This window comes from Sanguibacter inulinus (genome assembly GCF_013415325.1).
Taxonomy (GTDB): Bacteria; Actinomycetota; Actinomycetes; order Actinomycetales; family Cellulomonadaceae; genus Sanguibacter; species Sanguibacter inulinus.
On record NZ_JACBYE010000032.1, the window covers coordinates 1 to 48185 of the forward strand.

The 48185-nt window shown below is 70.9% G+C and carries 41 protein-coding genes, 2 tRNA genes, 1 other RNA gene and 2 pseudogenes; 12 read left to right on the forward strand and 34 right to left on the reverse strand.

Annotation, left to right across the window (positions count from 1 at the left end):
- The 9 genes and pseudogenes from HZZ10_RS12595 to HZZ10_RS12635 all read right to left on the reverse strand — a co-directional run.
- Positions 1 to 238, reverse strand: a pseudogene (locus HZZ10_RS12595) (hypothetical protein); the annotation flags it as partial.
- A gap of 40 nt (positions 239 to 278) precedes the next feature.
- Positions 279 to 1817, reverse strand: a complete 1539-nt coding sequence (locus tag HZZ10_RS12600) for a leucyl aminopeptidase (RefSeq protein WP_179913779.1) — start codon at positions 1815 to 1817, stop codon at positions 279 to 281.
- A gap of 158 nt (positions 1818 to 1975) precedes the next feature.
- Positions 1976 to 3520 (reverse strand): SLC13 family permease, encoded by a 1545-nt coding sequence (locus tag HZZ10_RS12605; protein ID WP_179913802.1) that lies wholly within the window; start codon positions 3518 to 3520, stop codon positions 1976 to 1978.
- A gap of 119 nt (positions 3521 to 3639) precedes the next feature.
- Positions 3640 to 4725: a 3-deoxy-7-phosphoheptulonate synthase gene (locus HZZ10_RS12610; RefSeq protein ID WP_179913780.1), complete on the reverse strand. Its 1086-nt coding sequence runs from the start codon at positions 4723 to 4725 to the stop codon at positions 3640 to 3642.
- 334 nt (positions 4726 to 5059) lie between these two features.
- Entirely contained in the window at positions 5060 to 5458 is a 399-nt protein-coding gene (locus HZZ10_RS12615) for a hypothetical protein (protein ID WP_179913781.1), read from the reverse strand.
- Positions 5455 to 6102: a nucleotidyltransferase domain-containing protein gene (locus tag HZZ10_RS12620; protein ID WP_179913782.1), complete on the reverse strand. Its 648-nt coding sequence runs from the start codon at positions 6100 to 6102 to the stop codon at positions 5455 to 5457. Before HZZ10_RS12620 ends, HZZ10_RS12615 begins: the two co-directional genes overlap by 4 nt.
- Before the next feature lie 68 nt (positions 6103 to 6170).
- A complete protein-coding gene (locus HZZ10_RS12625; RefSeq protein ID WP_179913783.1) occupies positions 6171 to 6902 on the reverse strand; it encodes a hypothetical protein in 732 nt (243 codons plus the stop codon).
- Positions 6899 to 7834 carry an ATP-binding cassette domain-containing protein gene (locus HZZ10_RS12630; RefSeq protein WP_179913784.1) on the reverse strand — a complete coding sequence of 312 codons (936 nt, stop codon included), beginning with the start codon at positions 7832 to 7834 and terminating at the stop codon, positions 6899 to 6901. The genes HZZ10_RS12625 and HZZ10_RS12630 overlap by 4 nt, the downstream gene beginning before the upstream one ends.
- Entirely contained in the window at positions 7831 to 8232 is a 402-nt protein-coding gene (locus HZZ10_RS12635) for a GntR family transcriptional regulator (RefSeq protein WP_179913785.1), read from the reverse strand. The genes HZZ10_RS12630 and HZZ10_RS12635 overlap by 4 nt, the downstream gene beginning before the upstream one ends.
- A gap of 179 nt (positions 8233 to 8411) precedes the next feature.
- Here HZZ10_RS12635 and HZZ10_RS12640 point away from each other — a divergent pair, with 179 nt between their 5' ends.
- Entirely contained in the window at positions 8412 to 8879 is a 468-nt protein-coding gene (locus HZZ10_RS12640; RefSeq protein ID WP_218928740.1) for a hypothetical protein, read from the forward strand.
- Positions 8880 to 9030: 151 nt separating this feature from the next.
- Here HZZ10_RS12640 and HZZ10_RS12645 read toward each other — a convergent pair whose 3' ends face one another.
- The 9 genes from HZZ10_RS12645 to ffs form a co-directional block, all read right to left on the reverse strand.
- Positions 9031 to 10086 (reverse strand): aspartate-semialdehyde dehydrogenase, encoded by a 1056-nt coding sequence (locus HZZ10_RS12645; protein WP_179913787.1) that lies wholly within the window; start codon positions 10084 to 10086, stop codon positions 9031 to 9033.
- Between the two features lie 167 nt (positions 10087 to 10253).
- Positions 10254 to 11552 carry an aspartate kinase gene (locus HZZ10_RS12650; protein ID WP_179913788.1) on the reverse strand — a complete coding sequence of 433 codons (1299 nt, stop codon included), beginning with the start codon at positions 11550 to 11552 and terminating at the stop codon, positions 10254 to 10256.
- 246 nt (positions 11553 to 11798) lie between these two features.
- Entirely contained in the window at positions 11799 to 12401 is a 603-nt protein-coding gene (locus HZZ10_RS12655) for a DUF5063 domain-containing protein (protein ID WP_082544129.1), read from the reverse strand.
- Positions 12394 to 12993 carry a recombination mediator RecR gene (recR, locus tag HZZ10_RS12660; RefSeq protein WP_012865503.1) on the reverse strand — a complete coding sequence of 200 codons (600 nt, stop codon included), beginning with the start codon at positions 12991 to 12993 and terminating at the stop codon, positions 12394 to 12396. Before recR ends, HZZ10_RS12655 begins: the two co-directional genes overlap by 8 nt.
- A gap of 53 nt (positions 12994 to 13046) precedes the next feature.
- Positions 13047 to 15734 carry a DNA polymerase III subunit gamma and tau gene (locus tag HZZ10_RS12665; protein ID WP_179913789.1) on the reverse strand — a complete coding sequence of 896 codons (2688 nt, stop codon included), beginning with the start codon at positions 15732 to 15734 and terminating at the stop codon, positions 13047 to 13049.
- A gap of 137 nt (positions 15735 to 15871) precedes the next feature.
- Complete coding sequence (locus HZZ10_RS12670) at positions 15872 to 16531, reverse strand: methionine ABC transporter permease (protein ID WP_056135758.1); 660 nt, start codon at positions 16529 to 16531, stop codon at positions 15872 to 15874.
- Positions 16528 to 17805 (reverse strand): methionine ABC transporter ATP-binding protein, encoded by a 1278-nt coding sequence (locus tag HZZ10_RS12675; protein ID WP_179913790.1) that lies wholly within the window; start codon positions 17803 to 17805, stop codon positions 16528 to 16530. Before HZZ10_RS12675 ends, HZZ10_RS12670 begins: the two co-directional genes overlap by 4 nt.
- Before the next feature lie 151 nt (positions 17806 to 17956).
- On the reverse strand, positions 17957 to 18862 hold the full coding sequence (locus tag HZZ10_RS12680) for a MetQ/NlpA family ABC transporter substrate-binding protein (protein WP_056135753.1): 906 nt from the start codon (positions 18860 to 18862) through the stop codon (positions 17957 to 17959).
- Positions 18863 to 19345: 483 nt separating this feature from the next.
- An RNA gene (ffs, locus tag HZZ10_RS12685) (signal recognition particle sRNA small type) lies at positions 19346 to 19442 on the reverse strand.
- A gap of 193 nt (positions 19443 to 19635) precedes the next feature.
- On the opposite strand from ffs, the gene HZZ10_RS12690 reads away from it, so the two are divergent.
- From HZZ10_RS12690 to HZZ10_RS12705, 4 genes are all read left to right on the forward strand, one after another.
- Positions 19636 to 19720: transfer RNA gene (locus HZZ10_RS12690), tRNA-Ser, on the forward strand.
- A 137-nt stretch (positions 19721 to 19857) separates the two neighbouring features.
- The gene (locus HZZ10_RS20070; protein WP_179913791.1) at positions 19858 to 21987 is read left to right on the forward strand and encodes an alpha/beta-hydrolase family protein; all 2130 of its coding nucleotides are present in this window, start codon (positions 19858 to 19860) and stop codon (positions 21985 to 21987) included.
- Positions 21984 to 22280, forward strand: coding sequence for a type II toxin-antitoxin system VapB family antitoxin (locus HZZ10_RS12700; RefSeq protein ID WP_056135746.1), 297 nt, complete (start codon positions 21984 to 21986; stop codon positions 22278 to 22280). Before HZZ10_RS20070 ends, HZZ10_RS12700 begins: the two co-directional genes overlap by 4 nt.
- Positions 22281 to 22304: 24 nt before the next feature.
- The gene (locus HZZ10_RS12705) at positions 22305 to 22985 is read left to right on the forward strand and encodes a LytR C-terminal domain-containing protein (protein WP_056135743.1); all 681 of its coding nucleotides are present in this window, start codon (positions 22305 to 22307) and stop codon (positions 22983 to 22985) included.
- Between the two features lie 173 nt (positions 22986 to 23158).
- On the opposite strand, the gene HZZ10_RS12710 is transcribed toward HZZ10_RS12705, so the two are convergent.
- From HZZ10_RS12710 to HZZ10_RS12735, 6 genes are all read right to left on the reverse strand, one after another.
- Positions 23159 to 24469, reverse strand: a complete 1311-nt coding sequence (locus HZZ10_RS12710) for a uracil-xanthine permease family protein (RefSeq protein ID WP_056135740.1) — start codon at positions 24467 to 24469, stop codon at positions 23159 to 23161.
- A 174-nt stretch (positions 24470 to 24643) separates the two neighbouring features.
- The gene (locus HZZ10_RS12715; RefSeq protein ID WP_179913792.1) at positions 24644 to 25564 is read right to left on the reverse strand and encodes an LLM class F420-dependent oxidoreductase; all 921 of its coding nucleotides are present in this window, start codon (positions 25562 to 25564) and stop codon (positions 24644 to 24646) included.
- A gap of 108 nt (positions 25565 to 25672) precedes the next feature.
- Complete coding sequence (locus tag HZZ10_RS12720) at positions 25673 to 26926, reverse strand: hypothetical protein (protein ID WP_179913793.1); 1254 nt, start codon at positions 26924 to 26926, stop codon at positions 25673 to 25675.
- A gap of 342 nt (positions 26927 to 27268) precedes the next feature.
- Positions 27269 to 28129, reverse strand: a complete 861-nt coding sequence (locus tag HZZ10_RS12725) for an SCO4651 family lipoprotein (RefSeq protein WP_179913794.1) — start codon at positions 28127 to 28129, stop codon at positions 27269 to 27271.
- Positions 28130 to 28525: 396 nt separating this feature from the next.
- A tRNA-Ser gene (locus HZZ10_RS12730) sits at positions 28526 to 28615 on the reverse strand.
- 69 nt (positions 28616 to 28684) lie between these two features.
- Positions 28685 to 30244 carry a peptide MFS transporter gene (locus tag HZZ10_RS12735; RefSeq protein WP_179913795.1) on the reverse strand — a complete coding sequence of 520 codons (1560 nt, stop codon included), beginning with the start codon at positions 30242 to 30244 and terminating at the stop codon, positions 28685 to 28687.
- Positions 30245 to 30457: 213 nt separating this feature from the next.
- Here HZZ10_RS12735 and HZZ10_RS12740 point away from each other — a divergent pair, with 213 nt between their 5' ends.
- Positions 30458 to 32251, forward strand: coding sequence for an arabinan endo-1,5-alpha-L-arabinosidase (locus HZZ10_RS12740; protein ID WP_308507573.1), 1794 nt, complete (start codon positions 30458 to 30460; stop codon positions 32249 to 32251).
- A 341-nt stretch (positions 32252 to 32592) separates the two neighbouring features.
- Positions 32593 to 33474 (forward strand): NAD-dependent protein deacetylase, encoded by an 882-nt coding sequence (locus HZZ10_RS12745; protein WP_179913803.1) that lies wholly within the window; start codon positions 32593 to 32595, stop codon positions 33472 to 33474.
- Between the two features lie 36 nt (positions 33475 to 33510).
- On the opposite strand, the gene HZZ10_RS12750 is transcribed toward HZZ10_RS12745, so the two are convergent.
- A complete protein-coding gene (locus tag HZZ10_RS12750) occupies positions 33511 to 33999 on the reverse strand; it encodes a nucleoside deaminase (protein ID WP_179913804.1) in 489 nt (162 codons plus the stop codon).
- Positions 34000 to 34168: 169 nt separating this feature from the next.
- Between HZZ10_RS12750 and upp the strand changes: the two genes are divergently transcribed.
- Entirely contained in the window at positions 34169 to 34807 is a 639-nt protein-coding gene (gene upp, locus HZZ10_RS12755) for a uracil phosphoribosyltransferase (protein WP_056135721.1), read from the forward strand.
- Between the two features lie 459 nt (positions 34808 to 35266).
- Entirely contained in the window at positions 35267 to 36022 is a 756-nt protein-coding gene (locus HZZ10_RS12760) for a winged helix-turn-helix domain-containing protein (RefSeq protein ID WP_179913796.1), read from the forward strand.
- A gap of 241 nt (positions 36023 to 36263) precedes the next feature.
- On the opposite strand, the gene HZZ10_RS12765 is transcribed toward HZZ10_RS12760, so the two are convergent.
- A complete protein-coding gene (locus tag HZZ10_RS12765) occupies positions 36264 to 36569 on the reverse strand; it encodes a DUF1540 domain-containing protein (RefSeq protein ID WP_056135717.1) in 306 nt (101 codons plus the stop codon).
- Between the two features lie 309 nt (positions 36570 to 36878).
- Between HZZ10_RS12765 and HZZ10_RS12770 the strand changes: the two genes are divergently transcribed.
- Positions 36879 to 37595, forward strand: a complete 717-nt coding sequence (locus tag HZZ10_RS12770) for a SanA/YdcF family protein (RefSeq protein ID WP_179913797.1) — start codon at positions 36879 to 36881, stop codon at positions 37593 to 37595.
- A 110-nt stretch (positions 37596 to 37705) separates the two neighbouring features.
- Here the strand turns inward: HZZ10_RS12770 and HZZ10_RS12775 are convergent, their stop codons facing one another.
- From HZZ10_RS12775 to HZZ10_RS19850, 5 genes are all read right to left on the reverse strand, one after another.
- The gene (locus tag HZZ10_RS12775; RefSeq protein WP_056135714.1) at positions 37706 to 38176 is read right to left on the reverse strand and encodes a heat shock protein transcriptional repressor HspR; all 471 of its coding nucleotides are present in this window, start codon (positions 38174 to 38176) and stop codon (positions 37706 to 37708) included.
- A gap of 3 nt (positions 38177 to 38179) precedes the next feature.
- The gene (locus HZZ10_RS12780; RefSeq protein ID WP_056135710.1) at positions 38180 to 39172 is read right to left on the reverse strand and encodes a DnaJ C-terminal domain-containing protein; all 993 of its coding nucleotides are present in this window, start codon (positions 39170 to 39172) and stop codon (positions 38180 to 38182) included.
- Positions 39173 to 39339: 167 nt separating this feature from the next.
- A complete protein-coding gene (locus tag HZZ10_RS12785) occupies positions 39340 to 39903 on the reverse strand; it encodes a nucleotide exchange factor GrpE (protein ID WP_056135707.1) in 564 nt (187 codons plus the stop codon).
- Positions 39900 to 41759, reverse strand: coding sequence for a molecular chaperone DnaK (gene dnaK / locus HZZ10_RS12790; protein WP_179913798.1), 1860 nt, complete (start codon positions 41757 to 41759; stop codon positions 39900 to 39902). The genes HZZ10_RS12785 and dnaK overlap by 4 nt, the downstream gene beginning before the upstream one ends.
- Positions 41760 to 42071: 312 nt before the next feature.
- Positions 42072 to 43022: a cold-shock protein gene (locus tag HZZ10_RS19850; protein ID WP_179913799.1), complete on the reverse strand. Its 951-nt coding sequence runs from the start codon at positions 43020 to 43022 to the stop codon at positions 42072 to 42074.
- A 165-nt stretch (positions 43023 to 43187) separates the two neighbouring features.
- Between HZZ10_RS19850 and HZZ10_RS12800 the strand changes: the two genes are divergently transcribed.
- Positions 43188 to 45044, forward strand: a complete 1857-nt coding sequence (locus HZZ10_RS12800; protein ID WP_179913800.1) for a glycoside hydrolase family 3 protein — start codon at positions 43188 to 43190, stop codon at positions 45042 to 45044.
- A 213-nt stretch (positions 45045 to 45257) separates the two neighbouring features.
- A complete protein-coding gene (locus HZZ10_RS12805; protein WP_056135687.1) occupies positions 45258 to 45707 on the forward strand; it encodes a hypothetical protein in 450 nt (149 codons plus the stop codon).
- A gap of 332 nt (positions 45708 to 46039) precedes the next feature.
- Here the strand turns inward: HZZ10_RS12805 and HZZ10_RS12810 are convergent.
- From HZZ10_RS12810 to HZZ10_RS12820, 3 genes and pseudogenes are all read right to left on the reverse strand, one after another.
- Positions 46040 to 46675 (reverse strand): annotated as a pseudogene (locus HZZ10_RS12810) (cation efflux transmembrane domain-containing protein); the annotation flags it as partial.
- A gap of 8 nt (positions 46676 to 46683) precedes the next feature.
- Positions 46684 to 47016 (reverse strand): ArsR/SmtB family transcription factor, encoded by a 333-nt coding sequence (locus tag HZZ10_RS12815; RefSeq protein WP_179913801.1) that lies wholly within the window; start codon positions 47014 to 47016, stop codon positions 46684 to 46686.
- Between the two features lie 309 nt (positions 47017 to 47325).
- Positions 47326 to 48185 (reverse strand): hypothetical protein (locus HZZ10_RS12820; protein ID WP_218928741.1); only part of this gene is annotated, 860 nt, incomplete at its 5' end.

Below are 48185 nucleotides of genomic sequence, written 5' to 3' on the forward strand. Positions count from 1 at the left end.
GCCCCGCACCCCCGCTGGCCCCCGACGGCGCCTCGACACCCTCGGGCAGGGACACCGTCACACCGTCGGGCAACGAGCCTGCCGACGCGTCGTCGGTGCCGGGCGTCTCGGTCGACGCACTCGTGGTCGCCTCGTCCGAGGTGGCCGGCGTCGACGAGTCCTCCGACGAGCAGCCTGCGAGCATGCCCGCGGCGAGCGTCGCCGTGAGCGCGAGGGTCGTGGTCCTGCTGTGCCTCATGATGGTCTCCGTCCGTCGGGTCTGCGGGATGGTGCGGTGCTCACTCGGCCGGTGCTGCGAACCCGAGCGCGAGATCGATGAGCAGCCGGGTGCCGAAGCCCGTCGCGCCGCGCGGGCGCCAGGACTCGTCGGTCTCGGACTGCATGGTGCCGGCGATGTCGAGGTGCGCCCACGGGATCCCGTCGACGAACTCCGCGAGGAACAGCGCCGCGATGGTGGCCCCGGCGTACTTGCCGCCCATGTTGGAGATGTCGGCGACGTCGGAGTCGAGCTGCTTGCGGTAGCGCTGCTCGAGGGGCAGCTGCCACACCTGCTCGTCGGTCGCGCGGCTCGAGGCGAGCACGGCGTCGACGAGGGTCTGGTCGTTGCCGAGCACGGCCGCGGTCGACTGCCCGAGGGCGACGAGCGCAGCGCCCGTGAGGGTCGCGATGTCGACGATCGCGTCAGGCTGCTCCTCGGCCGCGAGGGCGAGGGCGTCCGACATCACCAGGCGCCCCTCGGCGTCGGTGTTCTTGACCTCGACCGTCGTACCGTTGCGGATGGTCAGGACGTCGCCGAGCTTGACTGCCGAGCCCGACGGCATGTTGTCGGTGCACATGAGGTACGCCGTGACGGCCGTGCGGCAGCCGAGCGCCTCGAGGGCCGTCAGCGCGGCCAGCGCGGCGGCAGCCCCGGACATGTCCATCTTCATGGCGAGGTGCATGGGGTCCGAGGGCTTGAGGCTGATGCCGCCCGAGTCGTACATGATCCCCTTGCCGACGAGGGCGAGCGTGCCCTGCGGCTCGACGGGTGCGCCGTCGGCGTCGGTCGGCACGTAGCGCAGGCGGATCATCCGCGGCTCCTCGGTGCTGCCCGCGTTGACGCCCAGCAGCCCGCCGCAACCGAGCTCGATGAGCCGGGCCTTGTCGTAGGTCTCGACCTCGAGACCGTGCTCCGGGCCGATGCGCTCGGCCAGGTCGGCCAGGTCGGTGGCTGTCAGGTGCCCGGGGGGCGAGTTCGCGAGGTCGCGTGCGAGCTCGGTCGCCGCAGCCACGACCATGCCGCGCTCGGCACCTGCGGCCACGTCGGCCCTGTCGGGCTCGGGGGCCACGATCTCCAGGCTCGTCAGCGGGACGTCCTTCGGCGCGGACTTGAGGGCCGAGTAGCGGTAGCGCGCCAGCAGCGCACCCTCGACGACGGCCTGGCCGGCAGCCTCGGCGTCGACGTCGGTCTCGGCCGGCAGGTGCAGGGCGATCGACGCGTAGCGGCCAGCGGCCCGGGCGAAGGCCGCGGCCGCGTCGCGGAGCTCGGCGGCGCAGAGCTCGTCGGCGTGCCCGATGCCCACGGCCACGACGGTCACGCCGTCGCGGCGCGGCATGACGACGGTCTGGCCGACCCGTCCCTCGAAGTCCACGTGAGCGAGCGCGTCACGTCCCACACCGAGCTCGACGGGTACCTCTCCCTCGAGCCCGACCGGGTACCCGACGGCCTCGGCGTCGCCCAGGATGTCGAGGACGGAGACCGTCAACGACTCGAGGGCTCCCCTCGACGGCGTCGGGGTGAAGCTCTCGGGGATCAGTCTGTGCTCGGCGGTGCTCATCGGTGTCCGTCCTCGTCGTCGGTCTGGCGGGCAGCACTGGTCGGGTCGAGCCCGCACGACGGCACAGGCGGCTCCGCTCGAGCGGACGGTGTCCGCCCTCGACGAGCCGCAGAACCCCTGGTCATCGTGTCCTGGTGATGCCCTGGTTCCCTCGAAGCCTAGAACGGCCAGAAGACCGGCACAAGGAAGGTGGCCACCGAGACGAACAGGACGGTGAGCGGGAGACCGAGCCTCCAGTAGTCCCCGAACCTGTAGCCGCCCGGCCCGAAGACCATCGTGTTGGCGGGTGTCGCGACCGGCGTGAGGAACGACGCTGCCGCTGCGACGGTGACTCCCATGAGCATCGGGAGCGGCGAGAGACCGGTGTCGAGGGCCACGGCCACCGCGATGGGACCGATCACGAGGGCTGTCGCCATGTTGCTGATGAGCTGACCCAGGATCACCGTGACGACCACGATCCCGAGCAGGAGCAGGTGGGGGTTGTCAGCCCCGACGGCCTCGACGAGGCCGCCGGCCATGCTGTCGGCCAGCCCGGTGCTCTGGATCGCGACCGAGAGCGGGATCATCCCGCCCACGAGGATCAGCGTGGTCCACGAGATCGAGCGGTGTGCCTCGGTGACCGTCATGACGCGCAGCAGGACCATCGCGCAGGCCGCGAGGAGCGCGGCGACGGCTGCCGGGACCGCACCGGTCGCGAGCAGGAGGACCATGCCGAGCACGATGCCGATCGCGACCCTGGCACGAGCGCCCATCGGTGCGGCCTGCCTGCGCAGCAGCTGCGGTGGGTCCACGACGATCACGTCGGGGTCGGAGGTCGTGAGGTCGAGGGCCTCCCAGGTCCCCTGGAGCAGGAGGGCGTCCCCGGCCACGAGCGCGGTCCGCCCGACGTCGTCACCGCCCCGCTGGATCGCGGCGATCACGAGGTCGCCCGAGTCGGTCACCATGCCGGGGAAGGCCTCGACCCCGATGAGCGACGACCGCGGGGAGACGACGACCTCGGTGACTCCTGTGTCGCTCGCGAGCAGCGCGTCGTCGGGCAGGTCGTACTGCTGCGCGAGCAGCCTGCCATGACCGCTGAGGTCGCGTGGCAGGGCGGCGGGCGTCCGCACAGGCAAGAGCCGCGGTCCGAAGAGCACCACGACGAGGATGGTCCCCAGCACGAGCGGGAGCCCGACGAGCGTGAAGGAGAAGAACCCGAAGGGCTTCTCGCCAGCACCGACCGCGAGCTCGGAGACGAGCACGTTGACGGGGGTCCCGGTGAGCACGAGCAGCGACCCGGCGTGCGCGCCGAAGGCGAGCGGGACGAGGAACTGCGACGGCGAGAGCCCCAGGCGCACGGCCGTGACGACGACCATCGGCAGCAGCGCCGCGACAGCCCCGTTGACGCTGATGAGCGCTGTCACGAGGGCGACGAGGGCCATGAGCAGCACGACGAGCCGACGTCTGCTGCCGCGCGCCCTGTCGACGAGCTGCTGCCCGGCCCACGCCGTGACACCTGAGGCCTCGAGCCCGTCGCTCACCACGAAGAGCGCAGCGATGAAGATGATGACAGGGTCGCCGAAGCCTCCGAAGGCCTGCTCGAGCGACACGACTCCGGTGGCCCAGAGCGAGAGTGCGACCCCGATCGCGACCAGGCCGACAGGGACCCTGTTCCAGACGAAGACCAGCACTGCGACCACGAGGATCACGATCGTCACTGTCATGTCGTCCACACGCGTGACAGTACCGCGCGGGTACCCCTGGCGGACCAGTCTCGGGGGACGAGGTCAGGAGGGCCGGTCGCCCGGCCCTCCTGACCTCGTCGTCCAGTCCAGCGCGGGTGTCAGCCCCGGCGGGCGCGAGAGGCTGCGGCGAGCTCGTGCAGCAGCTCCGCCGTGGTGTCCCAGTCGATGCACGCGTCAGTCACGGACTGCCCGTACACGAGCCCGCTCGGCGCAGGCTTCTGAGCACCGGCGACGAGGAAGCTCTCCATCATGATCCCGGAGATCCCGCGGTTCCCGGCGGCGACCGAGCCGGCGATCTCCCGGACGACCTCGGCCTGACGCACGTGCGACTTGCCGGAGTTGCCGTGGCTCGCGTCGATGACCAGACGCCGGCCGAGACCCGAGGCCCCGACGACGTCGAGCGCGTCGGCGACCGAGGCGTCGTCGAAGTTCGGGCCCGAGCGACCGCCACGCAGGATCACGTGGCAGTCGGGGTTGCCCGTCGTCGCGACGGCCGCGGCTCGGCCCTCGGAGTCGATCCCGAAGAACGTGTGCTCGGCGGCCGCCGTCACGCAGCCGTCGACAGCCGCCTGGACGTCACCGTCGGTGGCGTTCTTGAAGCCGATGGGCATCGAGAGGCCCGAGGCGAGCTGGCGGTGCACCTGGCTCTCCGGGTTCCGGGCGCCGATCGCACCCCACGAGACGGCGTCGGCGATGTACTGCGGGCTCGTCGGCTCGAGGAACTCGCAGGCCGCCGGGACACCCTCGTCGAGGACGCCGAGCAGGACCTCGCGGGCGAGGCGGAGCCCACGGTTCACGTCGAAGGACTCGTCCATGCCGGGGTCGTTGATGAGGCCCTTCCACCCGACAGTGGTGCGGGGCTTCTCGAAGTACACCCGCATGACGACGACGAGGTCGTCGGAGAGCTCCTGCGCGAGGGGCGCGAGGCGGCGGGCGTAGTCGAGTGCTGCGGCGGGGTCGTGGACCGAGCAGGGGCCGACGACGACGAGCAGGCGCTCGTCCGTGCCGTGGACGACGTCGCGGACGTCACCGCGGCTGCGCTCGACGAGCTCCGCGCTGCGCTCGGAGAGGGGCAGCTCGGCGAGCATCGTCGCCGGGGCGGGCAGCGGGTCGAGGGCGCGGATGCGCAGGTCGTTGGTGCTGTGAGCGTCGATGAGAGCGTCCAGTGACGAGTGGGCGGACATGGGGGCGGGTCTCCGTTCGGGGGTCTGACGAGGGCTGCGGCTGAGAGGGGGTGGTCTCAGACGGAGCCGTGCAGGCCACGAAGATCCGGGGTGCGGAGTCGGCCCGTCTGAAAAGACGAAGGACCCCGACGCGCGTCTGCGTCAAGGTCCTGTGCTGGCTCCGGTGGTCGGTTGGTCAGGCGTACGCCCGCTCGGCCCCACCAGGAGCCAGCGTAAAGCGCAGATACCAACGATTTCCGGTCACAAGGAGAGGCTAGCACGGGTGCATCGCGGACGAGACGAGGCGTCTCACGGCGCTTCGCCACTCGAACGCTCTCGAGCCGCTCCCAGGGTTCTACCTCGTCCGCCGAGAAGCCGCCTCCACCAAGGCCTCAGCTGCTCGCAGCGCTGCACCACGGTCAACACTCCCGAGCAGACGCTCGCCGTAGTGACTGGCAGGTTTGAACGAGACGAGCTTCCTCAGGTGCTTGCCCAGATCGCTGTCGACCCTGCCTAGGAGATCCGCGGCGCTGCGGTGATCTGTGCCTGAGTACCTCTCGCCCAAGGCTGACAGGCAGATCGCGTCGCCAGCGGCGATGCCGGCGAGCACCGCGAGTCCGACACACACGTTGACCGTCGCGCCTTCCTCAGACTCGACGAGTCGAGCCACCTCTAGGTAGGTGCCAGCGATGCCTGCCCGCTTCTTGGCCTGTCCTCGATCACCAGGGCGCGTCGTCAGCTTCTTGGGAGTCATCGCTCGCCCTCGCCGAGTGCGAGGACAAGTTCGCGCGGTCGAGGGCCGACCACGGTGCGCGCGTCCGCTGCCCACGTCGCCACGAGCGGTTCACCGGCCCGGACCACGGCGCGAAACCGTGTCATCGAGAGGACGAGCGTCTCGAGACGGTTACCCGTCCACCTCAAGACCTGGTCTTCGAGATCCTCTACCTGATCACTCCACCGGGCATCATGGATGTCCACCTCGTCATCGACGATCACCATCAGGTCGATGTCGCTCGAGGCCGTCGCCTCGGCGCGAGCATGAGAGCCGAAGACTGAGACGTGGGCAGGAAGCGGGGCGAGACTCTCGCACCTCCGGGTCAACAACGAGAAGAACTCTTCGCCTGCGTTCATCGCCGCAAGGACCGCCGGCGCCAGGAGGTGCTCACGGTTGAGGCTGTACAGAGATCCTGTGTTGGACTGCTCCGCACGCACCAGACCATGCTCGACCAGGCGGTTGAGTACCGCATGCTGTCCTGCGCGGGTCCCACGGCTGGACAGGCGGGCGATCTGGGTCGCGCTGAGACCTGACGCAGTACCCGCCAAGACTTCGAGCACAGCAGAGTCGAGGCTCGGGATCAGCGATCGCAGCGGGGCGGCAAGGTCCATGCTCACGAGCATGCAAGTATCTCTACACAGTGTCAACTATTTCGACGATGTGTAGAAATAGTTTTACGGTCGTCGACGAGTCAGATCGTCACCCTGCGCATCTGCGAGCGGTAGACCAGCACGTAGGCCGCGGCGACCACGAGAGCCACGAGCATACGCACGGCGTTCGGGTCGAGCGCATCGGGCAGCCATCCGCCCCCATCCTCGGCGAGGATGTCCATGACGAAGAAGACCGGTGGGATGGCCGGCACGAGTGCGACGGTCCCCCAGACCCCGCCGAGCCGCTGGTACGCCATCCCGACGACGAGCCCCGCGCAGGCCCCCACGAGGAAGACGAGCAGGTACACGACGAACAGGCCGGGGAGGTCGGCGACGCTGTCGTACATCGTCTGGCTGATTCGGCGCACCTCCCACCCCGCCGCCCGGGCCACGAGCGACTCGACCCAGAGCAGCAGCACCATGACGAGGGCGTAGACGACCGCCATCAGCGAGGCCACCGTGACGTTCGCCCTGAAGAAGGACCGCCGTGTCATGCCGGCGGCGACGTGCGCCTCGAGCTGACGCAGGCTGAGGGCGATCGCCATCGCGAAGCTGAACCACATTCCGGCCTGCACCCCGAAGGCGATGGTGCTCGTCCCCGCCTGGTCGAACCTGTCGTCGCTCAGCAGGACAGAGGTGCCCACGGCGAGGACGAGCACGACGCCCCAGAACCACGCCGCCATGTACAGGTGGGACCACAGCAGCCATTCACCGGCGCGGCGGGCCTGGCTCTTCCGCGCGGGTGCGCGGCGCGGTGCCTCGACTGTGCTCATCGGTCGACCTCCTCGGCGTGGTGGTGCTCGGGACTGCCTGCGGGCTCTGCGGGAGCCGCAGACCTGTCGGTCAGATGGACGAAGAGGTCCTGCAGCGGCACCGGGCCCAGCTCGAGGCCGGCGCTGCGGACCCGGGCGTGCGCGTCCTGACCGAGCATCCCGACGAAGGTGACCTGGGCGGTCCCGCCGAGCACGGTCCGGGCCAGCACGTCGATGCCGAGCTGGGCGACCACCTCGTCCACTGCGGAGGCAGACCCCGTGAGGGTCGAGCCCCGGGCCTGGAGCGACTCGGCGCTGTCGGTGAGCAGGACCCTGCCCCTGTGCAGGATCGTCACGTGCTCGAGCACCCTGTCGAGCTCGCCGATGAGGTGGCTGGACAGCACGATCGTGCGCGGGTGCTCGACGTAGTCGACGAGCAGCGACTGGTAGAACCTGTAGCGCGACGGCGCGTCCATGCCGAGGTACACCTCGTCGAGGATGGTCAGCGGCGCCCTGGCGGCGAGGCCCAGGCTCGCGCCGACCGCAGAGCGTTGCCCACGGGACAGCGACTCGACCTTGGTGCGCATCGGGACCTCGAGCTGGTCGAGCATCTCCTCGGCGTAGGCGCGGTCGAAGGAAGGGCGCATGCTCTCGACGAAGTCGAGGTTGATCTTGACGTTCTCGTCGCCGAGCACGTCACCGCTCTCCCGGACGAAGCACGTGCCCTCGAGGACCCGCTCGTTCTCGAAGGGGTCTTCGCCGTCGACGAGCACCTTCCCGTGGGTCGGACGGCGGAAGGCCGCGAGGAGCGAGAGCAGGGTGGTCTTGCCGGAGCCGTTGCGGCCGAGCAGGCCGTGGACGACACCGGGTGCGAGCGTGAGGTCGACCCCGCTGAGGGCGGGGCGGTCGAAGTCGACCCCCACACCGCGCAGCTCGACGCTGAAACCTGTCATGACGGAGCCTCCTGGCTGAGGTTCTGGACGGTCTGGGGTGCCGTGGTGGCGGTGCCGGCGATGTAGCGCTGGATCTCGTCGGTGGTGATCCCGAGGAGCGCGGCCCGCTCGAGGACCGGGGCGAGCTCGTCGGCGAAGAAGTCTGCCCGGCTGGCGGCGCGGAGCCGCTCGGCAGCTCCGTCGGCGACGAACATGCCGACGCCGCGCTGCTTGTAGAGGACCCCGTCGTCGACGAGGAGGGCGAAGGCCTTCGCGGCGGTCGCCGGGTTGATGCGGAAGGTCGTCGCGTACTGGGTCGTCGACATGACCTGCGTCCCCTCCGGGAGGGAGCCGGCGAGGACGTCTCGCCGGATCTGGTCGGCGATCTGAAGATAGATCGGGTCTCGTCCGTCGAACACGCTGCACCTCCCTCGCTCTCGGACAGCGTTCATCCGCCTCACTGGTTCATTACTCCACTAATGAACCATGTAACCGTCGTCGGCGCAAGTGCCCCGTCCCCGCTGAAGCGCCCGGAGGGCGGCCGACCCTGCCGCTTCGGTATTCTCAGGGCTCACTGCGAGGGGACAGGGACCCGAAGATGAGAGCGATACGAGGGAGCGTGCTGGTGATGACGGTCTGTGCAGGCCTGGCGCTGTCGGGCTGCGAGACACCCGACGGCGCCGAGGCGTCAGCAGCGAGCCAGCCCCCGGGTCGCGACGTCGTCGTGGCGGACGACGCCACGGTCTGCTCGGCACTGAGCGACGTCATGACGATCGTGGACAACGCGGACCTCGGTCTCGCCGAGGGACGTATGGCAGAGCCGGAGAGGGAGGGGTGGTACCAGCTCGCGACCCGCGTCCTCGCCCGCATCCCTGCGAGCGACGACGCTGTCCTGAGCCAGGGGCTCGCGGACCTGCGCGCGACGACGCCACCCGTCGCAGCAGGCGCGAAGGGCCCGTCTGAGGGGATCGGCTCGCCCGCATGGCACGACACGCTCGCGTCGGTCGCCGAGACCTGTGCGGCAGCCGACGCCGAGCTGGCCGTCCAGTCCTTCACCGGCGGCTGACCGCCCGAGGGGCACGTCCATCGTTCCCCGCACCGTCACCACGCCACGGGGGCAGACGCACGACACCCCTGCAGCTGCCGAGGCAGGCGCAGGGGTGTCGAGAGGCGTGTCCGCCCGTCACCACCTGGAGACGGCGTCGCGAGAGGCGTCGTCAGCGCGCGGCGAGACGCTCCGAGACGAGCTCTGCGACCTGGACGGCGTTGAGGGCCGCACCCTTGCGCAGGTTGTCGTTGCTGACGAAGAGGACCAGCCCACGGCCGCCCGGGACCGACTGGTCCTGGCGGATGCGGCCGACAAAGCTCGGGTCCGCACCGGCAGCAGCCAGCGGGTTGGGGACGTCGGCGAGCTCGACGCCCGGGGCGGCAGCGAGCAGCGTGCGCGCCTCCTCCGAGGTGATGGCCCGGCCGAACTCGGCGTTGATCGAGAGCGAGTGCCCCGTGAACACCGGTACGCGCACGCAGGTGCCTGCGACGGCGAGGTCGGGCAGCCCGAGGATCTTGCGGGACTCGTTGCGGAGCTTCTGCTCTTCGTCGGTCTCCTCCGAGCCGTCGTCGACGAGCGACCCGGCGAGCGGGATGACGTTGAAGGCGATGTTCTTCACGTACTTCACGGGGTCCGGGAAGGTCACCGAAGACCCGTCGCGCACGAGGCCGACGGTGTCCTGCTCGACAGCGGCCCGGACCTGCGAGTCGAGCTCTGTCGCCCCGGCGAGACCGGAGCCCGAGACCGCCTGGTAGGTCGAGACGATGAGGCGCTCGAGGCCCGCGGCGTCTGCGAGCGGCTTGAGCACGGGCATCGCGGCCATCGTGGTGCAGTTGGGGTTCGCGATGATCCCCTTGGGCGCGTCGGCGATCGCCTCGGGGTTCACCTCGGCGACGACGAGCGGGACCTCGGGGTCGAGGCGCCAGGCCGAGGAGTTGTCGATGACGACCGCGCCGGCCGCCGCGAAGCGCGGGGCCTGGGCGGTCGACGTCGACCCGCCTGCCGAGAACAGGGCGATGTCGATCCCGCTGAGGTCGGCGGTCGCGGTGTCTTCGACGACGACGTCCTGGCCCTTCCACGGGAGGGTCGTGCCGGCGGACCGCGCCGACGCGAAGTAGCGGATGGAGGCGATCGGGAAGTCGCGCTCCTCGAGCAGCTGGCGCATCACGGCGCCCACCTGCCCGGTGGCTCCGACGACGGCGACGTGCAGACCGGGGTGGCTCATGGGTTCAGACCTCTCGTCTGTGCCGCGGGCTCTAGACCCGGGCGAGTTCTACGAAGCTAATGGGTGTCAGGCGCGTCCTCCGGCGAGGGCCGGTGCGGTCAGACAGGGCACGCCCCGACCGACCGGCATCTCGCAGGTCGTCCGGGCCGGTGCGAGCGGCGCGCGGCTCAGCGGCCGGTGCCGCCGTAGACGACGGCCTCGGCCTCGGTGTCGAGCTCGAAGGCCGTGTGCACGGCGCGGACGGCCGCGTCGAGGTTGTCCTCGCGCGTGACGACCGAGATGCGGATCTCCGAGGTCGAGATCATCTCGATGTTGACGCCCGCGTCGCGCAGCGCACCGAAGAGCTTGGCCGAGACCCCGGGGTGGGACTTCATGCCCGCGCCGATGAGCGAGAGCTTGCCGATCTGGTCGTCGAGCTGGATCGACTCGAAGCCGATGGCCTCGCGGACGGCGTTGAGCGCCGTGGTCGCGATCGGGCCGTCCTCCTCAGGGAGGGTGAAGGAGATGTCGGTCCGCCCGGTCGAGGCGACCGAGATGTTCTGGACGATCATGTCGATGTTCGCGCCAGCACCCGCGACAACCTCGAAGATGCGTGCCGCGGTGCCCGGGACGTCGGGCACACCGACGACGGTGATCTTGGCCTCGCTGCGGTCGTGGGCGACCCCGGAGATGATCGGTGCTTCCATGACGACCTCTTCCTCGTTCGGTGCTGCGGCGTCGACGACGGCGACGGGAGTGTTGGTGACCAGGGTCCCGGGGGCCCCGGAGAAGGACGACCTGACGTGGACCGGGACGTCGTAGCGGCGGGCGTACTCGACGCAGCGCAGGGCGAGGATCTTCGCGCCGCTGGCCGCCATCTCGAGCATCTCCTCGTAGGTGATGCGGTCGATCTTGCGGGCGCTCGGGACGATGCGCGGGTCGGCCGTGAAGACGCCGTCCACGTCGGTGTAGATCTCGCAGACGTCGGCGCCGAGGCCGGCGGCGAGGGCCACGGCCGTGGTGTCCGAGCCTCCGCGTCCGAGGGTGGTGACGTCGTTCGTGCTCTGCGTGACGCCCTGGAACCCGGCGACGATCGCGACGGAGCCCTTCTCGATCGTCTCGCGGATGCGCCCGGGGACGACGTCGACGATGCGCGCCTTGCCGTGCACGGCGTCGGTGATGACACCGGCCTGCTGCCCCGTGAAGGACTTGGCCTTGACGCCGAGGTTGTTGATCGCCATCGCGAGGAGCGACATCGAGATGCGCTCGCCCGCGGTGAGCAGGATGTCCATCTCGCGCGAGGGCGGGATCGGGGTGATCTGCCGGGCGAGGTCGATGAGCTCGTCGGTCGTGTCCCCCATGGCCGAGACCACGACGACCACGTCGTGCCCTGCCTTGCGGGCCTCGCTGATGCGCTTGGCCACGCGCTTGATGCTCTCTGCGTCGGCGACCGACGATCCGCCGTACTTCTGCACGATGAGTGCCACTGTGCTGCTCCGTTACGTAGCTGGTCCCGTCGATCTAAACGTCCACCAGGTGCTGTCCGAACGGTTCGAGTGTACGACGCGGGGCGACGGCGTCCAGCCGCGGTCCACGACAGCCGTCCGCACCCCGGACGACTGCGAGACGACCGGGCACGGTGGGCCGCACCGCGCCACCCGGGAGGCACGGGCGGGCCGGAGACTGACCGGTCCGGGGGCCGCTCACCAGCCCGACCCGAGCCGGCGCCGGGGTCAGTCCTCGAGCGCCTCGAGCTCCGCCTGGACGACAGGGTCGTCGAGGACGTCGGTCCGCAGGTGCCCGAGGATGAGCGCGAGGACGCGGACCGCGCTCGCGCCACGGTCTCCCCACGACGTGAGGTAGGAGAACTGCCACCACCAGAGCGCCTCGACCACGTGGCCGGCCTCGTAGTGCTGGAGCCCCTGGCCGAGGGCAGCGGCGACGGTCGCGAGGTCGGCCGAGAGCTCGGCGTCGCCCGTCGCGTCGCTCAGCACGGGGTCGACGACCTCGGTGTACCCGTCGATGCCCTCGAGCACGAGCGCGAGGCCGATCCGGAGCGGGTCGACGTCGGTCTCCTCGCCGTCGTCGGGCTCGGACCGCGTCGGCGGCACGACGTCGACCATCGCACCGAGCCGCGCGCCGGCGCCGAGCACGTCGGAGGTCGCGAGCAGCAGGAGCGGGATGGCGGCCTCGGGTGCGACGCCTGTCGCGACGTCGACGCAGGTCTGCAGGAACCGCTCGGCCTGCGGCGCGAAAGCGGCGGCGACCTCGCGGACGTCCGTGCCGGGCGTCGAGCCGGCGATGGGTGCTGCTGGGGGCTGGGTCTGGTCAGGCACCGACGACCCTCCGTCCTTCGAAGGCGCGTCCGAGCGTCACCTCGTCGGCGTACTCGAGGTCACCTCCGACGGGCAGGCCCGAGGCCAGACGCGTGACGCGCAGACCCATCGGGCCGAGCATCCGGGCGAGGTAGGTGGCCGTGGCCTCGCCCTCGACGTTGGGGTCCATCGCGAGGATGACCTCTTGGACGGCGCCGTCGGCGAGCCGGGTGAGCAGCTCTTTGATGCGCAGGTCGTCGGGGCCGACGTTGTCGATGGGGTTGATGGCGCCGCCGAGCACGTGGTACTTGCCACGGAACTCGCGGGTCCGCTCGATGGCCACGACGTCCTTGGCCTCTTCGACGACGCAGATCACGGCGACAGACCGACGAGGGTCCTGGCAGATGCGGCACTGCTCGGACTCGGCCACGTTGCCGCAGATCTCGCAGAAGCGGACCTTGAGCTTGACCTCGGTCAGGGCCTCGGCGAGCCGGCGCGCGTCTTCGGCATCGGCTGCGAGGAGGTGGAACGCGATCCGCTGCGCGCTCTTGGGCCCGATGCCGGGAAGCCGGCCGAGCTCGTCGATCAGGTCTTGGACTGCGCCTTCATACACACCCCTAGCCTACGTGCGCGCGAGCCCGGCGCGGACCTGCGTGGCGCGACGGCTCAGACCTGGCCGTCGACGATCTCGTCGACGATGGTCCCGCCGAGGATCTGCGTGACGAGCGGGACACCGACCAGCCCGGACGACACGAGGTCTTCGTCGTCGGGCTGCGGGTCGTCGACCACCTGCGCGCGGGCCTGCTCAGCAGCACGGCTCTCGGCGACCCGACGCTCTGCGGCCTGTCGCGGGGTCTCGCCCGGGAGCGCGTCGCCGCCGGTCTGCGTCGTGGGCTGGGCAGCCTGCTGGGCACCGGCGGCGCTCGTCTGGCGGCCGTCGGACGCGGGGCGCGCGCCGCGGTCGGGCTGACGGTCGCGGACAGGTTCGGGTCCGTGGTCGTAGTCCTCCGGCGGCTCTTCGCCGTAGCCGGGCGGAGGCTCTTCGGCGGTCCCGCGCCGCTCGGCCGGGACGGCGCCGCGCCCCGGGCCGTCGTGCTGAGCCGACGGGCTCGACGGGCTGCTGGGTGCGGCCGGAGCTGTCGACGCCGCCGGGGCGGAACTCTGGGCACCCTGAGCTGCAGGAGCACCCTGCTGGGCCGGTGCAGCGGCCGGGGCAGAGACCGTCGCGACGGGCACGTCCCACGAGGCCGCCGCCGCGGCCGGGTCGACGCCCGCCGGTCCGGCCGGTACCTGCGCGGGAGCGGCCGAACCTGCGGCCGGTGCCGGTGCAGCACGGCCGGGCTCTTCGATCCCGCCCTCGACGCGGACGTCGAAGCCGAGGGTCTCGCGCACGGCGCGCTGGACGAGCTCGGCACCGGGGCCGTTGCGGAAGGTGGTGGCAAGGCCTGTCGAGGCGAAGGTGAGCCTGAGCGTCGTGTCGGAGAGGTCGGCGACCTGCGCGTTCTGCGCGATGAGCGCCCACGTCGACTTCCGCATCCGGCTCAGGGTGTCGAGGACCTCGGGCCACCGACGGCGGAGCATCTCGGCCGACTGCGCGGACTGACCACCGGCTGCGGCGGCAGGCTGCTGCGCGTGCTGGACGGGCTGGTGGTGCGTGGGCTGCTGCGGCGCCGTCTGGTGCTGGACCTGGGTCGGCGCGGACTGCGTCGGAGCTGCGGCTGCTGCGGGGGCGGGCGCGGACTGCGGTCGGGGCTCTTCCTGGGGAGCAGACGCAGCCGGGCCGGGCTCGTCCGAGCCGTGCTCGGCCGTCGCCGAGGCTGGCCCGGCGGTCGCAGCCGGTGAGGAGGGCTCGACCGGAGCCTCTGCCACCTGCTCCTGCGAGGTCGAGCCCGTCGGGAGGTCTTCCCACGGCGGGACGCTCGCCGGGCGAGCGGCGGCAGAGTCGGCAGCCGCAGCCGGGGTCGTCTGCGAGGGACCGTGCTCCTGCGCGCCAGCAGCCGGTACGCCCGGCGCGCTGGTCACGGGTGCGCCGACCTCCGGTGCGGTGCTGACCTGTGGTGCTGCCATCGGTGCGACCGCTGCGGGAGGGGTGACCGCGACCGGCGGTGCAGCCACCTGCGGGGCCTGGACCGGCGCGGAGACACGCGCTGGAGCAGGGGTGCTCAGCCCGACGGGCGCTCCGGCAGCCGCGCCCCGCTCGAGGCGGTCGAGACGCGCCGCGATCCCTGTCGCGGTGTCGTCGACGGCCGGCAGCAGCAGACGCGCGCAGAGCAGCTCGAGGTGCAGGCGCGGCGAGGTGGCGCCGCTCATCTCGGTGAGCGCGGCGTTGACCACGTCGGCCGAGCGCGAGAGCTCTGCGGCGCCGAGGTTGGTGGCCTGGGCCTGCATGCGGGCCAGCTGGTCGGCCGGGACGCTGCGCAGCACGGCCTGGGCGGCCTCGCCCGAGACCGACAGCACGATGAGGTCGCGCAGGCGCTCGAGCAGGTCTTCGACGAAGCGGCGGGGCTCGTGCCCTGTCGCGACGACGTGGTCGACCACGCGGAACATGCTCGCGCCGTCGCGGGCGGCGAGCGCCTCGACGACGTCGTCGAGCAGGGTGACGTGCGTGAAGCCGAGCAGCGAGACGGCACGCTCGTAGTCGAGAACACCGCCCTCGGCACCGGCCATGAGCTGGTCGAGCACCGACAACGAGTCACGGACCGAGCCGCCGCCGGCACGCACAACGAGCGGCAGCACTCCCCCGCCGACGGCGATGTTCTCGCTCGTGCAGAGCTCGCCGAGGTACGTCTGGAGAGTCTCGGGCGCCACGAGCCTGAAAGGGTAGTGGTGGGTCCGCGAGCGGATGGTGCCGATCACCTTGTCGGGCTCGGTCGTGGCGAAGATGAACTTCAGGTACTCCGGCGGCTCTTCGACGATCTTCAGCAGGGCGTTGAAGCCCTGCGCGGTGACCATGTGGGCCTCGTCGAGGATGAAGATCTTGAAGCGGTCGCGGGACGGCGAGAAGGTCGCGCGCTCGCGCAGCTCACGGGCGTCGTCGACACCACCGTGGCTGGCCGCGTCGATCTCGACGACGTCGAGGCTCCCGGGGCCGCCGCGGGCGAGCTCGACGCAGGACTCGCACTCGCCGCACGGTGTGTCCGTCGGGGTCTCGGGGGTGTTCTTCGCGCAGTTGAGGATGCGGGCGAGGATGCGGGCGGAGGTCGTCTTGCCGCAGCCTCGTGGGCCGGAGAAGAGATAGGCGTGGTTCACGCGGTCGGAGCGCAGAGCCTGCCGGAGCGGGTCCGTCACGTGCTCCTGACCGATGACCTCGGCGAAGTTCTCGGGACGGTAGCGGCGGTACAGGGCTGTGCTCACCCCGCCACCTTAGACGGTGCACCTGACAGGTCCGAGCCGCGGTCCAGACGCCACCAGCAGCCTCCGGCACGACGACGGCCGGCCGTCCCCCGCACGAGGCGAGGGACGACCGGCCGTCGTCCTGGGTGCTGCCGGGCTCAGCGGTGCAGAGCCCTCTTGGCGAGCCAGTTGCCGAAGTACTGGGCGACCTGGACGATCGCCACGATGACGAGCACCGCAGCCCAGGTGACCTCGTCGTTGAACTTCTGGTACCCGAAGCGCAGCGCGAAGTCTCCGAGACCGCCACCGCCGATCGCACCGGCCATCGCCGACATGTCGATGACCCCGACGAACAGGAAGGTGTAGCCGAGGATCAGCGGCGCGAGGGCCTCGGGGATGAGCACCGACCAGATGATGCGGAACCGTGAGGCGCCCATCGCGCGGGCCGCCTCGACGACGCCCGGGTCGAGGGCGACGAGGTTCTGCTCGACGATCCGCGCGAAGGCCACGGCCGCCATGAGGGTCATCGGCAGGATCACGGCCTGGACGCCGATCGTCGCGCCGGTGACCTCGTAGGTGACCGGACGGATCGCCGTGACGAAGATGATGAACGGGATCGGCCGCACGAAGTTCACGATCACGTTGAGCACGTTGAACACGACGGGGTTGGACAGCAGGTTGCCCTTGCGCGTCGTGTAGAGGCCGAGGCCGATGAGGAGCCCGACGAGCCCACCGAGGAGCATCGTCGCCGAGACCATCTGGAGGGTCTCGCCGAGGGCTGACCACAGGCGTGGGCCGAGCACAGACCAGTCGGTCATCGCGGGTCTCCCTCGGTGGTCGGTCGCTGGGTTCGGGGCTTGTCGAACCTCGGGGCGCCAGGGCTCAGCGCCCCGGAGCCCGAGGCTCCTGCGAAGGTCGCGCCGGGCGCCGGGTAGGCGACGTCGAGCGCCGGGTCGTGCGGTGACGAGCCGTCAGCGCTGCCGGTCCCACCGTCAGCCTCCGGGGCCGGTGCGGCCGCGGCGTCGGCGGCCCGCGGGTCGACGAGCGGGTGGGCTGCCGTCCCGAGGTCGGTCACGTGCGTGTAGCCGCGCAGCGTGGCGATGCACTGCTCGATCGCCGCCTCGTCGCCGACGAGCTCCCAGGTGAGCGAGCCGAAGGGGCGCTCGCTCACCTCGGAGATCCCACCGAAGACGACCGTGCCCTGCACGTCGTTGTCACGCAGCACGTCGGTGATCCGTCCGCCGGAGGAGCCGTCTTCGTGAACGACGACGGTGACCAGTCGGTGCGGGTGGCGGTGACGCAGCCGCTCGAGCACCTGCGTGCTCGGCCGGTCTTTGACCGTCGCCCCGACGAACCGGCGCGTGGCGCGGTGCTGCGGGTCGGCGAAGACCGGGTACACGTCGCCGGACTCGACGACCTTGCCCTGCTCCATCACCGCGACCCTGTCGCAGATCGACTTCACGACATCCATCTCGTGCGTGATGACCACGACGGTGATCCCGAGCTCCCGGTTGACCTTCTTGAGCAGCGCGAGGACGTCCTGGGTGGTCTCGGGGTCGAGGGCGCTCGTCGCCTCGTCAGCCAGCAGGATGCTCGGGTTGGTCGCGAGCGCGCGGGCGATCCCGACGCGCTGCTTCTGGCCGCCCGACAGCTTGTTGGGGTACTGCTTGGCTTTGTCCGCGATACCGACGAACTCGAGGAGCTCGGCGACACGGGCCTTCCGCCTCGCGCGGTCCCAGCCCGCCACCTTGAGCGGGTAGGCGATGTTGCCCGCGACAGTCCGGGAGGACAGCAGGTTGAACTGCTGGAAGATCATCCCGATGCCCGCGCGGACAGCGCGCAGCTGGCTCTCGGACCGCCCTGTCAGCACGGTGCCGTCGACCTCGACGGTCCCGCCGGACACTGTCTCGAGGGCGTTGATGAGGCGCACGAGGGTCGACTTGCCAGCACCGGAGTAGCCGATCACCCCGAAGATCTCGCCCTTGCGGATCTCGAGGGTCACGCCGTCGACGGCGTTGAAGGGGCCTGAGCTGCCCTTGAAGGTCTTGGTGACGTCGGTGAACCTCACCATGGCGGTGTGGCTAGCGCTCATGCGCTGCTCCGTTCGGCAGGGATGGGGACGGTCGATCGTGGCACGTGCACGCGTCTCGCGCTCGGTGCGCGGTGCGGACCTGTGGGGCGAGGCGTGGAACGCACCGAGGGTGGACCGGCGCTGGCCGGTCCACCCTCGGTGCTCTCAGGCGTCAGCCCTTGAGGTTCGACTCGATCTCGTCGAGGTAGCCCTGGAGCGTCGCGCCGTCCTGGTCGGCGATGACGGCGCTGCCGCCCGACGCCTCGAGGAGAGCGTCCTGGACCTCGGGCGAGTGCGAGATCTCGATGAGCTTGAGGAAGGTCTCGTCGTCCTTGTCAGCCGCGCGGGACACCCACACGTTGATGTACGGACGGGCGCCCTCGGCCTCGGCCGAGTCCTGGTAGAGCGCGTCGTCCGCGGCGAGGCCGGCGTCCTTGATGAAGTCGTTGTTCACGACGGCACCGTCGATGCTGTCGAGGTTCACAGCGGTCTGCGTCGCGTCGACAGGGGTGACGGTCACGGTCGACTCGTCGGCGAGGACGTCGAGCTCGGTCGAGACGGACGAGCCGCCGTCCTTGAGCTTGAGCAGGCCGGCGTCCTGGAGGACGAGGAGCGCACGGGCCAGGTTGGTCGGGTCGTTCGGGATCGCGATCTCGGCACCGGCCGGGATCTCCTCGACCGAGGAGTACTTGGAGGAGTAGAGGCTCAGCGGGTAGACGGCCGTCGCGCCGATCGGTGTGAGGTCCTCACCGGTGTTGGTGTTGTACTCCGCGAGGTACTGGAGGTGCTGGAACTGGTTGAGGTCGATCTCCTCCGACGTCAGCGCGGCGTTGGGGAGGTCGTAGCTGCCCAGGTCCTTGATCTCGACGGAGATGCCCGCGGCCTCGGCCTGCTCCTCGAAGACCGACCACTGGTCGTCGGCCGCGGCGTTGACGACGCCGATGACCACAGGGTTGGACTCGTCGCCCTTCGCGGCGTCCGAGGACTCGTCCGAGCCGCAGGCGGCGAGGCCGAAGGTCAGTGCTGCGACGAGGCTGGCGGCGCCGAGGGTGCGGGCCGTACGGGTGGAGCGAGACATGGTGGTCCTTCCGGGTGGTGCGCAGGTCTGTGCGCATCGAGGAGCAGCCGACGGCTGCGAGCGTGTGCTGTGAGGTGTGGGGGCGCGTCGTCACGGGCGCGGGGCCCGGGTCGTGCGTGGTCGCTGTCGTCAGGCGCCGCGGGGCGGGCCGTCGTCACGCGGAGGGCGTGGACAGGGAGAGCGGGGCGTGCGTGTCGCACGGCTGGTCACCGGGGTCGTCCCCGGTCCGGGTGGGTCGCCAGGTCAGCGACAGCACCCACCGGGCATCGACGACATCGAGGCGCTACGACAGCACATCATCGGGCGGCGCGGTGCGCAGGCCCGGGTGACGGTGGCGTAGGTCGAGGTGAACATGCCTCCATGATGGGGCGGCAGATGCGGGCAGCACCAATTGCTGGACCAGAAATCTCACGATGCGAACGTTTGAGCGGTCGCCTGCTGAGATGAACCCGGGCCAAGCTCGCAAAATGCCCGATCGGGCGCGCAAAAGACCCCCCGCACACCCATCAGAGCTCACCTGCCCTTGCTGCCTTCCGGCCCTGGGGGAGTTCAGTGAGATGACGCCGCACGAGGGGTCAGCCCCCAGGTTAACCCAGCCGCCCGCCGGGAGGTAAATCGGCCGCGCGCCAGACCGTGACGAGGCCGAGACGAGGCCTCGACAGACCTTGTCGGGAGTGACCCCCACCACGTCCGACCCCGTCGAGGCCTCACGATTCGGCCCCACGGCAGATCGTCCGGTACTCTCGTGACGCTGGCCTCGGCCGGTGCGTGCTGGAGGATTCGCCTAGTGGCCTATGGCGCCGTCTTGGAAAGGCGGTTGGGTTAACGCCCTCGGGGGTTCGAATCCCCCATCCTCCGCAGCAGACGAAGCCCCCTCCCGGGATCCGGGAGGGGGCTTCGTCATCCCAGGACGTCTCGGCCGCCTGCCGTCTCGACGCCCACGGCTCCGCGGGTCGCCCTCTGCCCCTCACGAGCCCCCGGTGGTTCAATGAGACGTGGCCGCACACGAGGCACCCCCTGACATCTGGGGCGGCTCGCGCCCGAGCTCGGCCCAGACCGGCCTCCTCATCGCGTCGGCGCTGACCTCCGAGACCTTCGCCCCCTCGCTCGCCCCGCGCAGCGCAGTCGACCAGGGCCTCGTGACAGGCCTCTCGGTCGCCTCGCACTATCTCGTCGCGGTCGCCGCGCAGGACGCCCTCTCCGGCCTCGCCGAGCGCCTGGTCGGCTCGACCTTCCTGGTCGGCTCTCCCTGGCTCCCCGAGCAGCACCGCACCCGGGTCCTCGAGATCTCCGTCGACCTGCTCGCCGTCCCCGTCGGGACCAGCCTCGCCCTGCTCGTCCCCGCAGCACCCCGAGAACGCACGGTCCGCGCACTGGCACGGTTCGCCGCGTGCCGTGTCGCGCTCTCCGGAGCGGCCGGAGCGTCGCTCGACCTCGGCCACGCCGGCGCAGTGCACCTCGACCGTGCCCTCGGGCTGAGCGGCACCTTCGCGCGCGTCCCGCTCTCCGTCCCGCTGGGTGCAGGCGTGGCCTACGTCGTCGAGCGCAACAGGTCGCACCAGCAGCTGCCCACCCCGGACCTCGGGTCAGTCAGCTCGAACTCCCGTCTCGTCTCTGTCCTCGTGGCGGGCGGGGTCGTCGTCGGGCTCAGCGGTTTTGCAGCCGCGGAGGGGCTGCTCACCCGCAGGCTCGGCGACGCCCTGCACGAGGTCCTGCCCGGCACCACCGGATTCTGGCGGGTGGTGGCGCGGGGCGCGAGCCTGGGCGCGGTCAGCACAGCGGGGGTCGCCCTGTGGGACCGCGCTATGCAGCGCATCGAGACCGCCACGCTCACCGACGAGGCCAAGACCGCCGGGCTCGACCCGACGACGGTCACCACCTCGACCGTCAGCGGCTCCGGCCGCAGCCTCGTCCCGTGGGCCACGCTCGGACGAGAAGGACGCCGTCACGTGCTGTCGCGGGTCCCGACCCGGCCAGCCGCCGCGGGGGGCACGGTCGACGCACCCGAGGACGCCGGCGCACCACCGCGCCCCTTCGTCGACGCCCTCGTCGGACCGGCCACGGACTCGCCCGACTTCTCGATCGAGACCGTCATGGGCCGCCCCGCCGTCGCCGAGCCTGTCCAGGTGTACGTCGGCCTCGACAGCGCACCGACCCCGCGGGACAGGGTCGACCTCGCGCTCGCCGAGATGGAACGGCTCGGCGCCTTCGACCGCTCGCTGCTCGTGCTGGTGTCACCGACCGGGACCGGCTACGTCAACTACGTCGCGCTCGCGGCCGTGCAGTACCTCGCGCTCGGTGACGTCGCGACAGTGACCATGCAGTACTCGAAGCGTCCGTCTCCGCTCTCCCTCGGCAAGGTGTCCGTCGCCCGCGAGCAGAACCGGCGCCTGTGGATGCGCATCGTCGCGCGGCTGCGCGAGATGCCCGAGCACCGCAGGCCTCGGGTCGTCGTGTTCGGCGAGAGCCTCGGGGCGCTGACGAGCCAGGACGTCTTCGTCGACTGGGGCACGATCGGCCCGGCGGCCCTCGGGATCGAGCGGGCGCTGTGGGTCGGCACGCCTCGCACGAGCCGGTGGATGACCGAGGTCACGACGCCCGACAGGCTCGAGGTCGACCCCGACACCGTGGTCGTCGTCAACGACTACCCGCAGCTGGAGGAGCTCGGGCCGGAGCGGCGCGCCAGGCTGCGGTACGTGCTGGTCAGCCACGACAACGACGGCGTGACACGGCTGGCCCCCGACGTCGCCTTCTCCAGGCCCGACTGGCTGAGCCCCGAGGCCCGCACACCCCGGCCTGCGCCTGTCTCGTCGGACGTCCCGGTCAGTCCGCGCGGGACGCCGCCGTGGGCCCGCTGGCGCCCCGTCACGACCTTCTTCCAGACGCTCGTCGACATGAAGAACGCCCAGGCACCGGGCCCCTACCGCGCTTGGGCGCACGACTACAGGCCCGACCTCCTCCGGTTCGTCAGCGCCGTCTACGACCTCCCCGCGGACCCCGAGGTGCTGCGCAGGCTCGACCACGTCCTCGAGGCCCGCGAAGAGCTGCGCGAGACCCTGATCGCCCACGCCGAGGAACGGCGTCGTGCCGCCGAGGAGCGCTCGCCCACTACAGTGGCGCCATGATCTTCAAAGGCGTGGGCGACGGTCGCCCCTACCCCGACCACGGTCTGGTGAGCACCAAGGACTGGGCTGCGGTCCCTCCCCGGCAGGTCCGCCTCGAAGAGCTCGTCACCACCAAGCGCGAGCTGAATCTCGACAATCTCCTCGCAGAAGACTCCACGTTCTACGGCGATCTGTTCGCCCACGTCGTCCAGTACAAGGGCATCATGTACCTCGAGGACGGCCTGCACCGCGCGGTGCGAGCCGCCCTCCAGCAACGTGCGCTGCTGCACGCACGTGTCCTCGTCCTGGACTGACCCGCACTCAGAGAGGCTTGACAGATGACTACGCCGGATGACGTCCAGCGCGCCCGCACGCAGCGCCGACGGCGCAAGCACGAGCGACAGGCGCTCGTCTTCGGCCTGCTCATCGCCTTCTTGGCCGTGTCGGGGCTCGCCGCGGCCGCCGTCTACACGGGAGCCGTCGACGCGCCCTTCGACCGCGGCTTCAGCGAAGAAGAGGTCGTCCGGGACCAGGTGGCGGCCCAGCCCTGCCTGCCCGACGGGACGCTGCCCGTGCCGTACCAGCAGATCACCGTGAAGGTCCTCAACGCGACGAACCGCTCCGGCCTCGCCGGTCAGGTGTCCGACGCGCTCGCCAGCCGCAGCTTTGTCATCAGTGCGACCGAGACGCAGGAGGCGAAGCTCAACGACGTGCGCATCTCCTTCGGCACCCAGGGCCTGGCCTCCGCCTACACCCTCGCAGCGCAGTTCCCCACGGCCAACCTGTTCTACGACGCCCGTGAGGACGCGAGCGTCGACGTGGCACTCGGAGAGTCGTTCACCGAGCTCGTCCCGGCCGAAGAGGTGGGCCTCGCGGCCGACTCCCCCATGGCGTCGGTCGACGGGTGCCGCTCCCTCGACAGCCTCACCCCCGAGCCTGTCGTCGTGCCCACCCCGCCGGCAGAGGAGGGCGCACCCGCCGAGGACGCGCCCGCCGAAGAGGCACCGGCTGCAGGCTGACGCCTGATGGCGTGACCGGCCGATCGACTGATCGACTGATCGACTGATCGACTGATCGACTGATCGTCCGTGGGAAGAGCTCCGGGCTGGGCACGGGCGCAGTGCGCCTGTGCCCAGCCCGGAGCTGTCTCGGTTCGTCCCGAGCCCGTGCTCGGTTCCTCCCGAGCCCTGCCTCAGCTCTTCTCGAGCTCGACCCCTGCCGGAGCCGACGCGGGCGACGCGGCTTCCTGGCTGGTCCCCCGCCACCGCGCCAGCGCGCGCATGAGGTGGTAGACGACGAGCGTGACCGCTGTGCCGATCGCGATGCCCTCGAAGGCGAGGTCGCCCGGCGTCCAGCTGAAGTTCGCGATGCCGACCACGAGCGCGACGGCAGCGGTCGTGAGGTTCACGGGGTCGGAGAAGTTGACTTTGTTCTGCACCCAGATGCGGGCACCCAGCATGCCGATCATGCCGTAGAGCAGGGTCGAGGCACCGCCGAGGACCCCTGCGGGGACCGAGGCGATGGCCTCGCCGAACTTCGGCGAGAGGCTCAGCAGGAGCGCGCCCGCGGCGGCGACCCAGTATGCGGCAGTCGAGTAGACGCGGGTCGCGGCCATGACGCCGATGTTCTCGGCGTAGGTGGTCGTCCCCGAGCCGCCACCGACACCGGCGAGGCTGGTCGCGATGCCGTCGGCGAGCAGCGCGCGCCCGGCCAGGTGGTCGAAGTCCTGCCCTGTCATGGCGGCGACGGACTTCACGTGGCCGATGTTCTCGGCGATCAGCACGAGGACCACAGGGACGAACAGACCGAGGACCGACACCTGGAAGGTCGGCGTGGTGAACTCGGGGAACCCGACCCACGAGGCCGTCTCGACCTTGCTGAAGTCGACCTCGCCGCGGACCACGGCTGTCACGTAGCCGACCGCGACACCCAGCAGGATCGCGAGCCGTCCGAGGATCCCGCGGAACAGCACCGTGGCGAGGATGATCGCACCGAGGGTCACGAGGGCCGTGACGGGCGCCTGCTCGAAGTTCGCCTTGGCAGCCGGTGCCAGGTTGAAGCCGATGAGCGCGACGATCGTGCCGTTGACGACAGGCGGCATGAGCGAGTTGATCCAGCGCGCCCCGGCGAAGTGGACGATCACGCCGACGACGGTGAGCGTGAGCCCCGCGACGAGGATGCCGCCGACGGCGACAGACTGGCCGCCCGAGGCTGTCGCGGCACCGATCGGCGCGATGAAGGCGAAGCTCGACCCGAGATAGCTCGGCAGGCGGTTGCCGGTGATCAGCAGGAAGACGACGGTGCCGACAGCCGAGAAGAACAGCGTGGTCGCCGGGGAGAAGCCCGTGAGGATCGGGACCAGGAAGGTCGCGCCGAACATCGCGACGATGTGCTGCAGACCGATGCCGATCGTCAGCGGCCAGGCCAGCCGCTCGCCGGGGGCGACGACGTCCGTCGGGCCCATGTGCTTGCCGTCACCGTGGATCGTCCAACCAAAGCTCACCGTGTGTCTCCTGCGTCCGTGACTCGCCGGCTGGTGCCGGTCCACGGAGCAGACTACTGCGGGGGTCCTAGGACCCCCGCAGCCGTCTCGGTCCTCTCGCAGTGTCAGGCGCCCTGCCGGTGCCGGCGCGTCTGCAGGCGCGAGCCGGTCTGGGCCTCAGGCGACCTGGGGGCGTCAGCCGATCTGCGGTGCGACCTCGCGGGCGACGAGGTCGAGGTGCTCGAGGTCGGCCATGTCGAGGACCTGCAGGTAGACGCGTGAGGCTCCGTGCTCGGCGAGCGTCCCGAGACGGTCGACGACCTCGCTCACGGTGCCCGCGACACCGTGCTCGCGGAGCTCGGCGGGCTCGCGGCCGATCGCGGCGGCCCGGCGGGAGAACTCGGCCTCGTCAGCGCCGACGCACATGACCAGGGCGGCGGAGTAGGTGAGGTCGTCGGCCGGGCGACCGGCCTCCTCGCAGGCCGCGCGCACGCGCGCGAACATCTGCGGGATGTCGTCGATCTCGGGGAAGGCCGCGTTGAACTCGGTGCCGAAGCGCGCGGCGAGGGCCGGTGTGCGCCTGGGACCGTTGCCGCCGACGATCACAGGGACCGGGCTCTGCACGGGCTTGGGCAGCGCTGGCGAGTCGGTCAGCGTGTAGTGGGTGCCGTCGAAGGAGTACTTCTCGCCTACAGTCGTGGACCAGAGGCCCGTGATGATCTCGAGCTGCTCTTCGAGCATGCCGAAACGCTTGGCCGGGAACGGTACGCCGTAGGCGGCGTGCTCCTCCGCGAACCATCCGGTGCCGAGACCGAGCTCGACGCGCCCGCCGCTCATCTGGTCGACCTGGGCCACCTGGACGGCGAGGAGCCCGGGGTGCCGGAAGGTCGCGGAGGTGACGAGGGTGCCGAGCTTGATGCGGCTCGTCTCACGGGCCAGCGCCGCGAGCGTCAACCACGCGTCGGTCGGCCCGGGGAGGCCGTCGCCGCCCATCGTGAGGAAGTGGTCGGAGCGGAAGAACGCGTCGAAGCCGAGGTCCTCGGTGGCCTTGGCCACCGCGAGGATGTCGTCGTAGGTCGCGCCCTGCTGCGGTTCGGTGAAGATGCGGAGGTCCATGCGACCAGCCTACGGCGGCTGACGAGGCCCGTCCTGGCCGTGCCAGCCCCTGTCCGCGGCCGACCCCGAGGACGCGCCCCCCCTACGCCGCAGCCGCGCGAGGTGCGGTCAGCGGCCGAGGCCGCGCAGGCGACGGGGGACGGCGAGGTCGGCCAGGTTGAGGACGGTCAGCGCGACGAGCGCGCGTCCGAGCACCCGCCGCCCGCGGGAGCCAGGCGCCCCGGGTCCGCGCAGGGCGACCGCGGCACCGACCGCGCAGAGCACGGTCTCGGCTCCGGCGAGGACCCAGTACGCGGTCGGCCGCTCGATCCACAACCGCTGGAGGTCGTTGAGATGCCCGGGTTCGGTGGGGACCGTCGTCACCGAGGACCACAGCGCGCGGACGAGCGGCTGGGACTCGATGCGGCGGACGTCGGGCAGGTCTGCCGGGGGGAGCCATCCTTCGGCGACCTCGGCGGCCTCGACGGGCAGCCCGAGGAGCCGCATGAGCGCCGTGAAGGGGTCGTCCGCGTCGGCGTCGTCGAGCAGGGTGGTGAGCCTGTCGGTCTGCGCAGGGCTCAGGTCGAACTGCTGCGCGATCTCGTCGGCGTCAGCCGTCGGAGCACTGAAGTAGTCGTCGACGAGGCTCAGCACGCCCGAGGCCGAGTCGGAGCCGCCCGAGGGGTCGACCCGGAACCAGCGTGGACCCCACTCGTGGGCGGTGACCATCTGCCCGCCACGGACCAGGCCCATGCGACGCCACGGACCGTTGCGCTCGAGCCCGATGGTCGGGGTGCTCGTGGGGCTGGTGACGACGGCCTCGAGGTCTGCTGCAGGCTCGACACCGGCGATCACGGAGATGCCGTCGACCTGCGCGAACCAGAGGTCGGCTCCTGTGAGGTAGGCGAGACGGGGCACTTCGGTCGAGCGGATGCGCCCGACGACAGCTCCGGCGCGCGCCTCGATCACCAGGCCGACGGCGTCGTCCCCGGGGGTCTCACCCGGGATCTCGAGGTCGGTCGCGATCCGGCACGCGACGTCGAGGGCCCGCGCGAGGTAGGCGGCGACGTCGTCGCTCGACAGTGTGGGGTACGGGCCGTCGACGGGGTTCTCGTCGGGGGCCCATCGGACGATGCGTCCGTCGCTCCAGCCGACGGTGCGTGCGACGACCCACTCGGGAGCGCCGAGCACAGCACCGTCCATGAGGTCGGCCGGGACGCCGAGCTGACCGAGCACGTCGGCGACCTCGCCGACGGTCGCGGCGGGCACGTGCTCGATGGCCTCGAGCGGGAGGTCGGCCTCGCCTCGCGGGTCACGAGGTTCCACGGCGATGAAGAGCGGGACGAGGGCGAGCTGGTCTGTTCCGGACGTGACGTCGTGCATGCTCCGAGTCTCACACACGGTGCGCGGGTCGCACGACCGGTCGGGCGGGTCGCACGACAGACCGAGCGGGACGCACGACCAGCCGAGCGGGACGCACGACCGGCAGGGCGGGCGGGCACGACCGGCAGGGCAGGCGGGCACATGGGTCTCGGACGCGAGGTCTGGCAGAGGCGACGACGTCCCTGGGCTGGACACGACAGAGCCCCCGCCACCGACCCGGGTGGGTCGGTGGCAGGGGCACAGGTCTCGCTAGCTGCTCACCCGGGGTGCCACCGACCAGGTCGGCGGCCCACGGAGCGGGTCAGCGTCGATCGCGCACCAGGGCGCGCGTGCGGGTGAGTCTCAGAACAGCGGCTCGGTCGAGATCTCGTCCTCGCCGGGGGCCGTGATGCCGAAGTCCTCGCCCCAGCCGGAGAAGGTCATGTCGACCGTGGCGCCGGCGATCTCGCTCGTCGTGCGGACCATGCGGTCCTGGTCGTCGATCCAGTACTCGTAGGTGAGCTCGGGCGGCAGGGTGCCGCCGGCAGCCTCAGCCTGCTCCTTGAGGTCACCGGTCACCTTGGTGGTGTCCACGACGACCGTGTACTGCTGCGCCTGGACGCCGTCGACGTCGACGGGCTCGCCGACCTTCTCGACCTTGGTGAACGCACCCTCGAAGCCCTCGAGGCTCTTGGTCGGGTCGAGCTGGCTCTCGATGCCGTCGAACTGCCCGGCGAGCGGGTTGCTCTCGTCGGCCGGGTCGATCTTGACGAACTTGCCGCCGCTCATGTCACCGAGGTTCATGTAGAAGATCGCGTCGACGATGCGGATCTCCATGGCGACACCCTGGGCGTCCATGGTCATCGACATGTTCGTGGTGCTGTCGACGAGCTCGACGTCGGCCGAGATGGTGCTCGAGGTGCCCGCAGCCTCCGTCGTCATGTCGAGGCTGTACGAGCCTGCCTCGATCGTGGCGGCCGTGAGGCGCTCCGCGAAGTCGTCCGTGGTGAGGTCGCCCGAGGCCGAGCCGGAGTCGTCGGCCTCGTCCGCACCGTCGGTGGCGGCGTCGTCGGTCGCAGCGTCGTCGGAGGAGGGGTCGGACGACCCGCCGCCGATGACGGACGAGGTGTCCTTGGTGTCGGTCGAGTCGTCCGAGCAGGCCGTGAGGCCGAAGACGCCGATCGAGGCGACTGACAGGACGGCGATTCCGCGTGCGATGCGCATGTTTCTCCTTCGTCGAAAAGCTGTGGTCCACCGGGGGCCGGCACTGCCATGAGCAGAGGACCGAGAGACGTGGCCGGCTGCGGTCTGGCTCGCAGGGTGTGCACCCGGTCGTCTCCTGGGGGGTGTCTTCACAGTAGCCGGGGAGGCGCTGACGAGGGGCGGCTCGCGATGGGCAGAAGTGCCTGGGGAGAGGTCCCCGGCGGGCGGCGACGGAGGCGTCGGGACGCGTCAGACTGCCCCGGTCAACCCGGGGTCGTGCGGTCCGCGGGAGGCCGTGCGGCGAGGCGAGCGGAGGCGAGGGACTGAGCCGGGCCGGTCTCGCCTGGGCGACGGGTGGAGAGACAGCAAGAGCGGCTGCTCCTGTCGATCTCTCGACGGGTGCAGCCGCTCTCACGGTGGCGGTAGCGGTGAGATTCGAACTCACGGTGGACTTTCACCCACACACGCTTTCGAGGCGTGCTCCTTAGGCCGCTCGGACACGCTACCTCGCGCTGAACAGTACCTGGTGGAGCGCCGATCGGTAAAATCGCCTCTGCTCGCGGGCCTGCTGAGCCCTCAGCGGGATGCCACCTGCCCGCTGAGCCCCTTCTCCCCGGCGGCGATGTGCCGGGTGATCCACGGCGTGAAGAAGAAGAACACGGCAGTCAGCCCGAGCGTGACACCGCCGATCATCCCGAAGTACGGCACGAAGTTCTCGGTGAGGTCCGAGGTCGCCGACACGATCTGCGCCGTGATCGCCTGACCAGCGGCAGGTGCGAGGAACCACAGAGCCATCGACTGCGACCTGAAGGCCACGGGTGCGAGCATCGTGGTCGCCGCGAGACCGACCGGCGAGAGGCACAGCTCGCCGAGAGTCTGGAGCGCATAGGTGCCGATGAGCACCCACGAGCTGACCAGGCCGTCGCCCGCGAGCGCGGTCATCCCCGCGAGGAACAGGAAGGACAGCGACGCGAGTGCCAGCCCGATGCCGAACTTCACGGCGGTGCTGGGCCCGCGGCGTCCCAGGCGCATCCACAGCAGCGCGAAGACGGGCGCGAGCAGGATGATGAGGGCGGGGTTGACCGACTGGAAGAACTCCGGCTGGATGGTCAGCCCGAGGACGTCGAGCCGCGTCCTGCTCTCGGCATAGGCGGACATCGACGAGGCAGCCTGCTCGAAGATCATCCAGAACAGCATCGCGGCGACGAACAGCGGGATGTAGGCACGGACCCGTGAGCGCTCGGGCGCGGTGACCTTGGGCGAGCGCAGCATCACGACGAAGTAGATGATCGGCGCCGCGAAGGCGAGATAGCTGATCATGTTGACGATGCCTGAGGTGCCGAAGGACAGCTCCCCGGTCGACAGGCTCGTCGCCGCAAGGGCACCGAGGGCTGCGAGCGCGAGCAGGAGGACCAGGCCGAGGCCGCCACGCACGAGCATCGGGCGGTCGGCAGCCGTGAGCGGGTTGGCGACGTGGTCCCCGGCACCCCCCAGCTGCGCACGACCGAGCACGAAGGCGACGAGCGCGAGGCCCATGCCGACCGCTGCGACGGCGAACCCCGCGTGGTACCCGCCGATGCTCCGCGCCAGTCCGACGAGGAACGGCGCCGTGAAGGAGCCGATGTTGATGCCCATGTAGAAGATCGAGAACCCGGAGTCGCGGCGTTCGTCGTCACGCCCGTAGAGCTCGCCGACCATGCTGGACACGTTGGGCTTGAGCAGCCCGGTCCCGATGGCGACGCAGACGATCCCCGCGAAGGAGACGCCCGCACCGCCGGGCACGGCGAGCAGCACGTGCCCTGCGGCGATGACCATGCCTCCGTAGAGCGTCGCCCGGCGTGAGCCGATGACCCTGTCGGCGAGCCACCCGCCGACGACCGACAGGAGGTAGACGGAGGCCCCGTAGATCGAGGTGACGGCGAGCCCTGTGTCGGAGTCGAGCCCGAGGCCACCGTCCGCGAGGGTGTCCGTCAGGTAGTACAGCAGGATGGCGCGCATGCCGTAGTAGCTGAAGCGCTCCCACAGCTCTGTGCCGAACAGGGTCATCAGGCCGATGGGGTGGCCGAAGAACCTCCGGTCGACGGGGCTGGCGTCTGGGGTGTCTGCAGGCGCCCGGGCGCCGTCGTTCTGGGGCATGGCTCTCAACCTACGCTTTTGGTGCAGGACCACCCGGTGACCATGGTCCTGCGGCTCGGCCGCAGACCGTGCAGGTCGTCCCGGTGCGGCCCCTCTCGTCACTGTCCGCCCCCTTGACGGCCCGTGCCACCGCAGATAGTTTCTACATCGTTGTACTACGACGATGTAGGCCACGGCGGTCGACGACGACCGCACGACAGATCGGACCTTCGCGTGCACCACAGACTCCGGCGGTCGACCGCCACCCTGATCACCGCAGCCGCCCTGGCCCTCGGGCCCGTCGCGCTCGCCGCGCCGGGCTGGGCGGCCGGACCTACGGCCGCTCCCGCCGCCCAGCCCGTGGCCGCCGTCGCCGCCGAGCCTGCGGACGACCCCCTGGGAGGCAAGACTCTCGTCGGCGAGACCTCGCCGATCCACGACCCCGCCCTGGTCGTGGACGACGACGGCACCTGGTACGCCTTCTCGACAGGACGGGTCGGCCGGGAGAACGGCGGGACCATCCAGATCGCCACCTCCCACGACGACGGCACCACCTGGGAGTACGCCGGGACGGTCTGGGACGAGATCCCTGCGTGGATCGACGAGCACTTCGCCGACGGGGCGCTGCCCGACAACCTCTGGGCCCCCGAGGTGTACGAGCACGACGGCACGTACTACCTCTACTACTCGGCGTCACGCTTCGGGACCGACGACTCGCTCACCGCGCTCGCGACCAACGTGACGCTCGACCCGGCCGACCCCGACTACGAGTGGGTCGACCAGGGTCTCGTGGTCGAGTCCCCGGTCTCCGGGCTCCCGGGCGACGTGAGGTTCAACGCGATCGACGCGGGGATCGTCGAGGACGAGGCAGGGAACCCCTTCATGGCGATCGGGTCGTTCTGGTACGGGATCTTCCTCGTGCCGCTCGAGTGGCCGAGCGGCAAGCCCGTCGACGGCTGGCAGGCGCAGACCGTCAACATCGCCGACAGGTTCATGCCGGGCAACCCGGTCGAGGCGCCGTACATCACGCACCGCGACGGCTACTACTACCTCTTCGTGTCCTTCGGTGCGTGCTGCCAGGGAGCCGACTCGACCTACGAGGTCGCCGTCGGACGCTCCGAGTCCGTCACCGGGCCCTACCTGGACCGCGAGGGCAAGGACATGTACGGAGGCGGCGGCACCATCCTGCTCGAGGAGCACGGCGCCGTCGTCGGGCCCGGCGGGCAGTCGGTCTTCGGCGACTACCTGGCCTTCCACTACTACGACGCCTCGAACGAGGAGATCCCGTACTTCCCCACGCTCGGCATCCAGCGGCTCGACTGGGTCGACGGCTGGCCCGTCGCCGACCAGCGCGTCGAGCTGCCGACTGTCGTCACCGGGCCCGACGACGTGACCGTCGCACCTGGGTCGACCGCGACCTTCACGACCACCACGGCGGGGATCCCGTCCCCGGTCGCCGAGTGGGAGACGTCGACCGACGGAGGATCCACGTGGACCGCGGTCGACGAGCAGCCGCGGACGGTGCCTGCGGGGGCAGCGCCTGTCGCTGCGGGCGGTGGGACCTCAGACGGGGACCCGGCGCTCGCCGCGGCTGCCGACGGTGTCGCGACCTCGACCCTCGAGCTCCCCGTCGCCAGCGCCGAGCAGGACGGGACGCTCGTGCGGGCCCGGGTGACCAACGCGCACGGGACCGCAGCCACCGCGACAGCGACCCTCGCCGTCGCTGCACCGCAGCCGCCTGTCATGCCTGGCGAGCCTGCGCCTGAGGTGCCCGGGCCGACGGACAGCCCGGTTCCTGGACCTGGCGACGGAGCAGCCGTCCCGCCCGCACCGGCGACAGGTGAGGGCGCGGCCTCCGGGCAGGCGGGCACAGGCCAGGCCGGCGTGCGCCAGCAGGCCGGGTCGACGCGGACCGGCGCCCTCGCCGAGACGGGCACCTCGCCGGCGCAGGCCGTGGCAGGAGCCCTCGGCCTCGGGCTGCTGGGCGCTGCCGCCGTGGTCCTCGCGCGCCGACGGGACCGGGCCTGACCCCTCGGTGCCCGGGACGGCGACCGCACTGCGCCGACGTCCTCCGCGGAGCCGACGTCCTCCGCGGAGCTGACGTCCTCCGCGGGGCTGACGTCCTCCGAGCGCGCCGGTGTCCTCCGAGGGCGCAGGTGTTCTCGGAGGGCCGAAGGATCTCGGAGGCCGCACGGCCCGTGCGGTCGTAGCCTGGAGAGGTGGACCATGCACAGCCCGAGACACCCTCATCCCCCTCCCTCGCAGACCAGCCGCTCGCCTCGAGCGCCGTCGACGCCGCCGAGCTCCCGCAGGACGCGACGCCAGCCGCCGCCGGAGGTGGTCGTGGCCCGCGCTCGGCTCCGAGCGAGGTGCCCGAGCAGCGACAGTCCCGACCGTCGCCGCGCCGCGACCACCCGGACCCGTCGGAGCAGGACCTCGCCGCGCTCGTCGACCTCGTCCGTGGCCGGCGGGTCGCCGTGCTGACAGGCGCCGGTGTCTCGACCGACTCCGGCATCCCCGACTACCGCGGCCCGGACTCGCCCCCGCGCAACCCGATGACGTACCAGCAGTTCATCGGTGACGAGGCGTTCCGTCGCCACTACTGGGCCCGCAACCACGTCGGGTGGCGGCACGTCGAGCGCACCAGCCCCAACGCCGGGCACCGGGCGCTCACCCGTCTCGAGCAGGCGGGCCTGCTCACCGGGATCATCACGCAGAACGTGGACACCCTGCACGTCGTCGCCGGCTCGACGACGGTCGTCGACCTGCACGGCAGCTTCGACAGGGTGGTCTGCCTCGACTGCGGGCACGTCGTGTCCCGCGAGTCTCTCGCGGAGCGCCTCGAGGCGGCGAACCCCGGCTTCGTCGAGTCGATCGGCGACGTCGCGGACATCGAGATCGCACCCGACGCCGACGCCGTGATCGAGACCACGGCCCACTTCCGCCCCGTCGCCTGCGAGGTCTGCGGCGGCACCCTCAAGCCCGACATCGTGTACTTCGGCGAGATGGTGCCCAAGGCGCGGGTCGCACGAGCCTTCGAGATCGTCGACGAGGCCGACGTGCTGCTGGTCGCGGGCTCGTCGTTGACGGTCCACTCGGGCCTGAGGTTCGTCAAGCACGCGGCGAAGGCAGGTACGCCCGTGGTGATCGTCAACCGCGGCGAGACGCGCGGTGACCCGCTCGCGACGCTCACCATCGACGCGGGCGCGACCCAGACCCTCGAGGCGCTCGCCGAGGCGCTGCTCGACTAGGCCCCGTCTCGCGATCCACGGCCAAGGCCGCTCGACCTACCCTGCTCGACCAGCACTTCCCGGCTGGTCTCCGCCGACGTCCCAGGCGTCGTCGCGCCGGTGCCCTGCGAAGAAGTCGAGCAGCAGCGCTGCGCACTCCTCCTCGCGGACACCGCCGAGCACCTCGACCCTGTGCGTGCTGCGACGGTCGCGGACCAGGTCCCACACCGAACCCGTGGCGCCGGCCTTCTCGTCCCACGCCCCGAGCACGAGCCTGGGCACGCGGGCCAGCATGGTCGCCCCTGCGCACATAGCGCAGGGCTCGAGCGTCACGACGAGGGTGCAACCGGCGAGCCGCCACTCGCCGAGGGTCTGCGCCGCGTCACGCAGCGCGAGCACCTCGGCGTGAGCGGTCGGGTCACCTGTCGCCTCGCGGGCGTTGTGCCCGCGGCCCACGACCTGCCCGTCCGGCCCGACGACCACGGCTCCGACGGGGACGTCCCCCGTGCGCAGGGCCAGGCGGGCCTCGTCGATCGCCAGGCCCATCAGCCGGTCCAGCTCAGGGCGTGGCACCGAGCGAGACGGCGTGCGGGAGGTCATGGCGGCGAGCCTACCGGGGCTCGGCCCGGGCACCACGAGCGCGACGGGCCGTCGCCGAGCGGCTCCGGGTCCGAGGTCGCACGCAGCCGGTCGGGCGACGCTGTAGGTTGTCACCATGCGCTTGCACGTCGCCGACCACCCTCTCGTGGCCCACAAACTCACCGTCCTCCGTAACAAGGAGACGGCGTCCCCGACGTTCCGCCTCCTCGTCGACGAGCTCGTCACCCTGCTGGCCTACGAGGCCACCCGCGAGGTCGCCACCGAGCCCCACACGATCAGCACCCCCGTCGCAGAGACCGTCGGCACGAGGATCGCGGACCCGCGTCCCCTCGTCGTCCCGATCCTGCGCGCCGGGCTGGGCATGCTCGACGGCATGACCCGCCTGCTCCCGACAGCCGAGGTCGGGTTCCTGGGGATGCAGCGCAACGAGGAGACCCTCGAGGCCGTCACCTACGCGAACCGCCTCCCGGACGACCTCACCGGCCGTCAGTGCTTCCTCCTCGACCCGATGCTCGCGACCGGCGGCACGCTCGTCGCCGCGATCGACTTCCTCTTCGACCGCGGGGCGCGCGACGTCACGGCCGTGTGCCTGCTGGCCGCACCCGAGGGCCTCGAGATCCTCGAGAAGGCCGTCGGAGACCGCGGAGACGTCAAGGTGGTCGTCGCAGCCGTCGACGAGCGTCTCGACGAGAACGCCTACATCATCCCGGGCCTCGGCGACGCGGGCGACCGCCTGTACGGCGTGGTCGACTGACCGTCCCGGTCCCAGCACACGACGACGGGCCGCACCCCATGGGGTGCGGCCCGTCGCTGTCTTTCCCCGGCTTGGAGCAGCCTCCTGACTCCCGCCGGTCGCCTCGCGGTACCGTCCCACCGTTGTCTGGTGATCCGGTGGTCTGCTACTCACTGCGCTGTCAGGAGTCGGGAGTCGGGAGCCGGGAGCCGGGAGCCGGGAGTCGGGAGCCGGGAGTCCCACCCTCCGACTGCCGCTCGGTCCGACAGGTGAGACTTCTAGGGATGGGCCTGGTCGATCGCCGTGCGGTCTGAGACTCTGCGCGGGTGACCAGCCCACGCCCGACAGTCGACCCCACCTCGCAGGTGCTGGTCGTCGTCCCCGCGTGCGGCCGTGCGTGCTGTCGGTCCTGACCTCTCCCCGAGCCCAGGACCGATCCTTCCTGCCACAGGTGCAGGACCCGCACACCCGGAGACAGCCATGACGGCGACCGCAGACCTCGCAGCACCCTCAGTCACACGTACCCCCACATCGACGTCCACCGCGCAGGACATCACTCGAGGCGACGCCGGGGCACCACGACCGCAGCAGGGCTTCGTCCTGTGGGTCGGGGTCGCCCCGGACGGGCGCGACCAGCGCACGGCAGAGATCGTCGAGCTGGCCGAGGCACTCGGCGAGCTCGCCCGCGAGCTGTTGCCCACGGCCGAGACCTTCACGGCACTCTCGCTCGGTCAGACGTCCGGAGGGAGGGGCGGCGGGCGGACAGGAGAGCTCGGTGCGCTCCGCGACAGGCTCGCCCACCTCCAGCTCGTCGAGCGCACACCTGCGGTGCAGGACAGGGCGCCGGCGTCCGCAGCCGGGTCCGACGCGGTGCAGCCTGCCGCAGCGGGGTACGACGCGGTGCAGCCTGCCGTCACGGCACCGCGGCTGTCGATCGACCTGCCCTCGCGTCGGGTCTCGGTGCACGGGGTCGAGCAGCGGCTGACCTACAAGGAGTTCGAGCTGCTCGCCTATCTGGTCACCTCCGCGGGACGCGTGGTGCCGCGCAGCGAGCTGTTCGCCTCGGTCTGGCAGTCCCGCGCGACCGAGCCGGGGTCACGCACGATCGACGTCCACGTCCGGCGGCTGCGCGACAAGCTCGGCCTGCAGGTCGAGATCCTCACCGTCCGCGGGGCGGGGTACAGGTTCGAGCCGTCCCCGGACGTCTCGGTCGTCCAGGTCCGCCAGGCGGGGTGAGGCTGTCCCCAGAGGTATAGCCGCACTCAGGTCACCCCTAGGCCGTCCATCCCTCGCGACCGGCTCCCAGACGCAGACAGCCGGCCCACCAGAGGTGGACCGACTGTCGGTGCTGTGTCGCTGCGCGCGGGTGGGGGCCGACGCGTCCGAGCCCGGCGAGAGGTTCAGGACGCTGGCGCGCTGCGGGTCCCAGCAGGTGCGCTCGTCGTGAGACTGCGCAGGTTCGAGGACCTCGGTGAGGTCAGCGTGCTGCGTAGGTGAGGCAGTCGGCGAGGTCGTCCGTCGAGGCGCCCGCACCGATGCGGATCGAGGAGGCCGAGCACTCGAGCGCGACGTTGTGCACGCACTCGGAGCGCTGGCAGGCACCGACCTGGCCGACGACCTTGTCGAGGCCGCCCTTGGCGCTCAGCGGGATGAAGGTGACGCACTCGGCGGCACCGGCGTGGCCGGCGACGGTCACGGCACCGGCGTGGCAGCCGTCGTGGTTGTATCCGCACGACGCGACGGAACACTCGCTGACGTGGGGCAGATCGAGAAGTGCACTCATGATTCCTCCAGCTGTGATGACGATGCTCTCGGTGGCACGCGGGGGTTCTGACGTGCTTTCTCGACCACCGTAGACCGCTCGAGAAATGCTGTATAGCAAGCAAGGACTTACTTACCCGGCGCCATTTCTCATGCGAATAGCGCACATTGTTGTTGCTTAAACGGCCTGACCTGGTGGTTGACCGGGGCGGCCCAGGCGGTGTCCGGACGACGTCCGCGCACGAGATCTGCGCACCTCCCCCGCACAGCCCAGACCCCCTCGCGACCTGCACCGGGACCTGCACCGGGACCTCGCACCTACGATGGAGGCATGGCATCTCCCCGACCTCCACGCCCCTCGTCCGGTGGTGTCGTCGGGATCCTCCGGAGCCGACGGGCACGAGTCTGCCTCGGCGTCGTCGCCGGTCTGGCGGTCCTCGCCCTGGCCGGGCCCGTGGTGTTCGTGCAGGCCCGAGCCGCTGACCACATGTACTCGGCCGACGACGTCCCCGCGACGCCCGTGGCCCTCGTCTTCGGGGCCCGGGTGTACGAGGACGGCACCCCGTCGCAGTTCTTGCGGGCGCGTCTCGACCTCGCCGCGGAGCTCTACGCAGCAGGCTCGGTCGAGGTCCTCCTCGTCACCGGGGACGGACGCCCCGACCACCACGACGAACCTGCGGCGATGAGCAGGTATCTCGTCGAGCAGGGTGTCCCCGAGACGGCGATCGTCCAGGACCCCGCGGGATTCGACACCTACGACTCGTGCGTGCGCGCCGACGAGGTCTACGGGGTGCGTGAGCTCACCGTCGTCACGCAGAGCTTCCACCTCGCCCGCGCGGTGACGACCTGCCGCTCCGTGGGGATCGAGGCTGTCGGGGTCGGTGACACCACGGTCAAGTCACGACGGACGACCTGGGCCAAGACCACCGTGCGCGACCAGCTCGCTGCCATGAAAACCGTCGTCGACCTGGTCACCGACCGTCAGCCGCTCCTCGGCCCACCCGACGACGCCGTCCAGGAGGCACTGGCCGACAGCCCTACGCCCTGACCTCAGCCAGCCGGCGGTGGGCGACCGTCGAGATCGTGACTTCGGAACGAGATCGTGCCGGAGAAGGATCGATCTCGCTCGGAAGTCACGATCTCGTCTAGTTCGCAGCGTCAGCGCTGGGGGCGCCAGAGGACGAGGGCAGCGCGGTCGTCGGCATCGACGACGGTCTCGGTGCCGCGTCGCCAGCCGACCCTGCGCAACCGGCGTCCGCCGCGGACGGCGACGACGTCACCTGAGGACGCAGCCGTGAAGATGCGCGAGCCCGGGTCTGCGGCGGCCGCCAGCAGCTCGACGCGGTGCTCGAGCTCGCGGACCTGCGTCTCGAGGTCGAGGATGCGCTTGATGCCGGCGAGGTTGATGCCCTCGTCCTGGCTGAGCCGCTGGACCTCGACGAGCTGGTGGATGTCGCGCCGGGAGTACCGACGACCGCGCCCGGGCGAGCGCCGGGGCGAGACGATGCCGAGCCTGTCGTACTGCCGCAGGGTCTGCGGGTGCATGCCGGCGAGCTCGGCGGCCCGGGAGATGACGAAGAGAGGCTCGTCGTCCCGGGGCGCCGGGTCGCTCGTCCCACGGTGCGCCATGGTCTACTCCTTCGCTCGGGCCAGGAGGTCTTCCCGGACGTTCTCACCGCCCGTGGCGGCGGCGAAGGCCTCGACCGCCTCGCGGGCTGCCTTGGAGAGCTTCTGCGGGACCGCGACCTGGACGGTGACCAGCAGGTCACCGGTCTGCTTCGCGGTCTTGACGCCACGGCCCTTGACGCGCAGCACGCGCCCGGACGGGGTGCCCTCGGCCACCTTGACCTTGACTGTCGAGCCGTCGAGGGTCGGGACCTCGAGCTGGGTACCGAGCGCGGCCTCGGGGAAGGTGATCGGCACGGTGATCCGCAGGTTGTGCCCGTCGATGCTGAACACCGGGTGCGGGGTCACCGTCACGGCGACCACGAGGTCGCCGGCGGGTCCTCCGCCGGTGCCCGGACGGCCCTTGCCGCGCAGGCGGATCTTCTGGCCGTCGCGCACCCCGGCCGGGATGCGCGCGGTCATCTGGCGCCCGTCGACCGAGAGCGTCACCGTGCAGCCCTCGACGGCCTCGCGGAAGGGCAGGGTCGCAGCCGTCGTGAGGTCCTGACCGGCCTGGGCTCGCGTCTGGGGGCGGAACCCGCCCTGTGCGCCACCGCCGCCGAACATCGAGCTGAGGATGTCGTCGAAGCCGTCGGGCATGCCGCCACCGCCGGTCGAGTACTGCTGGCGACCGCCGCCACCTCCGCCGAACATGCCGCCGAAGACGTCCTCGAAGCCTGCCGAGCCACGGCCGCCCGAGCCTGCGGAGAACCTGGCTCCGCCGCCGGCCATGGCGCGCACGGCGTCGTACTGCTGACGCTGCTCGGGGTCGGAGAGGACGGAGTACGCCTCGCCGATCTCCTTGAACTTCGTCTCGGCCTTCGGGTCGCCGGAGTTCTGGTCCGGGTGGTGCTGGCGCGCCAGCTTGCGGTACGCCTTCTTGATGGACGCGTCGTCGGCGTCCTTCGAGACGCCGAGCGCGGCGTAGAAGTCTTTCTCGATCCAGTCCTGACCGGTCAAGGCGTCTCCTCTCCTCGTGACGTGAGCGACGCCTGTGTGCTCACTCGTGAATGCTGTCTGAAAGATGTGGGCCGGCGTGGGCCGGCAGGCCGTGTCCGCGGTCGGCGGGCCACGGCCGGAACCCGGGTCTGGTCGCTGTGGCGACCAGACCCGGGATCAGCGGTGTGTCAGGCCTCGGGGCCGACGACGGCCACGCGTGCGGCTCGCACGACGCGGTCGCCGATGCGGTACCCGACCTCGACGACGTGCTGGACCGTGGTGGTCTGCGCGTCGGGCGAGGTCTGGTGCATGAGCGCCTCGTGGACGGCGGGGTCGAACTCCTCCCCCACCTCCCCGTACTGCTCGACACCGAAGCGGGTGAGCGTCGCGACGAGCTTGTCCGCGATCGACTCGAAGGGACCTGTGAGGTCTCCCGCCTGGCGGGCCCGCGAGACGTCGTCGAGGACGGGGAGCAGCCCGACGAGCAGCTCCTCGATGCCCCGTGCACGTGCCGCCTCCTGCTCGCGCTTCGCGCGCTTGGAGAAGTTCACGTACTCCGCGTTGAGCCGCTGGAGGTCCGAGAGGCGGTCGGCCGACTCGGCCTGCGCCTTCTCGAGCTCCGTGAGCTCGGCCGCGGGTGCGGGTGCTGCGTCGACGTCGAAGGCCTCGGCGGAGGGCTCGAAGTCGAGACCTTCCAGGGGGTCGTTGCCTTCGGGCGTGTTCTCGGCGCCCGTGCCCTCGTGGCTGGTCACTTCTTGTCGTCCTCGTCGTCGACGATCTCGGCGTCCACGACGTCCTCGTCAGAGGAGGTCGACGACGCGTCGGCGTCGGCCGGTGCGCCCTCGCCGGGCTCGGCCTGCTGGGCGTAGAGCGCCTCGCCGATCTTCTGGGCCACGGTGTTGAGGTTCTCCTGCTTGGCCTTGATCTCGGCGATGTCGGTGCCCTCGAGCGCCGTCTTCACCTCGTCGACAGCAGTCTGGACCTCGGTGCGGACCTCTTCGGGGAGCTTGTCCTCGTTCTCCTTGAGGAGCTTCTCCGTCGAGTACGCGAAGGACTCGGCCTGGTTGCGGGTCTCGGCCTCCTCGCGGCGCGCCTTGTCCTCGGCTGCGTGCTCCTCGGCCTCGCGCACCATGCGGTCGATGTCTTCCTTCGGCAGCGCGGAGCCACCGGTGATCGTCATCGACTGCTCCTTGTTCGTGCCGCGGTCCTTGGCGGACACGTGGACGATGCCGTTGGCGTCGATGTCGAAGGCGACCTCGACCTGCGGCACGCCGCGCGGCGCGGGAGCGATGCCCGTGAGCTCGAAGGTGCCCAGCGGCTTGTTGTCGCGGGCGAACTCGCGCTCACCCTGGAACACCTGGATGAGGACGGAGGGCTGGTTGTCCTCGGCGGTCGAGAAGATCTCGGAGCGCTTGGTCGGGATGGCCGTGTTGCGCTCGATGAGCTTGGTCATCACGCCGCCCTTGGTCTCGATGCCGAGAGACAGCGGGGTCACGTCGATGAGCAGGATGTCCTTGCGCTCACCCTTGATGACACCGGCCTGGAGGGCAGCACCGACGGCGACGACCTCGTCCGGGTTGACGCCCTTGTTGGGCTCCTTGCCACCGGTGAGCTCCTTGACGACGTCCGTCACCGCGGGCATGCGGGTCGAGCCACCGACGAGGACGATGTGGTCGATGTCGCTGATGGAGACGCCTGCGTCGCGGATGACGGCGTGGAACGGTGCCTTCGTCCGGTCGAGGAGGTCCTGGGTCATCTGCTGGAACTGCGCACGCGTGAGCTTGGAGTCCAGGTGGATGGGGCCGTTCTCGCTCATCGAGAGGTACTGCATCGAGATGTTGGTGCTGGTGGCCGAGGAGAGCTCCTTCTTGGCCTGCTCAGCAGCCTCGCGCAGACGCTGGAGCGCGATCTTGTCCTTGGACAGGTCGACACCCGAGGAGTTCTTGACCTCCTTGATGAGGTGCTCGACGATCCGGCTGTCCCAGTCGTCACCACCGAGGCGGTTGTCACCGGAGGTCGCGCGGACCTGGATGGTCGAGAACTCGTCCTCGTCCTTGCCCACCTCGAGGAGGGAGACGTCGAAGGTTCCACCACCGAGGTCGAAGACGAGGATGAGCTCGTCCTCCTTGCCCTTCTCGAGACCGTAGGCGAGAGCAGCGGCGGTGGGCTCGTTGACGATGCGCAGGACGTTGAGGCCTGCGATCTGGCCGGCGTCCTTGGTCGCCTGGCGCTCGGCGTCGTTGAAGTACGCGGGGACGGTGATGACGGCGTCGGTCACCGGCTCGCCCAGGTACTCCTCGGCGTCACGCTTCAGCTTGCCCAGGATGCGCGCGGAGAGCTCCTGCGCGGAGTACTTCTTGTCGTCGATCTCGACCGACCAGTCGGTGCCCATGTGGCGCTTGACCGACGCGATGGTGCGGTCGACGTTGGTGACGGCCTGACGCTTGGCGATCTCGCCGACGAGGACCTCGCCGGTCTTGGAGAACGCGACGACGGAGGGGGTGGTGCGAGCGCCCTCGGCGTTCGCGATGACGGTGGGCTCGCCACCTTCGAGGACGGAGACGACGGAGTTGGTGGTACCGAGGTCGATGCCGACTGCACGTGCCATGGGTGATGCCTTCCTTCCGAGCGGCGGCCGGGTCGCGGTGCTGGTGCACCTGCGTCGCCCGTCCGACGAGCTGATTGAGTCTGTTCCACTCAAGTCTGCACCCGGCTCGATCGGAGAGCAAGCCGTCGGGGTCAAACTTGAGTCTGCTTGGCTCAACCTTGGATCGCTCGATCGTATTCCCGCCCGCGCTGGCGCGGCTACGACGCTGCGCGCGCAGTGGTCGCCCGGCTGGGCGCGGCGGGTTCACCGCCGCGCCCAGCCCGCCCGACCCGCTCGTCGCGGCCCGGGAACGGTCAGGACGTCAGGCCTCGCTCAGGCCAGGTCGACCCGGTCCGCCTGCGGCCCGCGGTCGCTCTGCCGAACCTGGAAGCGGACCCGGTCGCCCTCGTACAGCTCCTGCCCGTCCCGCACGACCGAGACGTGCACGAAGAGGTCGGGGCCGCCGGAGTCTGGCGTGATGAAGCCGAACCCGCGGTCCGCGTCATAGCGCGCCACGACACCCTCGCCGCCGCGCGCCGGGGTGCGAGACGCCTCCGGACGCCGTGACGAGTCGCGGCCCGGGGCGCTGCGCGCACCTCGGCCCGTCCCGCCCACGACCCGGACGTCCTGGGCCTGCGGACCCCGGTCGCCGGGGACGACGCTGAAGCTCACGCGCTCGCCCTCGACCAGCTCGGTGGCACCTCCGGTGAGGGACCGGGCGTGGACGAAGGCGTCCGGCTCGCCGGAGTCGGGGGTGACGAAGCCGAAGCCCTTGCCCGCGTCGTACCAGCTGACTGTGCCGTCGGCGCCGTCAGCGCCGCTGGGGCCCGCAGCCTGCACGCTGGCGGCCTGGGCGCCGAGCGGCAGGAGGTGGTCCGCCTGCGGCCCCTTCTCGCCCTCGACGACAAGGAACGCGACCCGCTGCCCCTCGGCGATCACACCCCCGCCGACGATGGCGGAGCTGTGCGCGAAGATCTCGGCGCCTCCGCCGTCGGGCGTGACGAAACCGTAGCCCTTGGCCGGCTCGTACCAGGTGACGGTGCCGAGCTGGCCCAGGGCCGCGTCGACGGCGACGTCACCGGTGATCTTGACGCTACGGGCCTGCGGGCCACGGTCGCCTTCGCCGATCTCGAACTCGACGGACTGCCCCTCGCGGAGCGACTGCGTCCCGTCGTCGTTGCCGACGATCTCAGACGCGTGCACGAACAGGTCCTCGGCGTCGTCGAGGGCTAGGAAGCCGAACCCTCGCTCGGCGTCGAACCAGCGGACGGTTCCCTGGGGCATGACGGACTCCTCATGTTGACGATGGTTGCTGCTCCCAGTCTCCCTGATGGCGGTCCGGTCCCGGAGCACCACCGCAAGCCGGACATGTATACGCTTACATCAGACCTCCGCGCCGTCTCCGCTCCCACTGCGGCCCCGGCGACCCCTCGGACCGAAGGACCTGACGTGCCCACTCCCCTGACCACCCTGACCGCCCCCGACGGGACAGTCTTCCGCGACCTCGACAAGGACGGCGTCATGGCGCCCTTCGAGGACCCGCGCGAGCCCGTCGAGGCCCGGGTCGACGACCTCCTCGGTCGCATGACGCTCGAGGAGAAGGCCGGTCTGATGTTCCAGACGGTCATCGAGACCAGCCCGGACGGCTCCCTCGTCGAGCAGACCGGTGCGATCAGCAAGTCCCCGACGACCGTCGTGGTCCAGGAGAAGCTGCTCAACCACTTCAACGTGCACGTGCTGCCCGAGGGGCGCCTCGCGGCCCGCTGGCACAACAACCTGCAGGCCCTCGCCGAGCAGACACGCCTCGGCATCCCAGTGACGGTCTCGACCGACCCGCGGCACGCCTTCCACGAGAACACCGGGGCGTCCTTCGCAGCCGGGTTCTTCTCGCAGTGGCCCGACTCCCTCGGCCTCGCGGCGATCGGCGACGCCGAGCTCGTCCGCGAGTTCGCCGACGCCGCCCGCCAGGAGTACCTGTCCGTGGGTATCCGCGCTGCGCTGCACCCCTGCGTCGACCTCGCGACGGAGCCTCGCTGGGCCCGCCAGCTCAACACCTTCGGTGAGACATCCCAGCTCGTCAGCGACTTCACGGCCGCGTATCTCGACGGGTTCCAGGGACCCGGCGGAGAGCTGACCGCCGAGTCGGTCGCCTGCACCACCAAGCACTTCCCGGGCGGCGGACCGCAGAAGGACGGCGAGGACGCTCACTTCCCCTACGGCCGCGAGCAGGTCTACACGGGCGGGACCTTCGAGGAGCACCTCGCCCCCTTCAAGGTCGCCCTCGAGCACAAGACCTCGGCGATGATGCCGTACTACGGCATGCCGGTGGACCTCGTGGTCGACGGCGAGAAGATCGAAGAGGTCGGCTTCGGCTACAACAAGCAGATCGTCACCGGCCTGCTCCGCGAGAAGATGGGCTTCGACGGGGTGGTCGTCACCGACTGGGAGCTCGTCAACGACAACAAGGTCGCGACGGGGCAGGTCCTGCCCGCCCGCGCGTGGGGTGTCGAGCACCTCGACGCACCGGGGCGCATGGAGAAGATCATCCACGCGGGCTGCGACCAGTTCGGCGGCGAAGAGTGCCCCGACCTGCTGGTCCAGCTGGTCCGCGAGGGACGCGTCACCGAAGACCGCATCGACGCGTCCGTGCGCCGTCTGCTCCGCGTGAAGTTCGAGCTCGGGCTCTTCGACGACCCCTACGTCGACGAAGATGCCGCTGAGGCGATCGTCGGCCGCGCCGACCTCGTCGCCGCCGGCCTGTCCGCACAGAGCCGCTCGGTCACCGTCCTCAAGAACGGTGACGTCGACGGCCGTCCGGTCCTGCCGCTCGGCGGTGACCGGCGCGTCTACGTCATGGGCATGTCCGCCGAGGAGGCCGCCCGCCTCGGGACCGTCGTGACCGACCCGGCCGAGGCCGACGTCGCCGTCGTGCGCGTCAACGCCCCGTGGGAGCACCGCGACTCGATGTTCCTCGAGGCGTACTTCCACCAGGGGTCGCTCGACTTCTCCGCCGAGACCGTCGCTGAGATCACGGCGCTCGCCGCACAGGTGCCCGTCGTCCTCGACGTCATGCTCGACCGCCCGGCGATCCTCACGCCGCTCGTCGACGTCGCGACGGCGATCGTCGGGACCTACGGCACGTCGGACCCCGCGCTGGTGGCCGCGCTCACCGGTGAGGTCGCGCCCGAAGGACGCCTGCCGTTCCAGCTGCCCCGCTCGATGGAGGCCGTCGCGGCGTCGCGCCCGGATGTCGCGTCCGACACTGCGGACGCCGTGTTCGAGGCAGGGCACGGGCTGCGGATCTGACTCCCATCGGGGCCGGTCGACTGCCGACCGGCCCCGAGCGGCGACCCGGACCACGGGCACGAGTCTCTTGGCTCGTGCCCGGAGGTGCCGGGTCGTCGTCCCGCTGCCGATCCGACAGATCGCGAGCTGAGTCCGCCCGGCCCGCACCGGGGTTCCACGCTCGGGACCGGTGGTCTCCACAGTCTGTCCGCACGTCGCTCGTATCATTCAGCCATGACCAGTCGTGACCTGCGCCGAGCCCTCTCCACAGCCGTCGTAGCGGTCCCCGTCATGACGATCGTCGGGTGGATCCTGGGACTACCCGCGTGGAGCCAGGCCGACCCGCCGCCGAACGCCCTCGTCGGCGCGGCGTGGGGTGCGGTGGTCGGCGTGGTCCTCAGTCTCGTGTCCGCACTCGTGGCCTCGGTCCGGGAGTCTCTCTGGGCCGCTCCTCCTGCCGGAGACGACAGTGCGGCGTACCGGACGGAGCAGCGGGCGGTGCGCGATGCGGTCGTGCGCACCTTCCCTACGGCTCTCACGGTGCTCGCCGTCGCCGCCGGGATCAGCGCTCTGTCCCCCGCTGTCGTCGGACGGCTCGCGCCGGCCGTCGGGGTCGTCGTCGTGATCGTGCTGTTCCGCGCGCGGGTGGCGACCAACCGCAAGGACCTGTCGCTCGACGAGTGACCTCGGGTCGGGCGAGAACAAGCACGGGCCTCATCCCGGTCCTGGACCGACCTGCCGCCCGCAGACGAGCCACGCCCTCCGCCGAACCAGCCAGCCGATCAGCGGTCTGACGACGATCCCCCGCAGCAGGAGCAGCCGCCATCGCCTGACCCGGTGACTGCCGAGCCCTCTCGGGACGAGTCGGCCGCCACGTCCTTGGCCAGCAGATCGGGCCGGTCTGTGAGCCCGCCGGGCTGGACGGCGAGCACTCGGGGACGGTCGGCGAGCCGGGTGTCTGCGCCTGCAGCCGGTTCCTCCCTCCCCTCATCCGGCACGGCGGTCTCGCACCCGTGCAGCGACGCCCCCGGAGCGCAGCACCCGTCACCACGCCAGGCCTGAACACCTTCCCGTACGGCGATGGCCGCGATGACCAGCGCCGCGATCGGGTCGGCCCACGACCAGCCGAGCAACGAGTTGAGCAGCAGCCCGACGAGCAGGACTGCCGAGAGATAGGTGCAGAGCAGAGTCTGCTGAGAGTCGGCGACAGCCGTCGCAGAGCCGAGCTCGCGACCTGTGCGGCGCTCGAACCACGAGAGGAAGGGCATGACGGCGAGGCTGACCGCCGCGAGGACGATGCCGACGGTCGAGTGGTCGGGGTCGCTGCCGCCGAGCAGGGTGCGCAGGGCGTCGACCGACACGAAGAGCGCAAGACCGAAGAACGACAGGGCCACCACCCGCAGCGCGACGCGCTCACGGGTCTCCGGGTCGGGGGCGCTGAACTGCCAGGCGACAGCAGCTGCGGAGAGCACCTCGACGATCGAGTCGAGGCCGAAGCCGACGAGGGCGGCCGAACCAGCGACGGTCCCTGCCGAGATCGCGACGACAGCCTCGATGACGTTGTAGGTGATGGTGACCGCGACGACCCAGCGGACGCGGCGCTCGAGGACGCTGCGTCGGGCAGCCGTCAGCGGAGCAGGCGCTGTGCGCACGTGGGTGCTCACGAGCAGGTGCACCCGTCGTCGGAGCAGCACGCCGGGTCGACGCGCAGCACCAGCTCGAGGAGGTCGCCGAGCGCGGGCCCGAGGTGCGCGTCGGTCAGGGTGTAGCGGGTACGGCGACCGTCGGGCTCACCCTGGACGAGGCCGCAGCCGCGCAGGCACGCCAGCTGGTTGGACATGACCTGCCGCGAGACGCCGAGGGCCTCGGCCATGTCCCCCGGGTACGCGGGGCCGTCACGCAGGACGAGCAGGATCCTGGCGCGCGTCTCGTCGGACAGCGCGTGCCCGAGACGCGCGAGCGCGGCGGTGTGGTTGAGGGTGACGGTCTCCATGCAGCGACTGTACAGGCGGTCGTGTATTCACGGAACCCTGTATCGCCGGACGGGGCTACGGACGGACGATCCTTCGAGGCCGCACCCCGGACAGAAGCCGGCTGCCTCGGCGCCAGGTCGCACCGCCTGCCCCAGGCCGCACCGTCCGCGCCCAGGTCGTACAGACACGCCAGATCGGAGGCTCGCGATGCTGCATCTCGCGTGTCTGTACGACCTCGCAGCTGGGCGTACGACCTCGCGGTTGGCTGGCCGACCTCGCGGTGAGGTGTGCGACCACCGGGTGGGCGTGCGACCTCGGGGTGACCGGGGTCAGGCTGGTCGGTTCACCCGGCCCGCCCGAAGCGCGATCCGGTCTGTCGCCACCAGGCACAGGGCGCCGAGCAGCACGCACGGCACCAGCACCCCGAGCGGCGCGACGAGGCCGAAGGGCACGGGGGCCAGCTCCTGCGCCGGGGTCGCGGCGGCACGGACGAGCATCGGGGCCGAGGTGTCGGAGCCGTAGGACACGACGAGCGGCCAGAGGTACTGCTGACCGTGGACCCACGCCACGACGAGACCACTGAGGCCGGCCAGACCGAGGACCGGGGCGACGGCAGACCGCACCGCGCCGTCCACCCCGGCGTCCCGGCTGCGCCGGAGGTCGGCGAAGACGAGCGTGAAGAGCACGAGGAGCGGGACGCTGACCCACAACGGCGAGACCAGTCCTCGCAGCGTCCCGAGCGTGCCCTCGTCAGCACCAGCCTCGAACAGGGCGGGCAGCAACGACGTCGTGCTGACGAGGACGAACGGCGAGAAGGCCAGCAGCAACCACTCGCTGCGGCGTCCGGCGGGCCGCAGGTACCCGATGCCGAAGCCGCCGACGACGGCGAGACCCACGACGATCAGACCGGTGAGCGCCGAGGACAACCACGTAGTGATCTGGAGCGTCGTCGAGTCGATCGACGGTGCGACCTCGGTCTCGAGGATCCCCTGCAGCCACGGCCACGCCACGACGACCGAGGCCACGGCGAGAGCAGAGACGAGGACGACCGAGAGCACCGAGGCGACAGACGTCCGCGACTCCGTGCCGCCCCCGGCGCCAGACGCACGGCTGGCGCCCGCCGCCGACTGCACCCCGGCCCCGGCCGAGACCGAGGGAGAGGTGGAGGCGGAGGTGGCTACCGCAGAGG

Bases quoted from the DNA above. Each gene is read 5' to 3' on its own strand.
- HZZ10_RS12600 (WP_179913779.1), bottom strand. From the start codon at position 1,817: ATGAGCACCGCCGAGCACAGACTGATCCCCGAGAGCTTCACCCCGACG.
- HZZ10_RS12605 (WP_179913802.1), bottom strand. From the start codon at position 3,520: ATGACAGTGACGATCGTGATCCTCGTGGTCGCAGTGCTGGTCTTCGTC.
- HZZ10_RS12610 (WP_179913780.1), bottom strand. From the start codon at position 4,725: ATGTCCGCCCACTCGTCACTGGACGCTCTCATCGACGCTCACAGCACC.
- HZZ10_RS12615 (WP_179913781.1), bottom strand. From the start codon at position 5,458: ATGACTCCCAAGAAGCTGACGACGCGCCCTGGTGATCGAGGACAGGCC.
- HZZ10_RS12620 (WP_179913782.1), bottom strand. From the start codon at position 6,102: ATGCTCGTGAGCATGGACCTTGCCGCCCCGCTGCGATCGCTGATCCCG.
- HZZ10_RS12625 (WP_179913783.1), bottom strand. From the start codon at position 6,902: ATGAGCACAGTCGAGGCACCGCGCCGCGCACCCGCGCGGAAGAGCCAG.
- HZZ10_RS12630 (WP_179913784.1), bottom strand. From the start codon at position 7,834: ATGACAGGTTTCAGCGTCGAGCTGCGCGGTGTGGGGGTCGACTTCGAC.
- HZZ10_RS12640 (WP_218928740.1), top strand. From the start codon at position 8,412: ATGAGAGCGATACGAGGGAGCGTGCTGGTGATGACGGTCTGTGCAGGC.
- HZZ10_RS12645 (WP_179913787.1), bottom strand. From the start codon at position 10,086: ATGAGCCACCCCGGTCTGCACGTCGCCGTCGTCGGAGCCACCGGGCAG.
- HZZ10_RS12670 (WP_056135758.1), bottom strand. From the start codon at position 16,531: ATGACCGACTGGTCTGTGCTCGGCCCACGCCTGTGGTCAGCCCTCGGC.
- HZZ10_RS12675 (WP_179913790.1), bottom strand. From the start codon at position 17,805: ATGAGCGCTAGCCACACCGCCATGGTGAGGTTCACCGACGTCACCAAG.
- HZZ10_RS12680 (WP_056135753.1), bottom strand. From the start codon at position 18,862: ATGTCTCGCTCCACCCGTACGGCCCGCACCCTCGGCGCCGCCAGCCTC.
- HZZ10_RS12700 (WP_056135746.1), top strand. From the start codon at position 21,984: ATGATCTTCAAAGGCGTGGGCGACGGTCGCCCCTACCCCGACCACGGT.
- HZZ10_RS12705 (WP_056135743.1), top strand. From the start codon at position 22,305: ATGACTACGCCGGATGACGTCCAGCGCGCCCGCACGCAGCGCCGACGG.
- HZZ10_RS12715 (WP_179913792.1), bottom strand. From the start codon at position 25,564: ATGGACCTCCGCATCTTCACCGAACCGCAGCAGGGCGCGACCTACGAC.
- HZZ10_RS12720 (WP_179913793.1), bottom strand. From the start codon at position 26,926: ATGCACGACGTCACGTCCGGAACAGACCAGCTCGCCCTCGTCCCGCTC.
- HZZ10_RS12725 (WP_179913794.1), bottom strand. From the start codon at position 28,129: ATGCGCATCGCACGCGGAATCGCCGTCCTGTCAGTCGCCTCGATCGGC.
- HZZ10_RS12735 (WP_179913795.1), bottom strand. From the start codon at position 30,244: ATGCCCCAGAACGACGGCGCCCGGGCGCCTGCAGACACCCCAGACGCC.
- HZZ10_RS12750 (WP_179913804.1), bottom strand. From the start codon at position 33,999: ATGGGCCTGGCGATCGACGAGGCCCGCCTGGCCCTGCGCACGGGGGAC.
- upp (WP_056135721.1), top strand. From the start codon at position 34,169: ATGCGCTTGCACGTCGCCGACCACCCTCTCGTGGCCCACAAACTCACC.
- HZZ10_RS12760 (WP_179913796.1), top strand. From the start codon at position 35,267: ATGACGGCGACCGCAGACCTCGCAGCACCCTCAGTCACACGTACCCCC.
- HZZ10_RS12765 (WP_056135717.1), bottom strand. From the start codon at position 36,569: ATGAGTGCACTTCTCGATCTGCCCCACGTCAGCGAGTGTTCCGTCGCG.
- HZZ10_RS12770 (WP_179913797.1), top strand. From the start codon at position 36,879: ATGGCATCTCCCCGACCTCCACGCCCCTCGTCCGGTGGTGTCGTCGGG.
- HZZ10_RS12775 (WP_056135714.1), bottom strand. From the start codon at position 38,176: ATGGCGCACCGTGGGACGAGCGACCCGGCGCCCCGGGACGACGAGCCT.
- dnaK (WP_179913798.1), bottom strand. From the start codon at position 41,759: ATGGCACGTGCAGTCGGCATCGACCTCGGTACCACCAACTCCGTCGTC.
- HZZ10_RS19850 (WP_179913799.1), bottom strand. From the start codon at position 43,022: ATGCCCCAGGGAACCGTCCGCTGGTTCGACGCCGAGCGAGGGTTCGGC.
- HZZ10_RS12805 (WP_056135687.1), top strand. From the start codon at position 45,258: ATGACCAGTCGTGACCTGCGCCGAGCCCTCTCCACAGCCGTCGTAGCG.
- HZZ10_RS12815 (WP_179913801.1), bottom strand. From the start codon at position 47,016: ATGGAGACCGTCACCCTCAACCACACCGCCGCGCTCGCGCGTCTCGGG.